The organism is Paenibacillus caui, assembly GCF_019904135.1.
GTDB classification, from domain to species: Bacteria; Bacillota; Bacilli; order Paenibacillales; family Paenibacillaceae; genus Fontibacillus; species Fontibacillus caui.
Genome location: NZ_JAIOGQ010000035.1, coordinates 1 through 49,807, shown reverse-complemented (window position 1 = coordinate 49,807; position 49,807 = coordinate 1). Strand labels below are relative to the sequence as shown.

Annotated in this window: 52 protein-coding genes; 20 read left to right on the top strand and 32 right to left on the bottom strand. The window is 51.6% G+C overall.

The window, feature by feature from the left end:
- Window positions 1-238: 238 nt before the first annotated feature.
- Window positions 239-688: a MarR family winged helix-turn-helix transcriptional regulator gene (locus K7397_RS18150; RefSeq protein ID WP_223069579.1), complete on the bottom strand. Its 450-nt coding sequence runs from the start codon at window positions 686-688 to the stop codon at window positions 239-241.
- A 279-nt stretch (window positions 689-967) separates the two neighbouring features.
- Between K7397_RS18150 and K7397_RS18145 the strand changes: the two genes are divergently transcribed.
- Genes K7397_RS18145 through nagA form a run of 3 tightly spaced genes read left to right on the top strand, consistent with a single transcriptional unit; the run spans window position 968 to window position 3,746 of the window.
- Window positions 968-1,840 carry a MurR/RpiR family transcriptional regulator gene (locus K7397_RS18145; RefSeq protein WP_337926757.1) on the top strand — a complete coding sequence of 291 codons (873 nt, stop codon included), beginning with the start codon at window positions 968-970 and terminating at the stop codon, window positions 1,838-1,840.
- A gap of 2 nt (window positions 1,841-1,842) precedes the next feature.
- On the top strand, window positions 1,843-2,571 hold the full coding sequence (gene nagB, locus K7397_RS18140) for a glucosamine-6-phosphate deaminase (protein ID WP_223069577.1): 729 nt from the start codon (window positions 1,843-1,845) through the stop codon (window positions 2,569-2,571).
- A complete protein-coding gene (nagA, locus tag K7397_RS18135) occupies window positions 2,571-3,746 on the top strand; it encodes an N-acetylglucosamine-6-phosphate deacetylase (RefSeq protein ID WP_223069575.1) in 1,176 nt (391 codons plus the stop codon). Before nagB ends, nagA begins: the two co-directional genes overlap by 1 nt.
- Window positions 3,747-3,851: 105 nt before the next feature.
- Here the strand turns inward: nagA and K7397_RS18130 are convergent, their stop codons facing one another.
- Entirely contained in the window at window positions 3,852-4,712 is an 861-nt protein-coding gene (locus tag K7397_RS18130) for a YhcN/YlaJ family sporulation lipoprotein (RefSeq protein ID WP_223069573.1), read from the bottom strand.
- Between the two features lie 232 nt (window positions 4,713-4,944).
- Here K7397_RS18130 and K7397_RS18125 point away from each other — a divergent pair, with 232 nt between their 5' ends.
- Both K7397_RS18125 and K7397_RS18120 read left to right on the top strand, forming a co-directional pair.
- The gene (locus K7397_RS18125) at window positions 4,945-5,271 is read left to right on the top strand and encodes an alpha-helical endospore appendage domain-containing protein (protein WP_223069571.1); all 327 of its coding nucleotides are present in this window, start codon (window positions 4,945-4,947) and stop codon (window positions 5,269-5,271) included.
- A 37-nt stretch (window positions 5,272-5,308) separates the two neighbouring features.
- Window positions 5,309-5,728, top strand: coding sequence for a hypothetical protein (locus K7397_RS18120; RefSeq protein ID WP_223069570.1), 420 nt, complete (start codon window positions 5,309-5,311; stop codon window positions 5,726-5,728).
- A gap of 45 nt (window positions 5,729-5,773) precedes the next feature.
- On the opposite strand, the gene K7397_RS18115 is transcribed toward K7397_RS18120, so the two are convergent.
- From K7397_RS18115 to K7397_RS18105, 3 genes are read right to left on the bottom strand one after another with little or no spacing between them, the layout of a single operon-like run.
- Window positions 5,774-7,801 carry a hypothetical protein gene (locus K7397_RS18115; RefSeq protein ID WP_223069569.1) on the bottom strand — a complete coding sequence of 676 codons (2,028 nt, stop codon included), beginning with the start codon at window positions 7,799-7,801 and terminating at the stop codon, window positions 5,774-5,776.
- Entirely contained in the window at window positions 7,801-8,910 is a 1,110-nt protein-coding gene (locus K7397_RS18110) for a DegT/DnrJ/EryC1/StrS family aminotransferase (RefSeq protein WP_223069596.1), read from the bottom strand. Before K7397_RS18110 ends, K7397_RS18115 begins: the two co-directional genes overlap by 1 nt.
- 23 nt (window positions 8,911-8,933) lie before the next feature.
- A complete protein-coding gene (locus tag K7397_RS18105; protein WP_223069568.1) occupies window positions 8,934-9,608 on the bottom strand; it encodes a NeuD/PglB/VioB family sugar acetyltransferase in 675 nt (224 codons plus the stop codon).
- A 97-nt stretch (window positions 9,609-9,705) separates the two neighbouring features.
- Between K7397_RS18105 and K7397_RS18100 the strand changes: the two genes are divergently transcribed.
- Window positions 9,706-10,068 carry an alpha-helical endospore appendage domain-containing protein gene (locus tag K7397_RS18100; RefSeq protein ID WP_223069567.1) on the top strand — a complete coding sequence of 121 codons (363 nt, stop codon included), beginning with the start codon at window positions 9,706-9,708 and terminating at the stop codon, window positions 10,066-10,068.
- On the opposite strand, the gene K7397_RS18095 is transcribed toward K7397_RS18100, so the two are convergent.
- The 5 genes from K7397_RS18095 to K7397_RS18075 are packed head-to-tail and all read right to left on the bottom strand — an operon-like array spanning window position 10,043 to window position 14,890.
- Complete coding sequence (locus tag K7397_RS18095) at window positions 10,043-10,834, bottom strand: glycosyltransferase family 2 protein (RefSeq protein ID WP_223069566.1); 792 nt, start codon at window positions 10,832-10,834, stop codon at window positions 10,043-10,045. The two genes, K7397_RS18100 and K7397_RS18095, sit on opposite strands and share 26 nt — an antisense overlap.
- 16 nt (window positions 10,835-10,850) lie before the next feature.
- Complete coding sequence (locus K7397_RS18090) at window positions 10,851-11,792, bottom strand: O-fucosyltransferase family protein (RefSeq protein ID WP_223069565.1); 942 nt, start codon at window positions 11,790-11,792, stop codon at window positions 10,851-10,853.
- 21 nt (window positions 11,793-11,813) lie between these two features.
- A complete protein-coding gene (locus tag K7397_RS18085) occupies window positions 11,814-12,755 on the bottom strand; it encodes an O-fucosyltransferase family protein (RefSeq protein ID WP_223069564.1) in 942 nt (313 codons plus the stop codon).
- 32 nt (window positions 12,756-12,787) lie between these two features.
- Window positions 12,788-13,759 (bottom strand): GDP-mannose 4,6-dehydratase, encoded by a 972-nt coding sequence (locus tag K7397_RS18080; protein WP_223069560.1) that lies wholly within the window; start codon window positions 13,757-13,759, stop codon window positions 12,788-12,790.
- 36 nt (window positions 13,760-13,795) lie between these two features.
- The gene (locus K7397_RS18075) at window positions 13,796-14,890 is read right to left on the bottom strand and encodes a glycosyltransferase (protein WP_223069558.1); all 1,095 of its coding nucleotides are present in this window, start codon (window positions 14,888-14,890) and stop codon (window positions 13,796-13,798) included.
- 147 nt (window positions 14,891-15,037) lie between these two features.
- On the opposite strand from K7397_RS18075, the gene K7397_RS18070 reads away from it, so the two are divergent.
- Window positions 15,038-16,198 (top strand): glycosyltransferase, encoded by a 1,161-nt coding sequence (locus K7397_RS18070; protein WP_237691034.1) that lies wholly within the window; start codon window positions 15,038-15,040, stop codon window positions 16,196-16,198.
- Between the two features lie 88 nt (window positions 16,199-16,286).
- Window positions 16,287-16,616, top strand: coding sequence for an alpha-helical endospore appendage domain-containing protein (locus K7397_RS18065; protein WP_223069556.1), 330 nt, complete (start codon window positions 16,287-16,289; stop codon window positions 16,614-16,616).
- A 214-nt stretch (window positions 16,617-16,830) separates the two neighbouring features.
- Here K7397_RS18065 and K7397_RS18060 read toward each other — a convergent pair whose 3' ends face one another.
- The 6 genes from K7397_RS18060 to K7397_RS18035 all read right to left on the bottom strand — a co-directional run bounded on the left by K7397_RS18060 (window position 16,831) and on the right by K7397_RS18035 (window position 23,184).
- Complete coding sequence (locus tag K7397_RS18060) at window positions 16,831-17,481, bottom strand: serine/threonine protein kinase (protein WP_223069553.1); 651 nt, start codon at window positions 17,479-17,481, stop codon at window positions 16,831-16,833.
- Between the two features lie 12 nt (window positions 17,482-17,493).
- On the bottom strand, window positions 17,494-18,399 hold the full coding sequence (locus K7397_RS18055) for a phosphotransferase family protein (RefSeq protein ID WP_223069551.1): 906 nt from the start codon (window positions 18,397-18,399) through the stop codon (window positions 17,494-17,496).
- Window positions 18,400-18,553: 154 nt separating this feature from the next.
- Window positions 18,554-19,513, bottom strand: coding sequence for a GDP-L-fucose synthase family protein (locus tag K7397_RS18050; RefSeq protein ID WP_223069548.1), 960 nt, complete (start codon window positions 19,511-19,513; stop codon window positions 18,554-18,556).
- Window positions 19,513-20,826 (bottom strand): sugar phosphate nucleotidyltransferase, encoded by a 1,314-nt coding sequence (locus K7397_RS18045; protein WP_223069545.1) that lies wholly within the window; start codon window positions 20,824-20,826, stop codon window positions 19,513-19,515. The genes K7397_RS18050 and K7397_RS18045 overlap by 1 nt, the downstream gene beginning before the upstream one ends.
- 927 nt (window positions 20,827-21,753) lie before the next feature.
- On the bottom strand, window positions 21,754-22,455 hold the full coding sequence (locus K7397_RS18040; RefSeq protein WP_223069542.1) for a hypothetical protein: 702 nt from the start codon (window positions 22,453-22,455) through the stop codon (window positions 21,754-21,756).
- 237 nt (window positions 22,456-22,692) lie between these two features.
- Entirely contained in the window at window positions 22,693-23,184 is a 492-nt protein-coding gene (locus K7397_RS18035) for a hypothetical protein (protein WP_223069528.1), read from the bottom strand.
- Between the two features lie 202 nt (window positions 23,185-23,386).
- On the opposite strand from K7397_RS18035, the gene rfbG reads away from it, so the two are divergent.
- From rfbG to K7397_RS18000, 7 genes are all read left to right on the top strand, one after another.
- Window positions 23,387-24,502 carry a CDP-glucose 4,6-dehydratase gene (gene rfbG / locus K7397_RS18030; RefSeq protein ID WP_237691033.1) on the top strand — a complete coding sequence of 372 codons (1,116 nt, stop codon included), beginning with the start codon at window positions 23,387-23,389 and terminating at the stop codon, window positions 24,500-24,502.
- Window positions 24,499-25,071 carry a dTDP-4-dehydrorhamnose 3,5-epimerase gene (gene rfbC, locus K7397_RS18025; protein ID WP_223069525.1) on the top strand — a complete coding sequence of 191 codons (573 nt, stop codon included), beginning with the start codon at window positions 24,499-24,501 and terminating at the stop codon, window positions 25,069-25,071. The genes rfbG and rfbC overlap by 4 nt, the downstream gene beginning before the upstream one ends.
- The gene (locus K7397_RS18020; RefSeq protein WP_223069523.1) at window positions 25,068-25,835 is read left to right on the top strand and encodes a glycosyltransferase family 2 protein; all 768 of its coding nucleotides are present in this window, start codon (window positions 25,068-25,070) and stop codon (window positions 25,833-25,835) included. The genes rfbC and K7397_RS18020 overlap by 4 nt, the downstream gene beginning before the upstream one ends.
- Before the next feature lie 26 nt (window positions 25,836-25,861).
- Window positions 25,862-26,539, top strand: coding sequence for a GNAT family N-acetyltransferase (locus K7397_RS18015; RefSeq protein ID WP_223069521.1), 678 nt, complete (start codon window positions 25,862-25,864; stop codon window positions 26,537-26,539).
- Between the two features lie 14 nt (window positions 26,540-26,553).
- A complete protein-coding gene (locus K7397_RS18010) occupies window positions 26,554-27,684 on the top strand; it encodes a DegT/DnrJ/EryC1/StrS family aminotransferase (RefSeq protein WP_223069519.1) in 1,131 nt (376 codons plus the stop codon).
- 341 nt (window positions 27,685-28,025) lie between these two features.
- A complete protein-coding gene (locus K7397_RS18005) occupies window positions 28,026-28,511 on the top strand; it encodes a hypothetical protein (RefSeq protein ID WP_223069517.1) in 486 nt (161 codons plus the stop codon).
- A gap of 18 nt (window positions 28,512-28,529) precedes the next feature.
- On the top strand, window positions 28,530-29,306 hold the full coding sequence (locus K7397_RS18000; RefSeq protein WP_223069515.1) for a hypothetical protein: 777 nt from the start codon (window positions 28,530-28,532) through the stop codon (window positions 29,304-29,306).
- A 154-nt stretch (window positions 29,307-29,460) separates the two neighbouring features.
- Here K7397_RS18000 and rfbF read toward each other — a convergent pair whose 3' ends face one another.
- The 14 genes from rfbF to K7397_RS17930 all read right to left on the bottom strand — a co-directional run bounded on the left by rfbF (window position 29,461) and on the right by K7397_RS17930 (window position 41,871).
- Window positions 29,461-30,231 carry a glucose-1-phosphate cytidylyltransferase gene (gene rfbF / locus K7397_RS17995; protein WP_223069513.1) on the bottom strand — a complete coding sequence of 257 codons (771 nt, stop codon included), beginning with the start codon at window positions 30,229-30,231 and terminating at the stop codon, window positions 29,461-29,463.
- A gap of 169 nt (window positions 30,232-30,400) precedes the next feature.
- The gene (locus tag K7397_RS17990; protein WP_337926758.1) at window positions 30,401-31,486 is read right to left on the bottom strand and encodes a CgeB family protein; all 1,086 of its coding nucleotides are present in this window, start codon (window positions 31,484-31,486) and stop codon (window positions 30,401-30,403) included.
- A 131-nt stretch (window positions 31,487-31,617) separates the two neighbouring features.
- Complete coding sequence (locus K7397_RS17985; protein WP_223069510.1) at window positions 31,618-32,673, bottom strand: CgeB family protein; 1,056 nt, start codon at window positions 32,671-32,673, stop codon at window positions 31,618-31,620.
- A gap of 278 nt (window positions 32,674-32,951) precedes the next feature.
- Window positions 32,952-33,311, bottom strand: a complete 360-nt coding sequence (locus K7397_RS17980; RefSeq protein ID WP_223069507.1) for a hypothetical protein — start codon at window positions 33,309-33,311, stop codon at window positions 32,952-32,954.
- Window positions 33,295-33,627 (bottom strand): hypothetical protein, encoded by a 333-nt coding sequence (locus K7397_RS17975; protein ID WP_223069500.1) that lies wholly within the window; start codon window positions 33,625-33,627, stop codon window positions 33,295-33,297. The genes K7397_RS17980 and K7397_RS17975 overlap by 17 nt, the downstream gene beginning before the upstream one ends.
- A complete protein-coding gene (locus tag K7397_RS17970; RefSeq protein ID WP_223069497.1) occupies window positions 33,624-33,971 on the bottom strand; it encodes an alpha-helical endospore appendage domain-containing protein in 348 nt (115 codons plus the stop codon). The genes K7397_RS17975 and K7397_RS17970 overlap by 4 nt, the downstream gene beginning before the upstream one ends.
- A gap of 21 nt (window positions 33,972-33,992) precedes the next feature.
- A complete protein-coding gene (locus K7397_RS17965) occupies window positions 33,993-34,286 on the bottom strand; it encodes a nucleoside-diphosphate sugar epimerase (RefSeq protein WP_223069494.1) in 294 nt (97 codons plus the stop codon).
- Window positions 34,287-34,422: 136 nt separating this feature from the next.
- Window positions 34,423-35,793, bottom strand: a complete 1,371-nt coding sequence (locus K7397_RS17960) for a glycosyltransferase family 2 protein (RefSeq protein ID WP_223069492.1) — start codon at window positions 35,791-35,793, stop codon at window positions 34,423-34,425.
- Window positions 35,794-35,806: 13 nt separating this feature from the next.
- A complete protein-coding gene (locus K7397_RS21650) occupies window positions 35,807-36,967 on the bottom strand; it encodes a GT-D fold domain-containing protein (RefSeq protein WP_237691031.1) in 1,161 nt (386 codons plus the stop codon).
- Between the two features lie 27 nt (window positions 36,968-36,994).
- Complete coding sequence (locus K7397_RS17950) at window positions 36,995-37,726, bottom strand: sugar phosphate nucleotidyltransferase (protein WP_223069488.1); 732 nt, start codon at window positions 37,724-37,726, stop codon at window positions 36,995-36,997.
- Window positions 37,723-38,487, bottom strand: a complete 765-nt coding sequence (locus K7397_RS17945) for a glycosyltransferase family 2 protein (protein WP_223069485.1) — start codon at window positions 38,485-38,487, stop codon at window positions 37,723-37,725. The genes K7397_RS17950 and K7397_RS17945 overlap by 4 nt, the downstream gene beginning before the upstream one ends.
- The gene (locus tag K7397_RS17940; RefSeq protein ID WP_223069483.1) at window positions 38,484-39,662 is read right to left on the bottom strand and encodes a glycosyltransferase; all 1,179 of its coding nucleotides are present in this window, start codon (window positions 39,660-39,662) and stop codon (window positions 38,484-38,486) included. Before K7397_RS17940 ends, K7397_RS17945 begins: the two co-directional genes overlap by 4 nt.
- 8 nt (window positions 39,663-39,670) lie before the next feature.
- Window positions 39,671-40,489, bottom strand: coding sequence for a glycosyltransferase family 2 protein (locus tag K7397_RS17935; RefSeq protein WP_223069481.1), 819 nt, complete (start codon window positions 40,487-40,489; stop codon window positions 39,671-39,673).
- Between the two features lie 206 nt (window positions 40,490-40,695).
- Entirely contained in the window at window positions 40,696-41,871 is a 1,176-nt protein-coding gene (locus tag K7397_RS17930; RefSeq protein WP_223069478.1) for a glycosyltransferase family 4 protein, read from the bottom strand.
- A 279-nt stretch (window positions 41,872-42,150) separates the two neighbouring features.
- On the opposite strand from K7397_RS17930, the gene K7397_RS17925 reads away from it, so the two are divergent.
- Together K7397_RS17925 and asd are read left to right on the top strand one after the other, a co-directional pair.
- Window positions 42,151-43,245, top strand: a complete 1,095-nt coding sequence (locus tag K7397_RS17925) for a YheC/YheD family endospore coat-associated protein (protein WP_223069476.1) — start codon at window positions 42,151-42,153, stop codon at window positions 43,243-43,245.
- A 158-nt stretch (window positions 43,246-43,403) separates the two neighbouring features.
- Entirely contained in the window at window positions 43,404-44,246 is an 843-nt protein-coding gene (gene asd, locus K7397_RS17920) for an archaetidylserine decarboxylase (RefSeq protein WP_223069473.1), read from the top strand.
- A gap of 389 nt (window positions 44,247-44,635) precedes the next feature.
- On the opposite strand, the gene K7397_RS17915 is transcribed toward asd, so the two are convergent.
- Together K7397_RS17915 and K7397_RS17910 are read right to left on the bottom strand one after the other, a co-directional pair.
- Window positions 44,636-45,424 carry a helix-turn-helix domain-containing protein gene (locus K7397_RS17915; protein WP_223069471.1) on the bottom strand — a complete coding sequence of 263 codons (789 nt, stop codon included), beginning with the start codon at window positions 45,422-45,424 and terminating at the stop codon, window positions 44,636-44,638.
- Window positions 45,425-45,455: 31 nt separating this feature from the next.
- Window positions 45,456-47,249, bottom strand: a complete 1,794-nt coding sequence (locus K7397_RS17910; RefSeq protein ID WP_337926756.1) for an aminotransferase-like domain-containing protein — start codon at window positions 47,247-47,249, stop codon at window positions 45,456-45,458.
- Between the two features lie 26 nt (window positions 47,250-47,275).
- Between K7397_RS17910 and K7397_RS17905 the strand changes: the two genes are divergently transcribed.
- From K7397_RS17905 to K7397_RS17895, 3 genes are all read left to right on the top strand, one after another.
- Window positions 47,276-47,896, top strand: a complete 621-nt coding sequence (locus tag K7397_RS17905) for a pyridoxamine 5'-phosphate oxidase family protein (protein WP_223069469.1) — start codon at window positions 47,276-47,278, stop codon at window positions 47,894-47,896.
- Between the two features lie 101 nt (window positions 47,897-47,997).
- Window positions 47,998-49,293, top strand: coding sequence for an aminotransferase class I/II-fold pyridoxal phosphate-dependent enzyme (locus K7397_RS17900; protein ID WP_223069581.1), 1,296 nt, complete (start codon window positions 47,998-48,000; stop codon window positions 49,291-49,293).
- Between the two features lie 96 nt (window positions 49,294-49,389).
- A complete protein-coding gene (locus K7397_RS17895; protein ID WP_223069466.1) occupies window positions 49,390-49,512 on the top strand; it encodes a YjcZ family sporulation protein in 123 nt (40 codons plus the stop codon).
- Window positions 49,513-49,807 lie beyond the last annotated feature (295 nt).

Here is a 49,807-nt window from a genome sequence, read left to right as displayed (position 1 = left end):
CTTTTGCCTCCGGCTTCCTTCAGATTCCACCTCACGATGGGACACCCTTACCCTTGGCTAATGGTAGGCGCTCGCCAGCCCCCATTCCGGACTTTCACCGTGTAGATGACGCCCATGCTGGGCGTACTAGTATTATAAAACCGCCGAATTACTATTGGCGGTTTTTTTCGTTTCTATATATTACATTTATAACCAGGTCTTTGTAATTTCGGATGGTGTCAACTGCGCTGATCCCGTCTTATTTCTGGAGCCAAGGCGGCTTCTCCATCGTGGACAGCTTCTCAACAATACCCACCAGCGACTCTACTTCGCTATCCTTGAGCTGGCCCAAATACCACTTTACGATTTTTAGAGATTTCTTCCGGCCCTCAGCCATCACCTCGTTGCCGCGACCGGTCAAAGATACAAGCACCGCTCTGCGGTCATTCTCATCGTGTCGCCGGTCCACAAAGCCGCTCTGCACAAGCCGGTCGAGCATAACGGTAATGGCGCTTGGCTTGACATTCATCGCTTCGGCCAGGTCGCTGACTTTGCAGGTTCCTTTCCTGTATATAAAAATAAGCAGGTGAAACTGGGGGCCGGTAAGCCCCAGCTCCTTGTGCTGCATGATATCGTTCTCAATTTGCCGGGTCGTTTTCTTCCACGCATTCAGAAGCCGCTCTATATTGTGGTCCAGATCGATGCCCATGTATCTGCCCCCTCTCTTACATGGTTCATGAAGTTAAACCATTTCACTCTATGTAACTTCAAGTTTAGACCAACGCCGATGAGATCACAATGATTTTTCGTTATGATCAGCCCCTTAGGTTCGTTTATTCCCCCTTGCATAACAGGAATGAATGCTCTATGATGAAATTGAAAATAATTTTCACGTTAATGTAGTTTTATATAAAAAATATTTTCTTTCCTTCCAGCCATATACGTGATCCCGGAGCAGGCACTTTTGCCTTCTTCGGCCAGAAAGAGGGTGAAGCATATCCTATCTCCTATTCTCCATGCCGTGCAGGAGCATTTCGAACAGCTCCCGCAGCAGGAACGGCGGATTGCGGAGCATATCCTGACCTCCCCTGCTTCCATTGTCAACCTGGGGATTACCGGGCTCGCTGAAAAGTGCGGCGTCAGCCCTTCAACAGTGACCCGTTTTTGCAAAGTTTTTCATTTCAAAGGTTTCCCGGATTTTAAAATGAAGCTGGCCAGCGAGCTGGCCCAAAAGCCCGTTCAGAACGAATACCAGGACGTCATCGCCGGCAACGACCTGCGCACCATCGCAGCAGCCATGGAAGCTAATCATGTAGCGTCCATTACCGATACGACCCGGCTTCTGGATATGAATCAGCTGCAGCAGGTAGTCAAAATTTTGTGCAGCGCCCGAAGAATCGATTTGTACGGCGTAGCCACCTCATCCATCGTGGCTCAGGATTTCTATCAAAAGCTGATACGGATCGGGAAGAACTGCACGGCTTTTGCCGATTTTCACATGCAGATTACATCCGCTTCCGCGCTGCAGGCCGGCGATGCGGCGGTCGCGATCTCCTATTCCGGGGAAACCCCGGAAACGATCGACGCCCTCCGGTGTGCGAAGGACAGCGGGGCCGTTACGATCTCATTGACGCAGTATGGAAGCAGCACACTTGCCTCTTTGGCCGACGTCGCCCTGTTCTCCTCTTCCTTGGAAGAGGGAATGCGCCGCGGCGATATGGCTTCCCGGATTGCCCAGCTGCACATTATTGATATTTTGTTTATGGGAATGGTCAGTTCTGAGTTTGAAGACTATGTTCCGAAGCTGGAAGATTCTTATCAGAACGTGCGCCGATACCGCAAAGCGATTGGAGGAAAATAAGCATGCCCAACATTATCAAGGCCCAAACCGAAGAGCAGTTTAATGACATTGGAGCCGGCATTATCGCCAGCTTGCTGCAGAGCAACCCGAAAGCGCTGCTTGGACTCGCCACCGGCAGTACGCCTGTCGGCGTTTACAAGCGGCTTGTCGAATTATTTAACGAGGGCTCCGTAAGCTTTGCCCAGGCGCAAAGCTACAATCTCGACGAGTATGTCGGCCTCCCGGCGGACCATCCGGAAAGCTATCGCCGTTTCATGGACGATAAGCTGTTCAGTCTGGTTGATATTTTGCCTGAGAACACGCATGTTCCGCCCGGATCGGATCCTGATCCGCAGCAAGCCGCAGCAGAATATACCAAGCTCCTTGAGAGGGCCGGGCGAATCGATCTGCAGATTCTCGGTGTCGGCCATAACGGCCACATCGGGTTTAACGAACCCGGCGAAGAGCTTGAAGGCTTTACCCATGTCGTAACGCTTGATGAAAGCACCCGCAAGGCCAATGCGCGGTTCTTCAATTCCATAGATGAGGTTCCGGTTCAGGCCATCACGATGGGCATTGCTTCCATCCTGCACGCCAAGCAGATTTTGCTGATGGCCAGAGGCGCAGACAAGGCCGAGATTATCGCCCGTGCGCTGCAGGGACCGGTAACGACTGAGTGTCCTGCCTCCCTGCTGCAGACCCATCCGAACGTCATTGTGCTTGTAGACCAAGAAGCGGGGAGATTGATATAATGAACCGGACTTTTGCAATCAAACACGGAAAAGTAGTTACTCCAGCTGGCATCATTGAAGACGGGGCCGTTGCCGTAGAGAACGGAACGATCACTTTTGTCGGCTCATCGGCGGGCTTGTCCGGTACGGGACAAGCGGCCGGCGATACGGTAGACGCCAAAGGAAGTTACGTACTTCCCGGATTTATCGATGTTCACGTCCATGGCGGCGTGCATGAAGATTTTACCGGGGCAAACAAGCAGGGGCTCGACGCGATCACGAAGTTTCACAGCTCTCAGGGAACAACCGCTATGCTGGCCACAACCATGACCGCTCCGCGTTCCGTGCTGGATCACGTTCTCGAAGAGGTGAGCGCATACCGCTCCGGCGAAATGCCTTACGCGCAGCTGGAAGGCGTTCATTTGGAGGGACCTTTCATCAGTCCCAAATGGCCGGGGGCCCAAAACCCGGAACACATTGTGAACCCTAACCGCTCCTGGATCGAGGATTGGGAAAGCCGCTTCCCGGGATTGATTAAGCAGGTTACCTTCGCTCCTGAACGTGAAGGCGCTCATGAACTGATTCGTTATTTGCGTGAAAAAGGCATTGTCGCCGCGGCCGGTCATACGGACGCTTCTTATGAGGAGATCATGGCCGCGGTTGATGTGGGCCTTCACCATGCGGTTCACACCTTTAACGCCATGACCGGACTCCATCACCGCAAGCCGGGAACGGCGGGAGCGATCCTCAGCTCGCCCCGGATCAGCGCCGAAATTATCGCCGACGGCATTCATGTTCATCCGGCCGCCATCTCCGTGCTGGCTACAGTCAAGAACAACCGGAACCTGGTGCTGATTACAGACGCGATGTCCGCTGCGGGACTCGGCAACGGCGATTATATGATTGGCGATCTTCCGGTTGTCATGAAGGATGGAGTATGTACGCTGAAGGAGAGTGAGGGTACCCTCGCCGGCAGTACGCTGACGATGATTCGCGGCTTCCGTTATTTCGTCGAGCAAGTGGGATTAAGCATTGAACGAGCTTCGGAAGCGGCCAGCGGCAATCCTGCCAGACTGATCCGGATCGATCACCGCACCGGCTCCATCGAGACAGGCAAACAGGCCGATCTTCTTCTCGTTGACGGCAATCTGGAGCTGCATGATGTTTGGGTCAAAGGCCGCCATATCCACGGATAGACCGAGAAACCTGAATAAATGAAAAGAGCTTTCCATCCGCACAGGGTCAGTCCCGGGAGACCTTTAGGCGGAAGGGAAGCTCTTTCACTATGCATTCCTTGCTGTTTACCGATTTGGATTCATGTCGCCCCGCGTCGGATAATTGACGTTTCCATTCGGGCCGGTAAGAGTTCCACGTCGCATAGGGAAGATTTGTTCAATCATTGCGCCGAGATCTTGTCCTGCATTGCGAACGGTATTCGTCACAGGGTTATTGCCCAGCGTCATTCCATTTCCATCCGTGCTGTAACGGCCAACACGGTCAACAAAATTGGTGTCGGCGGAAATATAAACCTGCTGGATTTGGGGAGCCGTTTTCTTTACCAAACGCTCAATTTCGTTTTTAACCCCATCCGGTACGTTATCCGCAGCATTCATGCCTCTGCCGGTTCCGGCAAAGTTATCAGCCTGAACGCCAAGTCCTCCGCCAAGTCTGGCTCCATCATACGTTGTGCCAGGTGCTCCATACATGCCTGCGCGATTGCCGTCATAGCCAAGCCCTGTAACGCCGCCCACTGTGCCTCTTGGACGGTAATCGGTTCCGCCGGGATTAACCCCTTGTCCCAAAGGTCTGCCCAGAGTAGATGTTCTTCCTGTCACATTGCCTGCTCCGGCAGCATCCGGGCGGGTTCCGTTTAAAGTAACCGCCACAAAAGCTTCATGATCGGTTGTCATCACATGCGCGGTTCCCACCGAGCCTACTTCGGTCACCTTTCTGCTGAGCACCGAGCTGTATTTAAGCCCGTTCAGATCATTGTACCGGTTTCCGTTTTGGTCATTCGCTCTGACATTAAAGCGCTGCGCCGTATTATTTTTCATACCTTGGGGACGAACATTATTATTATCCCAGTTACAGCCTGCAAGACTCACCATCCCGGCCAAAACGGCTGCGGATAATGACAAGCTTACCGTTTTCTTCATTCGCATCAATTGACATTCTCCTTCCATAGCGTAAATGACTGCAGCTATAGAATGCCCTTCATAAGCTTCGGTATCCTGAAAAGATTTGACATCCGGCAGATCTTCGCATTTGGAAATATTTAGATCGAGCTTAAGCGGTTCGTCCTGCTTATTCTTTCTTATTCTGCCGGTTCTATTCCTGCTCGAAATAGCATATCAATATTTCGTGTTAACTGAATAAAAGAAATGGGTGATACTCATGAGCATGCCGCAAATTCCGGAACAACCGTTTCGTCCGTCCTTAGATGAAGTCGCTTTGGATTTATTGGAATCCATCGCTATGGAAGAGATCGCGTTATCCCATCTGATCAATGCCGAATCCGACAAAATTAAAGCTTTCGTAGGCGATCGCCCTCACTTCCCTTCGAAGCCTACGACCAATCAAATCATTGAGTTTAACCGTTCCGTTACTCGTTTGTTGGATACAGTCTTGTTTAAAGAGTGGCTTCTCATCCGCAAACTGGAGACGGTCGTCACTTTAGTGGAAGAAGTGGAGGAAGAAGTGGAGGAAGAAGTGGAAGAATAACCTCAAATTATGTAGAAGGAGATAAGGGGAAACGTATATGAGCAATCAAAGGGAGCTGGCATACCAATCCGTCTATGATCTCGAGATTTCTCTTTTCAAATCATTCCATGTGCTCAATTCTTTCTTACTTGAGGGACTGCAGGTATTGAGCAATCCTGCCGACCGCTTCAAGCTGCGCGCACAATACCTCACAGCGCTCCGTTCGATACTCGAAAATTTCAAGCTTCTCTCCAGGAAGTTGATCTTATACAGCCGGGTATTCGGTTTCGGTACGGAAGATCGTAAAAAATTCGAAGCCAACCACCGCAAAAACTCCACGATAATCAAACGACGGATTAAATATCTGGAGAATGCGGCGAAAGGCTGGAGCCAGAAACAGCGAAACGAACTTCAATACTTGGCACAAATCCTCAATCAAACCTTGATGGACAAAGAGAATTTGTACAAGGTGTTATAAGCCCAAAAAAGCCGATGATCGCTCACCGGCCCTGTCCGCCAAGACTCACTCAAGTATGGAGTGATGAAAATTTATGACCTGGAAAACCAGTTCCCTGTGATCCTGCGGCGCCTCTAATCGTTTCCCGTCGCACTGGAACGTTATCTTATGTTTTCCAGGCGGAATCAACAGCGTCTTCTCTATGCCAAGACCGCCAGCATGAGGTTTAAACCGATCGTTCCATAAGCCGCCCGAAATCGTCACATTGGCTTCCTCTTCAAAAGGTGTCTCTAATGAAAACTTTATTATTACGGATCTGCTCGTTGAATACCGGTTCTCGATGAACAAATCCCCTGCCGATGCGCACCAACGCCACGACCGCTCATCGGAGTACTCCATGATCGAAAACCCCGAACCCCACTGAAAGTCGATAATGTCGCCAGAGGTCAGCGAAAGATCGTCGGTTATTTTCTTAACGCGGATTTCCAGCACATCCAATTTCTCTTGTCCGAACCAAACGACGCGCATTTCCTTCTTCGCGGAGACGATCGCATCGCGGATGTTCGCGATCCCCCGGAACGAAACGATTCCGGCCTCTTGCGGGAGGAGCGGAATCAGGAACATATCCCGATACACCGGGTCCCAGACCCCTGCCGAAAAATGTCCGATCGGTTCATCCCCCACCCTTTCGACGAAGAGGGTTAAAGTAAACTCGTATTCTCCCGGGAACATTTTGTATACAGGCTCCCTGATCAGCATGCCCTGATGCTCCCTTGCGGGATCGCCTCTCCGTACATAATAGCCATGCCGATCGTCGATCACGAGCGCACCGACCTCGCCCACGATATTCGGCGCCGAAAACATGCGGTATTCCCCCGGCGCGGACGGCATGCTTTTTACTTTCGTTATATTCCTTCCGGCCGACACCCTTTGACTCGCTGGCGCAGGTTTTGCGGCACTCGAGTATAGGTCTCCACGCCTGTCGTTCGCCTTGACGGTCTCGCGCTCAACGAACGAAGCAGCGATCGCAAGAGCCCGATCTCTTCCGAATACGGGCAGAAGAACGCGCTTCTGCGCCTTGCGCAGTACTTCCAAAGCGTCAAAGTCGTCGAGCAGCAGCGCCGCCTTTTCCGCCATGACCTCATGGCTTGCGCACATTCCCAACGCGAGAAGCTTCTCTTCCGCAAGACCGTATTCGCGGGCTTCGCGGGTCAGGCCGCAGCCTTCCAGGAATAGTATGGGCACATCCATCGTCATTGCTTCCATTGGAGTGAAATGAAGATGGTACGGCGATTCGACGCCGCCGTAGCAAAATAACCGCGAGCCCGTTAATCGGCTCATCAACGTGGAGAAATCCACGTTGCCGTCGATCGCCGGATCCGCGCATCGCGGCGAACGTTTATCGTTGCGTCCGAGCACCGTGTAATCTATAGACTTAAACGCGCTCTTGAATTTTTCATAGTTTTCGTACGTCCAATTCGAACTATGGAGATAGGAATATAAGGTAGTTACTCTGCGCTCCGAATCGCGGCCTGCCCACCGGAACGGTAGCCGTTCCGGCGAGACGAAAGCGGGCAAATAAACCGTGTTTCTAGTCAATCTCTCGTCTTCGTTATCATTCAGCGATTTCAATATCGGTGACCAGACCAGGTTATCCGCGATTCCGAAAACGTTCATATCAAGGCCTTTATGATGGGAATACTCCGTGTAGCCCGAAAGCGGCGGCGTACCGAACGTTCTGTAAACGACCGTTCCTTGAAACCATTGGAGAACGGACTCTACGATTTCGGCGAAGCTTGCGATATATATGATATCCAGCCATTTGTTCAAGAGCGCGATGCCTTCCTCTCCCGGATCGGCCAGGTCCACTCTTCGAATGCGGTCCGATACATTTGTCGGCAAGGTACAATGAGCTCTCCAATCCACATACATCGGATCCGTCTCGTCATCGTAGCGCGAATCGAAGCGGATCCATTCCGGATGTCCCAGCGCCGGAATGACCTCCAATCCCGCCTCGATCCATAGCGGAACTTCTTCGTAACGAAGCACAAGATGAGAGCACATCCATAACATTCTTGGTTTCGCAGACTCCACTACGAGGCTCCCCTTTCGTCCGATTGGTCGTTCTCAAGCAATTCAATGAGACAACCGCATATATCCGTAACATCTTCTTCCCTCAAGGCTGCGTAGGTCGGCAAATTGATGCCTTGCGCACAAATGCGGTTCGCGACCGGAAAGTCCCGCAAAGGCTGCAGATGGCGATATGGAGGCAGTATGTGCAAAGGATAAAAAAACGGCCTCGTTTCGATCCCTCTCTCGGAAAGCCGGTCCATCAGCTTCTGGCGCCTGTCTTCCGTATACTCATGCAAGACGACGCTAAATAACCAATATACATTGAAAGTCCCTTCTTTCTGAACGGGCAGCTGTACCAACGGGCAGCCTTCTAACTGTTCCCGATACCACGATGCGATTCGCCGTCTTCGATCAATATGCCACTCCGCCCGCTCTAGCTGGGCACACCCGATGGCTGCGGCGACGTTCGTCATGCGGTAGTTGTAACCGACCTCGGGGAACCAGTATTTTCGCTCCCCATCGCTTCCTTGCCCGCGGTACATTCGGGCGGCTTTGGCGATCCGCTCGTCGTTCGTCACGACCATGCCACCCTCCCCCGTCGAGATGATCTTATTGCCATAAAAGCTGAATATCGCGCTATGTCCGATGGAACCTACCCGTTTTCCCTGATACATGGCCCCGAAAGCTTCCGCTGCATCCTCAATGACAAACAGCCCACGTTTTGCCGCGATCCGCAGAACGGGTTCCATATCCGCCGGATGACCGTATAACGATACGCAGATGATTCCTTTGGTTCTTGGCGAAATTTTCTCCTCGATCTGGGCGGGATCGATATTCCAGGTGTCCGGCTGCGAATCGACGAATACCGGCATAGCTCCGCAATACGTAACGGCATTCGCGGTGGCTACGAAGGTCACGGTCGGAACGATGATCTCGTCCCCCGGCTGTACGCCGTGCGCCAACAGCGCCAAATGCAGCGCCGCCGTCCCGTTTACGCATGACACAGCGTAGGTGGTACCGCAAAATTCGGCGAACATTCGCTCGAAACGGTCGATGTAAGCGCCTGTCGAGGATATCCACGTCGATGTAACGGCATCCATCACATATTCCTCTTCTTTGCCGTTCAACATTGGAGACGAAATAGGGTATCTGATCACGACATATGATTCTCCTTTCTGTGAGCTAGAAAGCCGGCGTCGATCGCTTTCACGATACGGGCGGGGACGCCGTAAGCCAGACAACGATCCGGAATATCGCCGACGACGACAGCACCGGCGCCGACGACGGACCAGGCCCCGATAAACGCTTGATCAACGGTTTTCGAGCCGATGCCGAGAAATACGCCCTCGCCTGTCGTCACTCCGCCGGCCAATCGGCATCCGGGAGCGAGATGCGTGAGCGAACCGATCATGCAATCGTGATCAACGGAAGCCCCCGTATTCACGATTGCATGATCGCCGATCCGGGCGTCGGCGTTTATGATGCTCCCGGGCATTAGGGCGATGCCGTTCCCGAGCGACGCGGTTTCCGAGACAACCGCATGCGGACTGATCGCGTTTATAAACTGAAAACCGAGCGCAGCCGCCCGTTTGGCCAGACGCCTTCGAAGGTCGTTGTCGCCGACCGCAACGAAGGCGTGACGAATGTCTTGCCGCAACAATTCCGGCAGCAAGGAGTCATCCCCTAATCTCTTATAACCCCTTATATTGGAACCATCGCGCTTGTCGATCAAACCGACGACCTCGATTTCGGGATTCGCAAGCAAGATGTCCATGACCACCTTCGCATGACCGCCGGCTCCGATAATCACGGTTTTCTTTCTCAACATGGATCCACCGCTTTCCGAAACGATATCAGGCAGGAATATCCTCCGTTTCGATTCATATAGTAAATATGACGACACTGGATAGAAACGAGGTAATCCAATGACGAAGAGTAATTTTCCAAACTTCCCGGATTTCCCTGACTTCTCGGGCATCGCGGACAAACTGACCTTGGACGAAAGCATATTGCTGCTGTTCTCGTCCGTCGCTCTCGAGGAGATCGCACTTTCTCACCTCATCAATGCAGAAGCTGAGAAGTTGGATACGCTTCTCAGCCGCTTTGAGGACGAGTTGACCTTCTCTAACCTGCTCTCAATCAATCACAATGTGCAAAGCAGTCTAAGCGATATCGTCAACAAAGAAATGCTGCTCTTAAACAAACTTGAAAACATCGTGAAGCTGCACAAAAACGGTTCAGCCCCCCATTCCGGGTCAGCACCTACCGGATCGGCTCCGACCGGATGATGACATCCCATAATTTTTGGTCCTCAAGCAGGACGGCGTGAACGTAATACTGACTCAACCACTGCTCCGACACCGAACCGAAATTTTTGACACTGGCTCGAATAATTTCCGGCAGTCCGACCTGGAAATATTGCGTCATCGTCTTGCTCTCGTCATGAAGCCGGGAATGGGCCAGTAATTCCGGAATAAAACCGACCGGATAATGGTTCGAGATTCTCATCCACAGCTCGTAATCCATGCAGAAGTGAAAATATTCGTCAATGCCGCCCAGCTCATCCATGACGTGCTTCCGCATAAACGCCGCCGGTTGGCAAATAATGCAGCCTTCATATAACCGTTGCCGTTCGAAGGGCTCCACCGGATAAGGACGAATGAACCGGCTCTTCTCATCCGTATAATCCGCCTTGCCATATACCATCCCCCAGGATTCGTGCTCCTGAAGAGCGGTCACGGCGAGTTCCACCGCGTGGGGCTCATACGTATCGTCAGAATTCAGCCACCCGATAATTTCCCCTTGCGCCATTTTCAAGCCTTTGTTTATAGCGTTCGACTGCCCGCGATCTTGCTCGGAAATCCAACGAAATCGATCCTCAGAGCAGCTGAGCCTCTTTAAGGTGTCGACAGTGCCATCGGTGGATCCCCCATCTACCACGATATGCTCGATATTGGGATAGGTCTGGGCTCTTACGCTTTCTATTGTTTCCTCAATGAACTTCGCCTGCTGAAAAGAAGGCGTAACAATACTGACTAATGGATATTCCTTCAATGCGCCCCTCCCCCTTTTACAGATTAAGCCATTCCAAACTCCCCGCTTCCCAATTTTTCAGCCAACTGATCGCCTTGGTTACATTGGATGCATAGTTCCCTAAAAAATGGTCGCAGCGCAGGGCAAGAAACGTTTCCTGCACGATATCCCAGCCTTTGGCCTCTCTACTGAACTGTGTCAGCTCGTGTACGCCGATCGCCTCATTCGGCGTCCGCATCGAGCCGGTATAAATCAGCCGGTCTCCGTAGCGCTCCTTATATTCGCTTAAAATCCGCTCTTCATCGGTCATGATGTATATGGAGGCGTTCGGGTACAGCTGCAGATATTGGTTAATGCGCTCGGGATATCGCCGGTTCACCTCATGCAGCAGCTGATATTCCTTTACCTTATCGCTTCCACGAATGTGGGCGCCGATAACGGGATGCCTGCCACTCATTCGATCCCGATAGAAGCTATCCACTTTTTCTTGCATTGCGGGACTCGGCTTGAAATACTTCTGAAACAAGTATCGGTTCACTTCTTCCGCATTTTTCCCATATGCAGGATGTCCCTCAGGAAGGAATGGGCTGATATGCTCCGCCCACAAATAGACATCGTTCACGAGAACATCCTCTTCCCGTTCCAGAACGCTTTTGATATCGGAGAAATCCTTGAAATCGTCGAGGCTGAACCTTGTTAAGGTGCGTAAGTTATTAGCATTCCAGCGGCGCGGAAAATACGTGAAATCCGGATTCGACAAGTCTTCGATGGTGCGGCCTGATACCGGCTCGAAATAGATGCCGAACGCATCTCGCTCATATGGATCCGGCGCATGATACAATGATTCGACGCCCCAATATACGACAGGGATTCTTCCCGTGATCTCGGCAATGAGAAGCTGGCCGGCGACATGCATCGTGTCGGACCAAAAGCCGGCCCCCCATGCTTTAATTAACAAATAACGCTCGTTTCCCGGCATTTTATGTTCCCCCTTTCCCGGTTAAAATTGATCGGCGACCAAGTGAATCTCATCATTCGCCCAAGACTTCAAGCGCAGGACGGCGATGGACACGTTTGAGAAGCTGGCGCCGAGGAACTGATCACACCGGGCGGCGAGATACGTGTCCTTCAAAATTTCGATCCCTTTACGCCGTCCTTCGTATCCGGTCATATGATGATGAACGGAGAGCATATCGTCTGGAGACCGCAAGCAGTCCGTATTGAGAATGCGATCACCGAACCGGGCTTGAAATTTACGAAGGATCTGTTCGGAATCGGTAAGCATAAAGATGTGCCCGGATGGGTTCCGCTCTAGAAAATCGTTGATACGCTCGGGATAATTGGCGTTCAGTTGGTACAGCAAGGGGCGTTCCATAATTTTGTCGGTTCCCCGAATGTGGACGCCCAGCCAAGGCCCGTGATCGCTCATATTCGACTCGTAAAAGCGGTTGATTTCTTCCTCTACATCCGGCTGCAGCTTGAAATATTTTTGAAACAGATAACGGTATACGTCATGATGCTCCATTCCGTATGTCGGATGATCTTCAGGAATAAGATGGCGGAAGTAATGCAGGGCGATATGAACATTGGTTACCAGCACCTGTTCCGTCCGGTTGAAGAAATTTCCTGGAACGTCGTTCAGATCGGAAATATCCATTAAATGAGAGAATCTTAAATTGTGGCGGTTCCACCTTTCCGGAAAGTAGGTATAGTGATCCTTCTCCACATCATCGATGGTGTAATGATTGATCGGCTGGTAGTACATCGCAAACGCGTCCTTGTTTTGCGGATCTTCGGAAGCATATAAGGAATCCGCACCCCAGAAAATAACCGGAATGCGCTCTGTCAGCTCGGCAATGAGCAGGGCCCCGGCCACATGCTCCATCGCGGACCAAAAGCCGCAAGCCCACGATTTAATCAGCAGAAACCGTTCTTGATTCACTTTGATTCCTGACCTCCTTCTCTCTTCCTGCGTTAGGGTGCGAGACGCTCGCGAACGATGTCTGCCTCTACCATCATATGAACTAATTGCTCAAAGCTCGTTTTCGTCGTCCAACCAAGCTGCCGCTTTGCCTTTTCCGGATTGCCAAGCAGTAAATCTACTTCGGCCGGCCGGTAAAACTTCGGATCAACCACCACATAATCCTTATAGTTCAGCCCGACATAATCAAACGCGACGCGGCACAACTCCTCGACGGTTTCCGTCCGGCCCGTGGCGACAACGAAGTCGTCCGGCCGATCTTGCTGCAGCATAAGCCACATCGCCTCCACATAATCCCCCGCGAATCCCCAATCCCGCTTGGCAGCAAGATTGCCAAGACGAAGCTCCTTCTGCTTCCCGGTAGCGATTCGGGCTACCGCATGGCTTACCTTTCGCGTTACGAATTCCAATCCGCGGAGCGGGGATTCGTGGTTGAACAAAATGCCGTTGCTTGCGAACATATCAAAGCTTTCCCGAAAGTTCTTGGTCATCCAATACCCGAAGACCTTGGACACGCCGTATGGACTTCTGGGATAAAATTTCGTTTCTTCGTCCTGAATCGACTTTTCCACCTTGCCGAACATCTCGCTGGACGATGCCTGGTACATTCGAATGTCCGGGTTCGTGCCACGAATCGCCTCAAGCACGTTCAGAACGCCTATTCCCGTGCTCTGAGCGGTAAGAAGCGACTGATTCCACGAAGAAGCAACGAAGCTCTGTGCCGCCAAGTGATACAGTTCAGTCGGCTTCGATGCACGAATCGCTCTCATAATCGAAGCGGGGTCCAAAATATCGCCGTCCATGAGGTCGATCTCATCCGTTATGTCAAGGTAATCCAGCCTCCACAACGAACTCGTGCTTCGGCGCGGTACGATGCCCGCAACTCTATACCCCTTTTCCAACAACAATTTCCCGAGATATGCTCCGTCTTGACCGGTAATTCCCGTAATCAGCGCTGATTTCACGCTATCCACCCTTCCTTTTGTAAACTTGTGTTTGGATTACGAAAGAAGCCTTTTTCCAACCTCTTCGGCGCTATGTCGCCAAGTAAACCGGGACAAGATATGCGCACTCGCCTTCCTCCCTTTCGCTGCCGCTTCGTCACGATGCTCATATACATATCGCATGGTCGCCTGCAGTTGTTCTTGATCGATCGAGAGCAGCCAAGGATTCTCTATCGTCGTTAATTCGCCGATGTTCCGCTCCGGCAATCTGAACTCCCTCGAAGGGATAAAATAAGCCGACTCATCGGTACAAAAATCACGGCTGGGCCCTTGATCCGGAGCGATAATCGGGAGACCGCACGCCATCGCCTCTACCATCGGCAAGCCGAACCCCTCTCCCCGATACGGGGCTACCAAACAGTCGCTCGAACGGTATAGTTCCGCCAATTCGGCTTCCGAAAAAGGTCTATCGACATAGAGCATGCGCGGGAGATCCGGCTGCGCCGTCATTTCGCGGATCGCACGATCGAGCGTCTGTCCTTTGTAAAAGGACCGCACCCCGTTATCTTTAATAATCAGGCAAACGTTGTCTTTTCGATTGAACTCCGAGATATAAGCATTCAATAGAAGGTCGATCCCCTTGCGATCGATCGTTCCGCCGACAAACAGGAAGGCAAACCAAGGTGCTTTAATGATGAGGTCTGCATTGCGATGATGAAAGACATTCTCGTCGATGCCGAGCGGAATGACATGAATCTTCGATTCCGGTATACCGGAACGGATATAATTTTCTTTGTTGTAAGCACTATAGACCCATACCTCGTCTACGCCGTATTTCATCGGAATTTCCCACTGCTTCGGCAGAGAACCATACTCCCAGGCCTGCATGCAAATCCAACGCCGAGTCTGCGGTCTCTTCCAAACGGGGGGCCACTGATGTGAAACCGCAGCGTCGCTCCTTGGAAAAGGGAGATACTCCCCTTCGCTCCCCTTGATCGAACCGCTTCCCAGACTCCATTCTTCCCTAGGGATGACCCTTCTGAGTTCGATGCGTTGGTCCTCGGAAAGTATCTTCGTTACTTGTCGGTTCACAATGGCCAAACTATGCTGTTCAAATTGCGATCCTGACCAGTTGACCCTAACTCTATTCATTCGCCTAGCATCCTCCCCCGGATTCTTTTGATATTTATAGATGTACTATATTTCCGAATGTCTATTTGCGTTCCAAATATGCACTTCTATCCATATAGGGAATAAAATAAATCGATTCTGCACGATTTTTAAGATTAGGAGGGATATATGTTGAGAAATCAAAAGCTTTCACTCTGCATGATCGTCAAAGACGAAGAGGATTGCATAGCAGACTGTCTGCAAAGCGTCAAATCCGTCGTTGATGAAATGATCGTAGTAGATACGGGCTCGACGGACCGAACGGTTGAAATATGCGAATCGTTGGGAGCTGTCGTACACCGCTTTGTTTGGAACGGGAGCTTCTCGGACGCACGAAATTACGGGCTTAAGCAAGCTACCGGGGATTGGATCTTATGGCTTGATGCGGATGAAGCCGTCGATGAACGCGACGTTCACTTGCTTCGCGACGCGCTGTACGCGCCCGATCCGCTGCTCTCCATCCAGCTGGTTAATTATTTCGGAGAACGTCCGGATCCGAACCAAACGTTTCTGATCGCGCATACGAGGTTATTTCGCAACCGCAAGGGCTTCAGGTTTCGTTATAGTATTCACGAGATGCTGAATGCCGACGAAATCCTGGCCGAAATGGGCATTACCAAGATTCCGACCCTGCCGATCCGGGTGCATCATTACGGGTACTTGGACGAAAAAAACGAACAAAAGAATAAACTCGAACGAAACCTCGGCATGCTGCGGAAAGAGGCGGAGAAATCCGATCATGGCCCGTGGATCGACTACCATCTCGCCAGCGAATATTACCGCGCCAATCAATACAACGAATCGTTCGCATACGTTAACCGCGCGATCGTCGGATTCTTGAAAGAGTCGCTCACGCCCCCCTCTCTTCTGTACCGGCTTAAATATTCCATTCTCATCAATACCGGCAGCATCGAAGGGGCTTGGCCGGGGATCGAACGGGCGATCATGCTGTATCCGGACTATGTTGATTTACATTTTTACAAGGGTGTTGTCTTGATTGCGAAGGAAATGTACGTGGAGGCCCTGGAGACTTTCGATCGTTGTTTGGAGCTGGGGGAAGAAAATTTACAACATCTAACCTTGAAAGGACTAGGCAGTTTTCAGGCGCTTCATTTCAAAGCCTATTGTCTGGAACAACTGGGGCATTACCAAGACGCTGCGGATGTGTATGCTCGTGCACTCGAAATATCGCCAACCTTCTCGGCTTCAAAAGAAGCGTTGCAAGAGCTTGTGAAGAAACACGGAGATGTCGTTGTCGGCACAGACACAGACATAGACATAGACAGTTAACTTTTTTTGGATTCCATGACATTTGCAGTGTCGGATAACGGTGAAGCTCAATATTATAGAGCATCCGAAGAAGAAACGAGGTGATACCATGTCTCAACCTAATATCCCTAACATTACCCCCACGATTAGCATCACTCCGGGTCAAACAATCCCCCTCCTTTTAGCGTCGGTAGCCTTGGAAGAGTTGGCGCTTGCACATATCATAAATGCAGAGGCGGAAAAGATTCAGTTTGTCCTGGGGACATTGAGCACCGACATCAAGCTCTCGCCAAGCGTAGTCAGCTTGTCTAACTTGCTTGACCTTGACAAGAGCGTACAACGGACTCTGCGGGATGTAATCAAGAAAGAAATGCTGCTCGAATTTAAATTCGAGAACATCCTTGACTTGATCGATGTCACGCCAAAGTTGAACGGATAACCGAGCACGGCAAACTCCCCCGTTACTTCAAGAATCATAGGCAAGTTACTCAGGCCGCTATCCCATCGGATAGCGGTCTTTTTTTCTGACGAATTGTCAATCCAAGTGCGAAAAAACGGAACAAGCTGACTCCGATTAAGTACCGGCGCCAGCTTGCAGTATAGCTTTTTTAACTGTCTACAAAATTGGGGCATAACCACGGACTCCTCCGGGATTATTTCGTAGGAAGCAACGCCGCAGGGGGAATTTCCGGCACCCCCTGGATGTCGTCAACCCCTTCCTTCCTCTTCAGACACCATTCGTTATATAACTCCGGATCGTGGTGTGCTACATAAGCTAGGAAAGGCAGCAGAGCCCCTACCCATTCAAGGCTTCTCAATAATAAGTAAGGAACCTGCCTCGTCGTTAAGAAGGCCCCGATATGATCGATGACATGCAGCCGTTCTCCTTCGGACACCAAAATGTGCTCGGTTCTCGTGTCGATCCGCGTAAAACGCAAACGGCGCATTTCCTGCAGGATCCCAAGCAGTTGCCCGGCCATGCGCTCCGTAAGGGGCTGTCCCTGGTAAAGCACCGTCTCGAGGCTTGGACCCTCGATATACTCCATCACGATGTAATTGGGTCCGCTGCGTAACAGCCGGGGAAAATAAGCGATTCCCTTGGCCGCCTCAAGCGCCTCTCTTTCAAATACAGCTTCTCTTGGATCTTGATATATCTTTACGCATTCTTCTGCGCTGATTCGGAACACCGCACCTTGCGCCCCCATACCGATCAACGGATAATCAGTAGGGTTATGCACGACCAGGCGTCTTTCTCCGCTGATATGCTGCGCAGTTACGATGATGCTTGCAAACGTTTCTGCCATTTTCGTCACCCCTCAGGAATAGGTCCGGCTCGCTATCGACGACAACCAAGCCGCCCCCCGATTCCAAACCGGTACATCGTTCATTCGGGCGGCATACAGGAGTTCGCTGAGCCAGAGGAAATACGTATAGATTTCGATTCGGCTGTGAAAATTGTCGTCTTTCGGCCCCAGGTAATACAAATATACGGAGTTCATGAAGCGCTCTCCATAATTTAAATGCAAATAGTGAAAATCATAGGCAGGGTCCCCGACCTTGAGTTGGCCGAAGTCGATAATGCCGCTGAGCCTTTCGGCATCCGGGTCGTAAAAGATATGCTCCCGCTTGAAATCTCCATGAATCAAACAGGGAGTAAACTCGAAGCTTCCGTCCGTTTGCAAATACTCACGGCGCATTCGTTGGACCCATAACCGTTCGTTCTTCCCAAGCTTGGGCTCGACGAAACGTTCGATCTCGGCGAAGAAGAATTCCCACCCGCCTTTCCACGTCACTCGGCTTTCATCCGGATCGTTCCTCGTTACGGGATCATCTTGGAACGTATGCAGAGAGGTAAGGAAATCCGCGATTTCCTTCGCGATTCGATCCTTAACGGTTTCGGACAGCGAAAGGAAATGGACGTCCATAAGCGGTTCGCCTTGGATGATCGGATAACCGATGTACTGCAGATCGTCCTGCGAATCAGATTCAAATAAAATTTTGGGAATAGGCAGCGTGACTCGTTCCGCCAGCTTCGGAAGAAACCTCTTCTCCGTCTCCAAAGATACGCTGTCAGACGACAACGGAAAGCGAAAGACGAGACGCTCCCCCACGATGATAACGGTATTCTGCATCCCCTCTGTCACGATTCGAAAAGATTCCCCCTGCAGTTCGGGATAGCGGCTGCTGATAAAGGTGACAAGCGCATCCATAGTTGGCGACATGTTCACATTCCTCCTCCAATTCCCTTCTCGCACTGCTCTTCGCTTGATGCTTCGCGATCGATGACGGCTCATCTTTCGTTGATCGAAAGTCGGGTAAATACCGCCAATCGAACACGGCGGTATTTACTCGAACATAATGAACGAGGCATACCCGTTATTCTCCTGCGGAGCCTTTGGCAAGCGATTCTTTCGTATACCATGCTATCGTACGCGCTAGCCCCTCTTCCAACCGAACCTGCGCTTCGAATCCGAAGTACCGTTTCGCTTTTTCGACATCCAGGCATCTGCGGGGTTGCCCATCCGGTTTGTCCAAGTCCCAGTTCAATCGGCCTTGATACCCGGTCAGCTCGGCGATTCGCTCCGCAAGCTCTTTAATCGGAATCTCTTTGCCGGTTCCAATGTTCACTGGATCTGGACCGTTATAATGTTCCGCGGCAAGCAAGATCGCTTCAGCCGCATCCTCCACGTACAGAAACTCCCTAGTAGCTTTTCCGCTGCCCCATACGTCGATACTTTCGCTGCCGGTCCGCACGGCTTCCACACATTTTCGGATCAGCGCAGGGATGACGTGCGACGATTCCAGATCGAAGTTGTCGCGAGGCCCATACAAATTCACAGGCAGGACATAGATCGAATTGAGGCCGTATTGCATGCGATAAGCCTGGCTTTGCACTAACAGCATCTTCTTCGCCAATCCGTAAGGGGCGTTCGTCTCCTCCGGGTAGCCGTCCCAGATATCTTCCTCCCGGAACGGAACCTTCGCAAATTTCGGATAAGAACATATGGTTCCGCATGTGACGAATTTTTCGATGCCATGACGTCTGGCTGCTTCCATCAGATGAACGCCCATCGTTAAGTTATCGTAAACATAAGAACCCGGATTCGCCCGATTAGCGCCGATCCCCCCTACCGAGGCGGCTAAATGAATGATGATATCGGGTTGATAAGCCTGTAAAAGCGCCATGCATCGGTCCGGGTGCCTTAGATCATACTGCTTGCTTCTCGGAACGATAATTTGCAGGCAGCCTCTATGCTCCAAGCGTTCGACCACATGCGAGCCGAGAAATCCGCTTCCTCCGGTCACCAACACCTTCTTATTTTTCCAATATTCCATTACGCTCCCCCTTCGACCCTGACTTCAACCAGTTCAAGCTCCAACTTTGCCCTTGCGCCGATTCTTGCTCCGGCCGGAATTCGTAAAACCACACCCGGCTGTAATTTGGCGGATTGATTGCCCCAAACCGCTTCTCCGTCTCCCGACATGACCATCCATGACACGAATCGATCTGAATGTGGTGGAAACGTGGTTTCTTGGCCGGAATAAATGCAAATGGTGGAAGTCACATGGAGACCTCCGCTCTCCCCCTCTTTCCCGTACAAGAACCGGCTCCACCCCCATGGATATTCCCAAAATCGAGGCTTATGGTCCGTGTCTTGCAGGATCTCTTTGAGACGATGGCTCTTCGACTTGTCAGAGACCAAAATACCGTTGGGACTTGCCGCCACGATGGCGTTGGATAGACCTAAAACGACAAGAGGAATATCCAGTTCGTTGAGGACATGCGTGTTCACGCAATCCTTATCTATATACCCTTTACCTACCTGATGAGAATGGAGTTCTTCCGTAAGTACGTCCCAGCTTCCAAGATCCTTCCAGTCCCCTTCGTATGGAATGGCCACGATTCGGCTCGTCTTCTCCACAATCTCGTAATCGAAGCTGATTTTCGGAAGGCTCCCGTACTGACCTGCTAATTCCTCGTATTGAAGTGGAATATTCCTTTGCTTCAGCATATCCAGGAGAAATCGCAATCGAAAACCGAACACGCCGCAATTCCAAATGGCTCCTTCATGGATCAACGCTTGCGCCCTGCTTTCGGAAGGCTTTTCTTCAAATGCGCTCACACGGAGATAATCGGTTCCCTGGCTGACTTCGTCCTCCTTGCAGGGTACGATATATCCGAATTTGGACGAGGGGGAGGTAGGTTTAACGCCGATTAAGGCAATATCTGCCCTGCTTTCGGTCAACACTTGCTCCATATGCCGGACAATGCTAAAAAAATGCCTATGCACATACGGATCCACCGGCATAACGACGATTAACTCATTCGCATCCACGCCATGCTGTGAATATAAATATGACGCGGCCAATGCAATTGCCGGAAATGTATCTCTCCTTTCCGGTTCTACGATCAAAGGCGTGTCGACACCTAGATGACTCTTGATCAAGTCGATTTGAGTCTTGCATGCCGAAATCAGCGTATCCTGGGCGAGATCGCTCTCTTTCAACTGGCTCCATATGCGTTGAATCATTGAAATGAACCCGTGTTCGGGATCGTGCAACAATTTTAAAAACTGCTTTGACCGAACCTCATTCGATAAGGGCCATAGTCGCTTGCCCGACCCGCCAGACAACACCACGATTTTCATCTAAAAGTCGCACCTCACTATTTTTGTTGTGACGAGCAACTCCCCCGTTAGATGAAATAGTTTATGTCCAAAATAACTCAGGTGATATAGGTACTCTCATTAACTTTGCTAGCATTGGAATATTAGACGGATCCATACTCTCCTATTCTTTTGGGCGTAAATGTTCGAAGACGGTACGGCTTTGCCAAACTCTTTCTGCTGGATGGGCACGATAATAGCGCTTCACCAATTCCGATCTAAACGTCTATTATTGGTGTACACGATTTGGGCTATAATACACGCAGTGAAATGTATACAGCATATTATGGTGATGAAAAGGCTACAAGGAGGGATAAAGATGAGTGAATGTGTAGGATTTAAAGGCTTTACTTCTACCACAGTAATATTGGTACTTTACATTCTTTTGGTGATTGTTCTGAAAACATTCTAAGTATGAGTACTGTCACAGAACAAGAGACTATCACGGGATAGGCTCTTGTTCTCCTTGATTCGTAACGCCCAAATACAGCAAGCCCCTATCATAATACGATTATCCCCATGAAAACCTGACCATCCATCGTTTCAATTCCGCGTTCTACGGCTCTTAGTTTGTCTTCCACTGTTGTGAGGGTGAATCATGTGCCGTACTTTCCGCTTTCGTTGTATATGTAAAGTGAGTGGTAAAGCTGAAAGGACAAATGCAACCCGCCTCTTAAGGGAGAACGGACTGCATTTGTTTATTTTACGGCACTTTTTAGCCGAAAGCACTTGCGTTTTCATGCCACCAGCCGGAAATCCATTGTGTTTTGCAGGGCTCTCATAATGGAGGGGCTTTTCTCTTTTCCCTTCTTTCCACCTGCAGAAAAAAGAGAAGCTTGCTCAGGGCAGCCTCTCTTTAACCGTTTTATAAAACAGCGTACCCATCTCCGGGAATGAATCTTTTTCTAATTAGCCGTTCGTCCGCACGTAAACGACGTAAGTTGTCAGAATGGACACAACTCTAGTATCCCCGTTGCCGTCCGGATCGCTTGTACGTACCGTAATAAAGGGTTCGTTAGATGACAGGAGAACACCTGTAAACGTATTGACCGTCGTTGCAATCTCTACATTCTTGCCTTTTAAAGCACCTACTTTTCCGGCTTCGGTAAAAGTTTCCTCTTTCGATCCTTCCTCCGGTTCATCCTCTTGTACGGCCAGCGTATTGCTAAAATTGACAATAACTGTGGAGCCCTTGCCTTCAGTCAGCACCGCATACCGGTTACCTACCTCCGAAATAACACCGTCAACCGTTCCCAACCTTGTCGTTATCAGCACATTCTTGCCGATATTCCTGCGTAGAATTGGCGTAAAAGGAGACGAGGAGCTATCTCCTAGAAAGGAGCTAATAATATCTCTTAAAGAAGACATCGATGGGTGGGTTTTATTGGCCTGCCCTGTCTGCCCTGTCTGCCCTGTCTGCCCTGTCTGCCCTGTCTGCCCTGTCTGCCCTGTCTTTCCTGTCTGGCCTGTCTCGGAACGCTCGCTGCTTAGAATATCCGTTATCTTTTTCAATTCAGAAGTGCCGAAGTCAACCAGCCTTGTGATCGTTTCCGGCCGCACAGCTTTTTGAATGATTTTCACCATATCCTCCAAGTTTAATTGGGGAGCCATGTAGTCATACCTCCAATTTAGTAATAAATAAAACCCTTCTTCAGAACGTATTCACTCTCATATATAAGAACGTTCCGGATGCAAAAACCTGGCATACGCGGAATTTATGAAATACCCGAGATCCATTAGGCTATTTTCTGGGCCGATGAAGCTATTTTTGCTGAATGAAGGGGCTCTCCCTAAAGGCGAAATTCATATACCTTTTCGGGAAAGCCCCTTTCCTTTCGGAGACGAGCTCTAGCGCACCTGATTTCTAGCTAGTGCTTGCAAGGAGCTGAGAAGCGTGCTTCCGCTCAAATTGAATGAACCCAAAACGTTTCGGGCTACTGTACTGGCCTGTTCATAAAATGGACGGATTGTTGAAACGACCGCTGCAGGATCCGCTCCGGGATCTCTGATCAGGGATTGAATGTGTTTCAGCTGCTTCATCAACTCATTCAGATAGTCTGTGTTTGAGCTGGCAGACGAAGATGTGGTCCCGCCGTTGGCAGCGGCTTTAAGGGCTGCCTGGAGCTCGGATCTTTGTTCTTCATCCAAATTCAAAGCTGCTATTTGCGTTTGAAACTGGCCCAGTTCACTCTGATCAGCGCGGCTGTCATTAAAGGAATCCATGGTCGCTTGAACCTCTCCGAACTTTCTGAACAATTTGCCGGCAACATGGTTTTCATTCAATATCGAGCTCTGAAGCGTGGTCATGAGTTGTTCCAGTCTGACTTCTAAATCGCTCATCGTTATCTCCTCCCTTCTCGCTCCTATACTATGCAAAAACCAAAGGTGTGACCTAGATGAATACATATTTTTTGAATTTAGTAGTTCTATAGATTAATGCCGGTTTCAAGGCTACTCCAATAGCCATATGATGCCCTGAGCAAATAGCTATCTTATTTATTAAAAGGAAGATGTGGCTAGTGAAAGGGGGTTGGATGATGAAATGATGCCCGCCAAACTGGAAATAGATCCGGATTTTTGGAGCGGCAAGAAGGTTTTTATAACAGGGCATACGGGATTTAAGGGAACCTGGCTGAGCCTGTGGCTGCATTCGCTTGGCGCCTCGGTTACGGGGTATGCCCTGCAGCCTCACACCCGGCCCAGCTTATACGAGATTTGCCATATGGATGAAATCATTCACTCGTATATTCATGATGTTCGAGATTTGGATTCCTTATCGGCTGCGCTTTTGCAGACGTCTCCCGATATTGTGATCCATATGGCGGCCCAGCCTCTGGTTAGGGAATCCTATGACAATCCGGCAGCTACCTTTGAAATTAACATGATGGGGACCGTTTATTTATTGGAGGCGGTAAGGAAAGCCGTTCAAAACGGTTGTCCCATCCGGGCCGTCATCAATGTAACCTCGGATAAGTGCTATGACAACCAGGAATGGACCTGGGGCTACCGGGAAACAGACCGGCTGGGAGGCGGCGATCCTTATTCAGGCAGCAAAGCCTGCTCGGAGATCATTACGGACAGCTATCGCAGAGCCTTCTTTAATCCGGTGGATTCGGCTGCGCCGAAGGTGCCCGTTGCTACGGCCAGAGCCGGCAATGTTATTGGGGGCGGAGATTGGAGCAAGGACCGGCTGGTCCCCGACAGCTTCCGGGCCATTCTGGGCAAGGAACCCGTTCGAATCCGGTATCCGAAAGCTGTCCGGCCGTGGCAGCACGTGCTCGAGCCCTTGCACGGGTACTTGCTGCTAGCTCAAAAATTGACGGACTCCGGCGGCTCTGTTGCCCAAGGCTGGAATTTCGGACCGGATTATGCGGATTCGATTTCGGTGGAACAACTGGTGAGCAGACTTTGCGCCGAGTGGGGGGATGGGGCGGCTTACCGGACAGAAGAGGACGCGCTCCACCCTCGCGAAGCCCATCAGCTTCGGTTGGACTCCTCTCTTGCCAGACAATATCTGGGATGGGCGCCGCGCTGGAACGTGGACACCGCACTTACCCGGACCGTCGAATGGACCAAAGCCTATCAGCAGAATCGGGAGATGAGACAATTCAGTCTGGAACAAATCAGCGATTTTATGAAGGGAGGGCAGGCTGAATGATGATCAAGCCATGCAGACTGCAGGGGGTTTACGAAGTAAGCCTCCTCCCCAATAACGACCATCGCGGCCACTTTACTCGCATCTATGATCAACAGACTTACAAGGACTATGGACTAAGCTGGGACTGGGTTCAGGAAAACCGGTCCTTTTCACGAAAAAAGGGCACGATTCGGGGATTGCATCTGCAGCACGAGCCTTATGCGGAGACGAAGCTGATTCGGGTATGCAAGGGCGCGATATATGATGTGTTTGTTGACCTGAGACCAGGCTCCCAGACCTATGGCCGCTGGGATTCCATCCTGCTCACGGAAGACAACAACAAGATGGTTTATATTGGAAAAGGCTTTGCCCATGGTTTCTGCACACTGGAGGATGACTGCGAAGTGATATATAAGGTGGATCGCTGCTACTCTCCGCAGCATGAAGGCGGAGTGATCTGGAATGATGAAAGCCTTCGTATCACCTGGCCGATTCTCAAACCCGTCCTTTCGGAAAGGGACTCGCGTCTCCCTGATCTGGAAGAGTTCAAACGTCAGCAAGCTCAAAAATTAAAGGAGAGATCCGTATGAACCCGCTCGTAAGTATATTAATTCCTACCTTTAATCGTCCGGATTATTTCGAACTGGCCTTAAGAAGCGCATTGAACCAGACGTACCCCACCATTGAAATTGTCGTCAGCGACAACAGCACCGACAATCTTACCGAGCAAGTCGTGGCACGCTACCAGTCCATGCCGCGCGGTTCGGTCATCAGATACTACAGAAACCCGGAAAACATTGGCCCTCTCGCCAACCAGCAAAAAATTCTGAATCTCGCACAGGGTGAATTTATCAATTATTTAAATGACGACGACTTGTTCCATCCGCAAAAAATTGAAAAAATGATGCGCCATATGATAAGCCGGCCGGACGTTGTGCTGGTAGCCTCCCAAAGACGAGTCATCGACAAAAAGGGCAATCGCATTTACGTTCCGCCGCTTGGAACCTTTACACAGCTTTATTCCAAAGATACCGTCGTCGACGGCAGAACGCTGGCGAGACAAATGCTTTCCGCTCAGACCAACTATCTTGGCGAACCTACGACCGTATTGTTCCGGAGAAACGCCCTTACCGAGCCCTTTGGCGTTATGGCCGGCAAGCAAGTGTTCTTTGCTGTCGATATGGCGACCTGGATCAATCTGTTAACCCGCGGAAATGGCGTTTATGTGGTTCAGCCGTTAAGCTATCTGCGCTACCATTCCGAACAGCTGTCCCAGAACAAATATGCCAAAGAAATCGCCAAACTGGATTACAAAACATTCAAAAGATTTGCAGACCTTAACGGGTACTATTAATCAAAGAACAGAAGGGATCGTTAAAGATGAAAGAGATATTACGGACCTACAAGGAAACACCTGCAAGCTCCATTTCTTCTCGCTGCATCCCAATCGTAGTAAAAGGAACGGTCCGTGGCAGATTGCGGCCTATCACGATGGATACCATTCACAATGATGCTGAAATCAAAATGCTCACCGAGTGGAGAGAGGCTTCCTCAACCTGGTTCACCACCTGGTTTCCCGTATCCGAAGAGGGAACGAGACGATGGATAGAGCACCAGGTTGTTAACGCTGACGACCGCATTCTGTTTTTTGTGGAGGATGAGGAACTTACCCCTGTAGGGCAGGTGGGTTTGATCCATTACGATGAAGACAAGAAGGAGTGCGAGTTTGACAACCTGCTCCGGGGCCGTAAAGGAAAATTCGGCAACATTATGATCTACGCCCTGATTGCGCTCGGCACTTGGTCCGTAAATGAGCTTAACCTGCAAAAAGGCTATATCCATGTAATGGCGGACAACTTCCGGGCCATCCGTATCCATCAAAGCCTTGGCGCCGAGGAGGTAGAGAGAATCCCGCTGATTCGGTCCGAAGAGAACGGCGTAACGCGCTGGGTACGGGCTCCATTTCCGGGCGAAGGCACGCCTGAACGGGAACTGGTCACGATGGTGATCAAGCGGGAGACGTTTATTCAAATACTCGGAACCAATTTTATGAATTGAAAGGCGGGATGGACATGAAAGTCAGACTGTTTAAACCTTCCGTCGGCACCGATGAGCTTGAGAGCATTCAGGACTCGTTTAACAGCGCATGGCTTGGCCTGGGACCGAAGGTCATTGAATTCGAACGGCAATGGAGCGAGTATATCGGTTCAAAGGAATCGGTAGGGGTTAATTCCTGTACGGCAGCCCTTCATCTGGCGCTGTCTGCTTACCGTTTTCCGGAAGGAAAGAAAGTGCTGGTTCCCGCACTGACCTTTGCCGCAACGGCGATGGCAGCCCTGTACAATCGGCTTATCCCGGTCTTTGTCGATATTGATCCAGTTACACTTGGAATCAGTCTTGAGGATTTGGAAAGAAAGGTAGACAAGGACTGCGTCGCCGTGATGCCCGTTCATTTCGGGGGGCATCCGGTGCCGATGGACGATCTAGTCTCGTGGGCCAAAGCCCACGGGCTGAAAGTCATTGAAGATTGCGCCCATTCCGCCGGCGGCCTCTACAAGGGCAAAGCGCTGGGAACTTGGGGCGATATCGGCTGTTTCAGCTTTGAAGAGAAGAAATGCATGACGACCGGGGACGGCGGCATGATCTCCTCGGATGATCCGGAGCTGCTGAAGCCTCTTCGGCCTGCCCGCTGGATCGGCATCAATAAGGATACGTGGGAGCGCTATGAAGATTACCAGCTCGGCAATCCCGATGCCAACAGCTGGTATTATGAAATCTCCGATATAGGTTATAAGTACAATATGAACGATTTAATGGCTTCGATCGGTCTCGTTCAACTGAAGAAGCTGGACGGAATGAACCGGAGAAGAGAGGATATACTCCGGCAATATATAGCCGGGATCCAAGATCTGGACTATATCAAACCCGCCTTCCCATACCATCTTCAGGATTCTTCGTACTGGGCTTATATGGTTCGCGTACAGGACAGGGAACGTTTCATTACCCACATGAAGGAAAATGGCGTTGCAACAGGGGTTCATTACCTGCCGCTGCCCATGCAGCCTTTGTTCATGAAATATGCATCAGAGACCCCGGTTGCTTCCGCTGTCTGGAGGGAACTGGTCACCTTGCCTCTGTTCCCTGATTTGACCCAGGAAGAAATAGAGTATGTAAATGCATGTGTCCATTCCTACATGGATTGACGCTTTCCGCGAAGGCAGAGCATAAGATGGGGCTGTCCTAAAAGCAGTTTTGACTGCTGAAGGACGCCCCCTTTTTTTTACAGTCCGGTTTACAATTCCAAAGTGAATACAAAAAACAACCGCTTTGTCGTTTATGATTTTACTAAATATATACAAATATGTACTTGTTTTTTTTTAATTTCGATACTAAAATAGTAATGCTATTCCATTTATAGGATAAAAAATACAATTTCAGATGATGATAAATAGGTACTTATTAACATTTAGGAAGGTCTTATCTTTGATACTTTTTTACAAGAATCTTATGTTCTTTAACTAAATTTGAAGCGGAGGCTATAAAAATGAAATTTAATGGAAAAATAGTTGCTAGCTTCGCTATATTGCTTTGTGTCTTCTTCGCTATTTCTGTTATGTCTTACGCTGCAAGTACTGTCATTGTTTATAACGGGAATGCTTCATCAGGTTGGTATGGATCAGGAACCTTTAATACAAGTACTGCTTGTGGATATGACGGTAGTATGTATTATCAAAATGCAGCAAGCGGATCAAATGCTATCGGTGGATGGAATGTAAAACCAACTTCCACCGGGAACGATGATTATTATGTTTACATAACAAGTTGTCACGCTTATGCCCAAGCGCTGTATTCTGCATGGGATGGAGATGGCAATAGGGTTGACCTTAACGTAAATCAAAATAATTATTCTAACATTTTTTATTACCTCGGGAATTACTATGTTGCTCCAAATGGACCTAATGGTATACAAGTAAGTACCTATTCTAGTACCGGTGAGCTTGGGTTTGACGAAGCGAAGTTTTATAATTAAATCGGGAGGCAATAATCGATGAATAAAAAAAGTGTATTGTTCGTTATTACCGGTGGCATTGTCTTGGGGATAACTGCATCTTTCATTTTAAAACCAACTTTCTTTATGCCTGAATCTGTAAAAGCAGAAAATGCGTCTAATTTCGTTAATTCAAAAGATCAAGTTAATGATATTCCGATTATAAAAAACAAAGTTCTGAAGGCAAATGATAACTATGCTTCATTGCAAGGTTCTGTAACGACAATTAATGAGTTCGGCCAGTCCAAAACAAACATATGGCTACATCAACCTGATAAGTTCAGAGTAGAATTTATCGCAGATGTTAACAAACCGTCAGAAGTTATCATAGCAGTAAATGACGGAAACGATGTACAAATTAAGAATAATGACTCCATTCAGAATTCTAAACCAATGAAGCCAATGCCTGCTCCGAAAACTACTGAAGAAAATGTTGTTGTACCTCACTATAATGGTACATTCCTGCCAATAGGGGGAGTCAATGAATTGATTCACCCGGAACTATTCGCTCAGACTATATTTCGACAAGGCCAGATTAACATAATTGGAGAAGAAACTTACCTTGACCGTAAAGTAACAATTATTAAGATTGATCAGCTTGTAAATCCAAAGATAGGCACGTCCCAAGATTTTTGGATTGATAATCTGACGGGTGTCGTTCTTAAAACCGTACGGTACGAAAATGATAAAATTCTGGAAACGATTCAATTTGATCAAGTTGAATTCAATAACAACATAAATGAAAGCAAATTTGATCTTTTTCAAAAAGTAAAATAAGTATAAAAAAGAACCGTGACCAGTTTAGAGCCTCAGTCCGCTCATCTCACCGAACACGATTCATGATGATTCAGGTTCCATTCTGAAGAAAAGGGCTATCGCCGCTTTGGATAGCCCCGTAATTATTTTCTTGTCCCCCTTCAGGCGAAGCCAATCAACTTAATTTCCAAGGGGCTTGCCCAGAGTCCCAAAGGGACTGCAAATGATTCTTATCCCTCAGCGTATCCATGGCATACCAGAAACCGTTGTGCCGATAGGCAAGAAGCTCTCCGGATTCAGCCAGCTTGACGAGCGGTTCCTGTTCGAACACCGTCGCATCTCCCTCCAGATAGTTGAATACTTCCGGCTGCAGGACAAAGAATCCGCCGCTTACCCATTTGCCGTCCCCTTTCATCTTCTCATTGAACCCGCTGACCTTGCCGTCCTCGCTGATCGTTAACGCGCCGAATCTGCCGAACGGCTGCACGGCGGTCACTGTCGCCAATTTGCCATGCGTCTTATGGAACGTTACCAGCTCTTTGAGGTTTATATCGCTTACTCCGTCCCCATAGGTCAGCATAAAAGGCTCATTCCCGATATAGGGCTGAACTCGTTTGAGCCTCCCGCCCGTCATCGTGTTCCCGCCTGTATCGACAAGAGTAACCTTCCATGGCTCTGTTTGCGTATTATGAAATTGGGAGCTTCCGTTTCGATAATCAAAGGTGATATCGGATACATCACGAACGTAATTGGTGAAATATTCCTTGATCACGTGACCTTTATATCCCAGGCAAATAATAAAGTCATTAAATCCATAGTGACTGTAGATTTTCATAATATGCCAAAGTATCGGCTTTTCGCCGATCTGGATCATAGGTTTAGGTTTGGAATGGGTTTCTTCGCTGATCCGGGTTCCAAATCCCCCCGCCAGAATTACGACTTTCATGCTCATTCTCCATTCTGTAAGGAAATATAATAAGTATATAATAGTATATGTGGTATTTACTGGTTTGACAGGTACATCTATAGTACCGGCATCTCTCACGTTATTGTTCAGAGGCCATAGAGATCATTAGGAGAAGAGCATGATTCGGAGGAAAACCCGAACCCGGCGGTCAGCCAAAAATGTGGGTTAGAAGCTCATTCAGCCGGTGGGCATACGTATGCTCCCGCAAGGTTCGATCCAGCGCCCGCAGCACAATTTCACGCCGCTCCTTCTCATGAGACAAATAGAAGTCGACCTTCTCGATCAGTTCCGACGGAGAACCGAATGTCTCGATTTCTACACCTGGCGTATAGAATCTTGCCAAATCGCTGCGGCAGTCGACCAGTTGCAGCGTTCCGCTGGCCGAGATTTCAAAGGTCCGCGGATTAGGAGACGCCGCTTCAATCATAGCCGAGTTGTTGTTGACCGACGTATCGTTGTAGGCCCTGTGCAGATTAATGGCTATTTTGCTGCTGCTATAGGTTCCCGCCGTATCCTTCGGCCCCATCCATTTGTCGGGCTCCACCTGTCCCGGATAGGTGCCCGGTTCAAACATGCGCTCCCACCAATATCCGTTGATATGGAGTCCACGGTCCATCAGATCATGGATAATCGGCTGAAAAAATTCAACCCGGTTCCAGAAGGCGCTGCCGACAAAGCTCAGATTGCGGGAATTTTCCGCCCGCTCGCGAAGCGGCCGATAATGTCCGGGATAAGCAGCAAACGGCAGGTAGTGAACTTGAGCGCACCCTCTTTGCCGGTAAAACTCGACGCAATTCAGCTCAAGCGTAAAGATATAATCATAGTGCAAGACGAGATCCCCGGTCATATCGGTATAATAGGGGTCATCTGTCAGCCACAGGGCGGTCTTGATCCCCATGCTCCGGATTGAATCCACTTGATCCGCAGGAAAATACAGCCCATCGAGCACCAGAACAAGATCGGGGCGTTTCTCTGCGGCTTGCTGCGCAACCGACTGGGACGGGTCCGTTGCAGTAACGACACCCGCGAGCGACCGCAGGGTTTCAATAATTCCTTCATCCACAGGGGAATAAGGATACCCCTTACCCGAACTGACATACATGACATGAATTTGTCTCAGCGGAAATAAAGTCCCCGGTCTTCCTGTCAGAACATCCATTCTGCCGCGTAAATACCCTTCATCAAATCCATCTTGAAAACCGGCGTTTCTGCCATTCTTCCTCGCTGGCGCGATTGCAGGCGCAGCAGCAAGCGTTGCCTCTACTGCTGTTCTGCTTGCCGTTCTTCTTCCCGCTCTTCTTGCGGTTCCTGTTAGACGATAATGATTTACCAATGCTTCCACTCCCTTGTAAAGATATTCCCGGCTTACTGCACGATAGCAAGCATCCGTGCAATACGGTCGATATAAGAATGCCGCTGTCTGGTCGTCCAGAGCGACCGCCAAGCCATCTGGATCCGCTCTTTCTCATGGGCCAGATAATACTCGATTTTGTTTTTCAATTCCTCTGCCGAACCAAATGTTTCGATATCATAGCCCGGACGGTAATGCTGGAACAGATCTTCGCGAACATCGGTAAGCTGCAGAGCTCCGCAGGCAGCGATCTCATAAGTACGGGGATTGATCGAAAGACCCGGCAGGTTGGCTGTATTTGCATTGTCCTGGCCCGACTCCGTAGGACGGTGCAGATTAATTACAATTTTGGCCCCGTTATAATAAATTCGGGTTTCTTTCTGTTCCACCCAACCTTCCCGAATATAAGGCTGGAGGAGGTCCAGGCGGCTGAGCCTGTTCCATAATTGACCGATAATCACCACTTTTTTTTCCGCCAAATAGGGAGCCAGTTCGTCAAACAAGGCGACGCGATTCCAAAATGCGCTGCCTATAAAGCAAATATCCGACTGGTATGGCCTTGGAGCCTCCATGGGAACGAACATGTCGAGATCCGCGGCAAGGGGCAAATAATGGACCTTGCTGCAGCCGCCCTCTTCGTAAAATGGCACGCAGGATAGCTCGTGCGTAAATACATAGTCGTAATGTCTGGCCAGCGAAAGAGACTGATCGGTAAAGTAGGGATCGTCTACAAACCAGACGGCAGTGCGTATTCCCCAGCTTCGCAGCAGATTAATATGCTCGCTGTGCTCGGCTGGAAATACGTGCATGGCATTCATGACGAGTACGAGATCCGGCCGCCATTGCTGCGCTTTCTCCAGCATTTCCTCCGGCCCCGAAACCACCAATTCCGCTGCCATAGCCTGAAGCGCCTGAATCACGCCATAGTCAATGGCTTCAAATCCCTGCGGAACATAAAGGATCCGGAGATTTCCCCCGGAGGCCGCCGGCGTCCCGGTTCGTTCCATAACCGATCTGCACCCTCCATACCGATACCCCTCGGCCCAGCCCTGGCTGTATACGGCTTTCATCTCACTCCTGTTTCCGGTATTCACAGCACTCAGTCCAATCTATGGGTTAATCTCTTGACTTTATAACTATATGCGGAGGACTAACCCGCAGGCGTAGACGACTAACCTGCTGTTCTCGAAATTGGCGAATGCCCCCTTGCCTCCGCAGCAAGCTGCCCTTTCGTTTCAGTCCGGGGCTTTACATAAAAAAAAGCCTCTCCCGTTTCCGGGAAAAGCCTGGGAAAAGCGCGGGAAAAGCCTTGGGCAAACGCTTTTCCCAAACCGCCTTGCGTTAGCGGTTACTTGAACTCCTGTTCCTGGTAAGCAAGCTTATGGCCGTCTTCAAAGCCTTGGGCAAATCCGGCATTAAAGCCGTCCTGATACGTTTCGTTATACCCCTCCTGATACAGAACGGCAGGATCGCCTTTCTCCACAGCCCTGGCCGTTACGGGGACCGGAGCACCGGGCCGGCGGCGCCGGGCCATTCTTCTGCGGCGGGTTTTGCCGCGGACAAGCTTTCTTTTGCGCGCTTTGATAGGCCGCCCAGTCGTTCTCTTCCGCAGCGTTTTCCTCGTGCGCTTCAACTGGCGTTTTGAACGTTTCAAGCCGGGCTTTCTTTTGCGCAGCGATGTACGTCTCTTCTTAAGTGTAAGTGCCATTTCGTTCATAAACCTCCTGTTCACTCGAAAACGATTCTAAAGGTGACACCGTATCGGTATTGAGCCAAGGGGGTGAAGGGATTCCGGTATATTGACGATGCAGCACGATATTCGTAAGCATGGACGCCATGGCTTGCTGATACCCCGACATTCGATTCACATGATGAGCAAGCGCGCGGGCTGTTTCTTCAGAATAAGCCGACACGTCCGCCATACTGTCGAGAATGCGGGCCAGGGCGTTTTGGCTTCTCGAGATGGAGAGGATGAGCTGAAGCTTGGCCTCCCGCTCGCTCAGGGGCAATTGGGTCAGCATCATTTCTCGTCATCCTCGAACCCTGAACCTCCGCCAAACAGATCTCCAAAGCCTCCCGAATCCTCTCCTCCGCTATCACCCGAAGAGAGGATCGCCCGCAAGTTGCTGCAAAGGCCGTTCTCCATTTTGGTCAGTCCTTCAATAACCTCTACCATCTCGTCATGAACGCCAAGAGGCTTTTCAAGCTGGGTTTCATGATCGCTGAAGCTGTGCGCGTGCAAATGATTCAAGCTCCAATTCCGCACCTTCTCTGCCTCAAGGGCTTTCGCTTCGAGCATCATGGCCACGTTCCACTGAATTTTCGCCATGGCATCCAGTATATTGAGATAAGCATGCTCCTTGCTCATTTCATCACCTCCGCTATCCTGTTACTCATCTTCCGACTCCGACCCCTTCAGTTCAGAGATGACTTGCGTCAGATTTTCCGCCATTGCCTCTTCCAGATCGGCAATTGAATTCAAATAGGCTACCAGGCTTTTGTTGATGGATGACGAGCTGTCCATCAAACCTTCCACACCTTCGAAGTTCGGTTCCTGATCCGGCAGCGCGTGTACAATCTGCGACATTCTGACGGTGATATGGCGCTCGGCGTCAATGATACGGGCTAACTGCTGGTGTGAATGCCCCATATGCATAATGATATCGGTAATTTTCTGCTCCACTCTTCAGCCCCTCCATTTAACCTAAGAATCAGGGCGCTGTCATTCCAAGAATAAACGCCCCCGCATTCTACTGATTTCAGCATATGCCGGGGCGTCATTCCGCGTTCCGCTCTAATCCATAGGCCTTACGTAAAATTTATAACAGCGGCGAAATCAGTTGAATCGGGGGCAGCACGGGCGGCCCCGCAGGGAAAGCCGCAAGCTCCCCGGGAGAAATCGGACGGGCTCTGTCCGCTAATCCCCAAGCTTCGGCCGTATACCGGGTCCATATGTTTCTTGCTGCGCCTCTATCAATTTGATACATCTGCCCGTCATCCAGACTCACAACGGAGCCCTCGCCAAGCGGCTCCCCAGGCACCGAAGCTTTCGCGATCGCGGCCCTCGCCTCCCTAAGCCCCCATTCCCCGCCAAGCGGAATATTTCGCAAGGATCGTTGCGAAAGTCTTATGGCGCAAGCGGACGGATCTATCTCGGCCACTGTCGCCGCGTCAGCGTCCTTGATCCTGTATCTCATTCCATGGTCGAGCCAATACAAAGTTCCGGACCCGCTTCTGGCCAGAACCTGCGCCGGGGATCCTTCGGACCAGGCCAGCGTTTGTGCTGTTCTCCCGTTCTCCCGCAGCTGCTCAATCTGTCCGAGCCGCTCATGCACATGACCCCACTTCCGATGGAAATAATCGCTGTTGTCTTTATTGATCTGTGCAAAATCCTGCTCGTTCAGGCTTTTCATAGTCTCACTGCCAAAGTGATGAATAAAAGCGTCGCCGGCAATCATCAGCTTCATCCCTTGCAGCCGGAGACGGATCATCCAATCATCATCCTCGTAATTGCCTACCCGGTATCCTTCATCAAAGTAGCCCGTTTGCATAACGGTTTCATGCTTCATAAGCAGGCAAAACCCGACCAGTCGGTCCGTTCTCCTCCAGCGCAGAGGATTTTTCCGGTTATGCTCGGCAGCAAATCCCCACATATCCCCAACATCAAGGTAAGGAACCTCGATTTGCTGCTCCCCCCCGATATAATTGGTCACAGGACCAACGGCTCCGATATCCGGCGAACTGTTCAGGCAGTCCAGCATATTCCCGAGCCAGTTCTCCGTAACGAGCACGTCATTGTTCAGCAGAAGCACCGTTTGTCCTTTTGCCATCATCAGTCCTGTATTGATGGAACCGGCGAAGCCCAGGTTGCGCGAATGGACAGCCAACCTGATCTTTCGTCTGTCCCGCAGCGCTTCCTTGGTTCCGTCGGTTGAGGCATCGTCGACTACAACGAGCTCATAGGGAAAGGGAGTATGGGCTTCTATGCTGTCGAGGCATTGCAGCAGCAGTTTCTTCTTATTAAAAGTCGGAATAATGATGCTGGTTCCTTCAAATCCTTGTTCAAAATCCTCGTAGCCGGCTGTTCTTCCCTTCTCGTAACCGGCATGGCGTCCAAGTTCGAACAGCCTGGAAGGCGGCAAACGTCTTTCCCCATTCTTCTTTAAATGAAGCCTCTTCCTGTTGTCCATGTGCCCCTCCATGTCAGCGAAGCGCCAGTTCTCCGCTTTCCAGTTTATTGGCCAGATGGCCGAAATCCAGCGCCGGCTTGCCAAGACGACATGCGATCTCCGTAGAGATTAGGACGGCTGCGATGCCCGCCGCCACCAAAGCAATATCGAATGACTGCCCGGAAGCCGCGAGTACCGCTGCTTCCGTATCGTGCACGCCCCGGACCGGAGTGACTAGACCGCTCACCTCGATGCCGACGCGCTGCAGCACCTGCGCCAGCCCTTCCGCCCGGTTTCCCGCAACCAGCACTTTCCTGCCCCTGAGCAGGGGCAACAGCAAGCCCTCCTCCGCAAGCGCGTAGTTCACCGTTGAGGATGTAAGACGGAGGCTCGTCAGATCAAGTCCATAATGGGTAAAGACCGGGGACAGCAGGCCTTGGAAAGAAGGGTGCCGAGACGCTGGCACCCCGATAATGTCGGCTTTTCGAAGGGCGGCGGCAAGCGCTTCCCTGACCTCGTGCGCCGGAAGCTCAACGCCGGCGTAAGGAAGGAACGGTCCCCGCATCCGGGCTTCTTCCACAGGGAGAACGGTGTCATGGGCCAACGTTAACAGTTCCCCGTCGCCGAGACGGACGATGGAGAAAGGCCGCCCGTTGTCCAAGGCATCGCGCAAGGCGCCGGCTACGTCAGGCGGTGGAAGAAGCGGAATCATCGAACCCGGGGGAAGATGGCGAATGCCGGAAGCGATCAGGCCTTCCGCAGTGATCCCCGGAAGGATCATATGAGGCGGGAGCAGACGGGTAACAACTCCCTCTCCCCCTTCGAAACAGCCTTCGCGGTAGCCCGACTCATAGGCCCTACGAAAAGCCGCTTCCTGATCCGGTTCCTGTTTAACCTGGAGCTCGGTTTGTCCATTCTGTCCCTCCTGATCCTTCACCTGGCAGAAATCAGGCTTCGCGAACGGCCGTCCCTTTTGGGGTGAAGCTGCTGGTTTCAGTACCTTGCGGGCAAGCCGGCTTGCCGTAAAGATCCGACGGCGATTCCGGAAGCGGGCAAAGGGGCCCCGGAGAGGCTTTCGCCGTCGATACAGCTTTAGCAAGGAGTGCCTCTGGCTCTTGCTTCTCCTATAGCGTCTGAATTCCGAATTTTTGGCCGGGTCCGATTTCCCGTACCTGGAATTCGCATTATTTCTCATCTTCCATCCTCCGTTACAAGCATTTCCTTATGGGCGGATCCCCTTCATCCGCCGCGCGGCATCATGCAGTGACTCAAAGGTGCCCGCATCCGTCCACCACCTGCGAAGGATGTCATATTCAAGCTTGCTTTCCCTGGCGTACAAATTATTAACATCCGTAATTTCAAGCTCGCCCCGGTCCGACGGCTCAGTAGCCGCAATGTGTTCGAACACCTGGTCGTCATACATGTAAATGCCGGTTACGCAGTAGTTCGATTTAGGCTGCTTGGGCTTTTCTTCAATGTAAGAAATGAGTTTGCGATTATCCTTGTCAAAGACCGGAACCCCGTATCTTCTGGGATCGTTCACCCGCTTCAGCAGAACTCTTGCGGTGCCGTAAGGCTGCTTTTGAAACTTCTCGACAAAAGGCTTCAAGTTGTCAAGAAACAGATTGTCGCCAAGCAGAACCACAAACCGGTCCCTGGGAGTGATAAAGCCTTTGGCCAATTCAAGCGCTTCGGCAATCCCTCCGGCTTCTTCCTGGATTTTATAAGTTATTCTGACGCCCATGCTGCTTCCGCTGCCCAAAAAATCGGTGTACAAGCCGGCGGACTGTTTGCTGATAATCAGCATGATATCCGTAATGCCTGCCTGTCTAAGACGTTCTATTCCGTAACAGATCATCGGCGAGTCGCCTACGGGAAGCAAGTGCTTGTTAATTAGCCTGGTCAGCGGATATAATCTTGTGCCTGTTCCTCCCGCCAAAATGACGCCTTTCACGGATTCTCCTCCTCTCTCATGAACCGACGGGGATCGATGCCCCATTTATCTATAAACAATTTGCGATTCTTCTCTATAAGTCCGTCCAAGCCCTCTGGGTATTTCTCCTTGAAGCTTGCGCTGCCTTTATGATAAATAAAGGTATCTCCGCAAATAAGCAGCCGGTAGCCTTCCCTTACCGCCCTAAAGCAATAATCATCGTCCTCATAATGACCGGGCGAAAAAGCTTCATCCAGCGGCCCGATCCGGTCATAAAGGCTCCGTTTGAACAAAAAGCAATACCCGATAAGCCTTCTGACTTCCACCCACTTGGAAGCATTGCTCCGGTTAAATGTCCGTGCATATTCAAGCAGCTCCGCCGGTCCGTCAAGGCCGGTATCCAGCCGCTGCATCCCGCTGGCATAATTGGTAACGGGACCAACGATGCCAATATCGTCTGCGCTATTCAGAGCGGTCGAAAGCTGTGATAGCCAGCGCGGAGTAACCAAGCAGTCATTGTTAAGCAGCAGAAGCTGATCGCCGGCGGAAGCAGCCAGCCCTTTGTTGCAGGCAATCGGAAATCCCATATTCCTGGGCAGGGAAATCAGGATCAGCTGCTCCCGCACGCAGTATTCCTTGGTTCCGTCATCCGATCCGTTATCCACCACGATGATTTCATACGGGGCATCCGTATGCTCGCGAATCGATTCAACAAGGCGGGACAGCAGATGGAGTCCATTGTAGGTAGGGATAATAATACTCGTTAAGCGCTCGTTGTTCATTGACGGTTCCTCGCTTTCGCAAGCTGCGGACGAGGTGCGGTCTCCCAGAACAGTCTGGAGCCCTTACGGCGCACTGCCTCGTTCAATGCCTCCACATGATCGCCTAAAATAAGCAGGGCCACATTGTTGCCGGCGCCGTAATTGCCTTCGCGCAGCCGATTGCGGCCGATGACATCGGTCGTGCAAGGGGCCGATACCGTCAACCTTTCTATAATGGCCACAGCCTGCGCTTTCGGCGGTACGGTAAGCATTTCCGTTCCTATGATGTCTATAGCTTTCCGCGACAGGGCATGCGGCACTGCGGTCATCGAATTGCTCTTCAAATCCGGACGGCCAAGCGCCTGATTTAGAAACAGCTTGCACCTTGTCACCTCATCCTGACTGGCATAAAGGGGGAGATATGCGGAAATATCGTTAAGCACCACATCCGTGCCGTTTTCCCGTTCATACAAAAAAGCGGCAAGCTCTTCAGCAGGCACAGCCATATCCCCGTCCACAAACAGCACGGAATCCCCTGACGCCAGAGCCGCCCCGACCGAGCGCCCGACATCATGTCCGAGCCGTTTAGGAAAATATGCCATAATGACGTTTTTGCGGCTTTTCACTTCGGCGAAGCTTCCGTCCGTACATCCGTTAAGTACGACGATTTTCTCGGAAAGCGGGAGGCGCTCCAGCTCATCAAGCAGCGAGCCTATCGTCTTCTCCTCATTGCATGCGGTAATGACAACCGACGCGGTTCCAGACAGCGGGACGGGCACCCCGTATGTTTGAGGTCTTTTGCTCCTGGCAGCGGCATAACCGTCCCGATAGGCATACCCCAGCGCGAGCGCATGGGCAAATGGCGGACGTTTTCCGCTCGTTTGGCTGCCGAACCAGTTCGACAGCGATGCCCGGAAGTGGTCCTGCGAACGGGCAGTCCCCTCACTCCGCTCCTTGAATAAGGCGTCCTGTCCGGAGTCCTTCCCCGCCTGATAGGCCCGAGCCAATTCCGTTGTTTGCACAGCCTTGAAATCAGCCCTACCAGAAGGACCCCGGATGGCATACACCCTGTGGCGCGATCCGGCAGCCGCCCTTCTGCTTCTGCCCTTTCCAATCCGGGGCACCTTGTTTCGTGCCGCCACGGATGACATAGGGTGTCTGTATTTTCCTTTATTAACGAATTTAGTCTTTATCATTTCGCCGATCACCTGGCCCTTTCGCGGAGACGTCCCAGATCGGAGAACCCTCCTCGCGGGCCAAGCTTCTCCACGAGCAGTTCCACCGCTTCGATGTGATCACCGGCTACAAGCGAGGTCAGCAGATCGCCTCGTTTGGAACGGCTTCTCCGGCGGTTCATACGCCCGACATCCACGAAATGCACCACCCGGATGTCCAAACCTTCAAGTGCTGCCGCCGACAGGGCCAATGGCGGTTTCCCCAGGACATCAAAACCGATTTGTGCGGCGGCACGTCTGCTAAGCGCATGCGGCACTGCCGTTAAAGAGGCTCCCTTCAGATCCGGTCTGGAGAGCAGAGTGTTTAGCGTATGCTTGGCGCTGACGACCGGATGAACCTCCCTTACCTGGACGGGGCCGCTGTAACCATTAAGAGCCAAATCGCAGCCGGATAAAATTTCTGCGACAAACGGACGGAAATCTCTGGCCGGAACAACCATATCCCCGTCCGTGAACAATAGCACGTCCCCCTTCGCCCATTTTGCTCCGATGGCTCGCGGCACATCATGTCCCAGCGGATCATGATATTCAACAACGATGGCTCCAAGCTCTCTTGCAAGCTGTGCGCTTCCGTCCGTGCAGCCATTCGCCACAACAATTATCTCGGTTCGCGGATGCACCCTGGCAGCCTCCCGAATGACCCTTGCCAGCGTACGGCGTTCATTCATAACCGGAACAATGACGGACACTACCGGATCTGGATGGCAATGAACCACCGCTTTTACCCGCTTTGTTCTCCGCTGCGCGGGCCGGCTTTGCCGGACACGGAGCCGGCGCTTCTTATCCATCAAAATCCACCTTCCCTAGATATTCATAATGGATGGAATATAAGATAGCTTATGCGGCTCATGGCCCCACGCAACGGCAAACGTACAAAGAGGCACCAATATATGCCTAAAAATGCGAACAAACAGAATGCCAGGGAAATGTCCGCGAGCATCCTGTTTGCCTTGCGCTTAGCTTTAGGCGAATTCGCCTCAAAGAACCGTCATCCCTACAAATAAATCGAGGCGGCGGCAGCCCGGTCTCTCTGTCTTGCCATCAGGCGGGCCCAGCGGTCGGCTGTATGCTGCCATCTGAAACGGCTGCGCGCAATTTCCGCACCGGCCAGCCCCATCTCTCTGCAAAGCTCTTCGCTTTCCAGCAGCTTTACAATGCCTGCCGGCAGTTCCTCGCTTACATGCCCGGAAATCAGCAAGCCCGAACGTCCATCTTCAATGATTTCCGGGATCCCCCCCGCTCTGGTAGCGATGACCGGCACACCCGAAGCCATGGCTTCCACATTGACAAGGCCGAACGCCTCCTCTTCTCCGGAAGGAACAACCACGACATCCGCCAGGTTGTACCAATCCGCTACCTTCGGATAAGGCGTATACGGCAGGAAGACGATATGATCCGGCCAGGCTGAAGCCAGCTCCTTCAGACTGCGCACATACGCCGTTTCCCGGGGGCTGCTGTAGTAGGCGCTTCCGACAATGAGAAACAGCGCATCAGGCTGCTTCCGGACAACGGACGGCACCGTTTCAAGCAGCAGATGCACTCCTTTTTCAGGAATCAGCCTGCCGACAAACAAGACAATTTTGCGTCCGCTCCAACCGAATTCGGACAGCCTTGCCCGGCGGAGCGCCTCGCCTGAGGGCGTCCAGCGCGGCACAAAATCTTCCAGACTGACGCCCAGATGATTCACTTCGACCGGCACTCGAAGGCCAGGGAAACGCTTTAGCACCTCCTTGCCCAAAAAACCGCTGTTCACGATAATGCCGTCAAGCAGACGAAGCATTTCCAATCCGCTTGCTCCCGGAAAATTTCTGGTCTGAATAAAGGTCGTGGAATGCAAGGAAAGGAAAACTTCCGCTCCGGGCAATCTTTGCTTTAATCGGTAAGCCAGGACAGGCCTGTTATGGACATCGATCGTATCCGGCCGGAAGGAACGAAGATGGCGAAGAATCGCCGGAAAATAAGAGGAGCCTCCGGGTACCCTGCAGCAGGGAACCGCTCCAAGCATCGCTTTCATGGAAGCCTCTTCTCCTGTTCTGCCAAAGACCCGAATATCCAGGCGGTCTGACGCGAGCGGAACCATCTTTTCGACAACCCGTTCCACCGAGCTGCTTCTCCCTGACGGAATGACGAACGATCCCGGTGTGACAACCGCAACCTTTTGAGGATTCAAGACGGCTGACAACCTCCCTTCTACTAATCTTGTATGTTGTAGTTATACGGAATAATGCGGCTTTGCGTGACTTATTTCCCCAAAAAGGGTTTATAAAACTGCTGCCTTTCCAAGCTTCCCTCCCTGTCCGTCCGCGTCCTTCCGCGAATGGCCAAAGGCTAAATCAGGCTGTTGACGCGCCACATTCGTCCATGCTTAAGCGGGACGGACAACATAGAGTAAAGAGAGCCAATCAAGGACAAAGGAGATTCATGAGTCCCGCAAAAAGGAGGGAGGAACGTGCCGCCCGAATCTGTCGGCATCCTTTTAAACGCCAATATGCACCGGGGAGTGGAGAAGGGACACACTGGACAAGAATCCCTGTCCCTCTATGAAGAAGCCGCTGCCCTGTATGACCTGAAGCCTTGCTATTTGCGTCTGGACGATATCGATCTTCATTCAGGAACAAGCCTGGTTTATCGGAGGGAAGGGGAACGGTTCAGGAAGGCGTTCATCGAAACACCGGCGGTCATTCATAACCGGGCCATCTATAAAGGTCCCTCCGCGAACCGGAAAATCCGGCTCCTTCAGGAGCAGGGGAAGCTGCTCTACAATTTCAGCAACCGGTACGGCAAGGATGAGATCCACCGCCTTCTTGGAGAGCATCCGCTGCTCTCCGGGTGTCAGCCGGCCTCCCTCCATGCCTCCTTGGAAAATATCGAACGGATGATGCACCGTTACAACGATTTGATCCTCAAGCCGGTGAACAGCTCAGTCGGCCGCGGAATCATGCGGCTGCGGCAGGATGTGCAGGGATGGAAGCTGCTTTACAAGGCTCCCCGTACAAAGGGACGCTTTAATGAAATGCGCCTTGGCAAAAAAGCAACCCTTCCTCGCTGGTTAGTCCGCCGGCTAGGCAGGTTCCCTTACCTGGTGCAGGAACGATTGCCGCTGGCCGAGATGGAAGGACGTCCCCTGGATGTTCGCGTGACGGTCCAGAGGGGGCTGGGAGGAGACTGGGGAATCACCGGCATATTTGCCAAAGTGTCCGCCCCCGGCATGTTTCTCTCCAATATAGCCCAGGGCGGCAGCGCCTATCCGGCAGAAGAGGTTCTTGGCCGGGTTTTTCCGCCAAATATGGCGTCACGCGCGCTTGCGAGCTGTCATGCTCTCGCTCTTTCGGTTGCGCGCTACCTGTCCGGGCGGCTGCCGCTGCTCGCGGACCTCGGTATGGATATTGGAATAACCGATTCGGGGCAGGCTTATTTTATCGAATGCAACGGTCGGGACCAGCGATATGGTTTCCGTAAAGCAGGCATGCATCCCGTCTGGATCAATACGTACCGCAGACCCATGGCTTTCGCCCGCTACTTGCTTCAGGAACACAGACTGTAACGAACCGTTCAAAAGCCGCTCCTTTGCCGGAACTTTCCCATCCGGTGGGCGGCTTTCAGCATGGGACATATTGATTTACATCTTGATCTGTGTCAATATTAGCGGAAGTGACATGAGTTTATTATTTTAGGCTAGAACGGAAATGAAAGGGGATATCCATGGCTAAAAGGATGATGCGGCTTTTTACGGAACTGTCTTCACGAAAGTGGATTGCGGCCCTCACAGGCCGATTTTCCCATTCGGCAATCAGCCGCCCGCTCATTCCCGTGTTTGTAAAAATGTACGGCATCCCGCAAAATGAAGCGGAGAAAGAAATGGGCGAGTACCGGACGCTTAATGAGTTTTTTACGCGCCGTCTCAAACCGGGCATGCGGCCGGTTCATGATGAACCGAATGGGCTGATCAGTCCGGTAGATTCGCTCATTACCGCCATGGGTACGATTCAGGACGGAACCATTGTGAACGTAAAAGGCCAGGACTACACGATAGCCGGGTTATTGAATGATTCTCCTCATCTGGAGAAATACAGTCACGGATTTTTCTTCGTGCTGTACTTAAGTCCCACCGACTATCACCGCATCCACGCGCCGGTCGCAGGAAGGAAGCTGGAAAGCGAGCATATTAAAGGCAAAGTGTACCCTGTCAACGATTTCGGCATGACTCACATGAAAACTGTGCTGAGCCGCAACGAACGGCTGATTACGTATATTGCCCACCCCCCGGGAGAGGTCGCGCTCGTTAAAGTCGGAGCCATGAATGTAAGCAGCATCAAATATACGGACGAGAAGGCTGCGGCGTGGAACCGAGGAGACGAGCTTGCCTACTTTGAATTCGGGTCGACGGTGGTGCTGCTTACCGAAAGCGGCACCTTTACACCGCTGGAAGGCCTCAAAGCCGGAACCGCCGTTAAGATGGGGCAGCTTCTCGGAACCTTTCGCCCCATTTCGGACGAGCAAGCCACAACCAAGAACCGCCCATTCAAAAGCGAAGTTCCGGGCTAAAGCCCCAGCATCTGGGGTACAAGCCGCACGAGCGAGCACCAGTTTGAACGGCAAAGCCGTCCTTTCAGGAATCGAATACGAAGAAGGGCAGCAGCTTGCAAAAGAAGCAGCATCCGCATGTGACGGATGCTGCTTCTTTAAATATGCTATATGGAACAGTATGAATGATCAGTTAAGTATTAGAACCAGGAAACATTATGCTCGTCCGCCCTCTTCAGGCGGCGAAGACGGTTTCTGAAAATGCCGGATCCCCCTGTATAACAGCATCTGCTGCGCATCCGCCGTCTACTGTTCATTATGTCACCTCCTTTCGAGATCCGCACCTTCAGCTTATTCGGTTAATATTATGTTTACCCTTACCGTGACGGTTTGAACCAATCCAGGCAAGCTCACCGGATTTCCGAAGGGCTTTTCCCGGTGTACTGCTTGAACTGGCGGCTGAAGAAAAAGATGTCCCGGTACCCGAGCGCTTCCGCGACCTCGGTCACGTTCATGCCGGCATGCACCAGCAGATGCTGTGCCCGGTCAATCCGGCATTTGATGATATAAGCCTGAACAGGAGAGCCTGTAAGTTCCTTGAATTTAATCGAAAAATACCGCGGCGACAGCCCCGCGCGGGCCGCCAGGTCCTTCGCGCTGTGGGGAAGCCCGGGATGCTGCAAAATATAGTTGGCGATTTCCTGAATCGTTTCATCCAGATGATGGCTTACCGTTTGCGGAGCGGGCACATGCCGTTCCTGCCGGAGCAGATAGATCATCATCTGCTTCAGAATCAGCTGCGCTTCTTCCTCCGCCCCATAGGTACCCTGATTAAGGAACAGACGAACGTACCTGGAAAGCATGAATTCAAAATCCAGCGTGTCCTCCAAAAGCCGGTACGGTGCCGGAACGTCCTCCAGCGGCTCCTTGACGTCAAAATGAATGTAGGTCAGCACGAGCGGCTTTTGCGGATTATGCGTAGCGCTCGTATAATCGCCCGGCCGAAACAGAAAACAGCTGCCTTTGCCGATGGGCGTCGGCCGGTCATTCAGCACCAGAATGCCTTCCCCGCTCCATACATAGAACAAATCATAATTTTCCAGGGGCTTCTCCCGCTTCTGCCATTTCCATCCGGGTTCACACACGATTTTGGCGAAAGCCCGTTTCAGTACAAAAGAGGAAGGAGAGGTCTTAAGCATGATTCTTCCTCCTCGTAATCTATTGTTTGTATTATACTATGTCAGATCCGTTTGCCAAAATTTCATCTTTCGCATCGGCAAGACGCTCCATGCCCTGAACGATTGCCTCCGGCTCCAAATGGCCGAAGAAGAAGCAGGCTGCCGGAGGATGGTCGCCTATCCAGTACCCGGACGCGTCGCGGAACGAAACGCCGCGGCTGCGGGACGCGGAGCGGAAGGCCTCATACTCGGCCTTGCTTCGACGCCATAAGGCATAGACATGCAGACCGCTATAGGAAGCTAGCGGCGTAAACAACCCGCCAAGCCGGGACTCGAGTTCCCGGTGGAAGGTTTCGTGCCTCAAGCCGTAGATCCGGCGCATCCGGCGCAAATGCTTGTCATAGTCGCCGCGGGCCATAAACCGGGCGAGCGAGCGCTGCTCCAGCTGCGCCGGCGAATACGGCTCATACAGCGACTTGGCCAGCCGGACCGGCTGTACAAGCTGCGGAGGGAGCACGGCATAGCCGAGCCGGAGGGCCGGAAAGAGCGGCTTGGTGAAGGAGCCGACGAACACGACGCGGCCGCCTGGGTCCTGCGCCATCAGCGGCTCCATCGGCCGCCCGCCCCAGCGGAATTCGCTGTCAAAGTCGTCTTCGACGATGACAGCGCCCCGCCGCTGCGCCCAGGCGAGCAGCTCGCGCCGCCGCTCGGGCGCAAGCACCGCGCCGGTCGGGAACTGCCGGCCCGGCGTGACATAGAGCACCTGCGCGTCCCAATCGCGCGGGATCATTCCCCGGCCGTCCACTTCGGCCGGAATGACCGCCGCGCCTGTGGCAGCGGCGGCGCGCCGGATCCCGGGATAGCCGGGATCCTCCACCACGGCCCGCGCCCCTTCGCCCAGCAGCAGCTGGCTAAGGAGCGCGATGGCCTGCATCGATCCGCTGAAGCAGCAGATCGATGCAGGCTCTGCGGCGATGCCGCGGCTCGCGCGCAGATGGGCCGCAATGGCGGCCCGCAGCCCGGCGTCGCCAAACACATCGGCCGGGCCGTAAATGTCGCCGGCCGCGCGGCTCAGCGCGCTGCGCCAGGCCGCGTGCGGAAAATCCGCCGCCCCCGGCCCGCCCTCCGCGAAAGAGATCCAGCCGTTTCCCGAAGGACCGGCCGCTTCCCTTGGCTCCGGGGCGGAACGTCCTGCCTGCCTTCCGCGCCTTGCCATTTCCGTTCCCTCCTGCTTCGGGTCCATCCGGGCCCCGGCATCTGCGCCAGCCTTCCGGCTGCGCTCGATACCGGTCCTCCTATCCGGATGACCCGGCCCGTCCTCCTCCGGGAAGCTCCCTTTGCCCCCGCGGACATCTTCCTGTCCGCTCTGCGCAAGGAGCCGTCTCCCCCAGGAGGACAAGGGAAGGTCGGGAACGTCCTCCCCGGCGCTTTCGCGCTTGCCGTCTTCCGCGCCTTCTTCGCCCCGCGCGGCAAGGTCCGCGCCGGCAAAGTTCGGTGCGACGAACGTTCCCTGGCCTACCCGGGCATAGACATAGCCTTCGGCAAGGAGCATGTCATAGGCCTGGGCCACGCTGCCGCGCGACAATCCATACATGGCGGCAAGTTCCCTGGAAGCCGGAAGACGCGAGCCTTTCGGCAGCGTTCCATCCCGGATCACACTCCGGATCGCATGGTACATGGCCAAGTATTTATAACGGTAGGTCTTTACCGCGGTCTCCCACGGCAAAGCGAAATCCGGCACGTCAAATTCCTCCTTCATTCCTGATTGGTCTATTAAAATTAATCTAAATTGGTTCTTTTTTATTGTCAATTCTTCTCTTATGCTTAATTCTATCCAAACGGACAACGTTGATCAGGAAGGAGCTAGAAACGATGAGAAGAACCGAGTTTGAGATCGAGCAGCCTGAAGAAATGGAGGCCTTTCTGGCCGAGATGAGCTTCGGCTTTCTTGGAACTGTAGGCGAGGACGGCTTGAGCCGCGTTACGCCGTTAAATTTTGTTTACGGCAATGGCGTTTTTTATTTTCACGGCAGCCAGGCCGGCGAGAAGATGAAGCACATGAAATCCGATAACCGGGTCAGCTTTACCGTTGCCCGGGAATTCGCGGTGATCCCGTCCTATTTTACCGATCCAAAGCTGGCCTGTCCGGCCACTTCTTTTTTCAAAAGCGTTATGGTGCAAGGAACGGCCCACATTGTGGAAGATCTTGATGAGAAAGCCCAGGCGCTTTCCCTCTTTATGAACAAGCTTCAGCCAGAAGGAGGGTATGATCCGATTGATCCCAAAGACCCCGGTTACGGGGGACAGCTAAAGGCCGTTGCCGTCTATAAAGTGGTTCCGTCCGCCATGAGCGCCAAATTCAAATTCGGACAAAACCTGAAGGAGCCCCGCCGGACGCATGTCATGGAAGGACTCCGGGAGCGGGACGGCGACGGCGATGCCGAAACCCTGCAAATGATGCTTAAATATTGTCCTTTTCATACCGAAAAGTGATGTTTTGGTTCGTGACGGCTGCCCTGCCAAAATGATATAATGTTAGGCAGTCAAAATGGAAACTGCCATGAACCAAAATCGTAGTTGGAAGGATGGAAATGATGAACCCTCTAGCGTCACAATTAAATGACCGGCTTAAAACGGACAGTCCTTATGTGTATGACATGCTGTCCACGCTCGGTCGTGAGATCTATTTCCCTAAAGAAGGCATTTTGAGCCAATCGGCTGAAGCGGGAAGCCATGCCAAGAAATATAATGCCACCATCGGCATTGCGACGGAAAACGGCGGACCGATGCACCTTGCCGTAATCCAGGATACGCTTTCGGCTTATAATCCCAAGGATTTGTACCCATACGCCCCCCCGGCCGGCAAACCCGAGTTGCGCAAGGTTTGGAGGGACAAAATGCTTGCCGAGAATCCGTCTCTGTCCGGCAAATCCTTCGGCAATCCGATCGTTACCAATGCGCTGACCCACGGACTCAGCATTGTTGCCGATCTGCTCGTGGATGAAGGGGATGCGGTCATTTATCCCGATAAGAACTGGGAAAACTATGAACTGACGTTCGGCATCCGCCGCCACGCGAAAATCATCAATTATCCGCTGTTTACGGAGGACATGAAATTCAACAGCGAAGGACTTCGCGATGCGCTGCTGTCCGTTCAGGCAGGCGGCAAAGCGGTTGTCGTTCTCAACTTCCCGAACAATCCGACAGGCTACACGCCAGGCGAGAAGGAAGGTAACGAGATTGTCGCCGCCGTGAAGGAAGCCGCCGAAGCCGGCATCAACGTGGTGGTCGTGACGGACGATGCTTATTTCGGACTGTTCTTTGAACATTCGCTCCAGGAATCGCTGTTCGGCCGCCTGGCGGATCTTCATCCGCGCGTTCTGGCCGTTAAAGTGGACGGCGCCACCAAGGAAGAATACGTTTGGGGATTCCGCGTCGGCTTCATTACGTACGCCGGCAGCCCAGAGGCAACCTCTGTCCTTGAGCAAAAGACCATGGGCATTATCCGGGCCACCATTTCGAGCGCTTCCCATCCTTCCCAGACTTTTGTGCTGCAGGCGCTGAAATCGGAAGATTTCCACCCGCAGAAAGAGGAGAAATTCGCCGTTATGAAAGGCCGCGCCAACAAAGTCAAGGCTCTGCTCGACAGCGGAAAATACGGCGATGTATGGGAATACTACCCTTTCAACTCGGGCTATTTCATGTGTCTCAAGCTGAAGACCGTAGATGCCGAAGCGCTGCGTCAGCGCTTGCTTCACGAATATGGTGTAGGCACAATCGCCCTGGGCGACCATGATTTGCGGATCGCCTTCAGCTGTATTGCCGAAGAGAATCTGGAAGAGATATTCGACCTGATCCATCAAGCGGTTCTCGACCTGCAGCAGGGTTAATTTGCCGTAATAAAGGCAACGGCCCACGCATCCGCTAACCCCCGTTCATATGATACTAGTGTAATTAACATCAACCGAAGGAAAGGGGGATGAGCCATGAGTGGAGTCGAAGAAACTAGAGGCGGATTAGGCGGCTACGGTGTAGGATTCACAAGCACAGGTGCTATCCTCGTTCTGTTTATCCTGCTTGTTATCATCAGCCGTGCGTTTATCCTTTAAGTTCTGCCTGAATAACAAGAACTCGTATAAAGCGCCGTCTGCCGGTAGACTTCCTCTACTGCGTCAGACGGCGCTTTTGGGTTTTTGGGCAGAAAAAAAAGCTGCCCCCAAGCAGTTAAAAATTACTTTTGGGACAGCTTCTCTAAATTAACGCATACTACCCTTTTACTGGACAGTGAAAAGTTCTCAATAAAAATATAACCCTCTCAAGCGATTGTATGGTATCCTTTAGTTTCCACACAGAAAGGAGATCCAATCGCAGAAAGGGTTATAGCAAGTAGTGTACCCGATTTCA

Bases quoted from the DNA above. Each gene is read 5' to 3' on its own strand.
- K7397_RS18075 (WP_223069558.1), bottom strand. From the start codon at position 14,890: ATGAATAGAGTTAGGGTCAACTGGTCAGGATCGCAATTTGAACAGCAT.
- K7397_RS18020 (WP_223069523.1), top strand. From the start codon at position 25,068: ATGAACCCGCTCGTAAGTATATTAATTCCTACCTTTAATCGTCCGGAT.
- K7397_RS21650 (WP_237691031.1), bottom strand. From the start codon at position 36,967: ATGAGAAATAATGCGAATTCCAGGTACGGGAAATCGGACCCGGCCAAA.
- K7397_RS18010 (WP_223069519.1), top strand. From the start codon at position 26,554: ATGAAAGTCAGACTGTTTAAACCTTCCGTCGGCACCGATGAGCTTGAG.
- K7397_RS18015 (WP_223069521.1), top strand. From the start codon at position 25,862: ATGAAAGAGATATTACGGACCTACAAGGAAACACCTGCAAGCTCCATT.
- K7397_RS17895 (WP_223069466.1), top strand. From the start codon at position 49,390: ATGAGTGGAGTCGAAGAAACTAGAGGCGGATTAGGCGGCTACGGTGTA.
- K7397_RS18150 (WP_223069579.1), bottom strand. From the start codon at position 688: ATGGGCATCGATCTGGACCACAATATAGAGCGGCTTCTGAATGCGTGG.
- K7397_RS17945 (WP_223069485.1), bottom strand. From the start codon at position 38,487: ATGAACAACGAGCGCTTAACGAGTATTATTATCCCTACCTACAATGGA.
- K7397_RS17900 (WP_223069581.1), top strand. From the start codon at position 47,998: ATGAACCCTCTAGCGTCACAATTAAATGACCGGCTTAAAACGGACAGT.
- nagA (WP_223069575.1), top strand. From the start codon at position 2,571: ATGAACCGGACTTTTGCAATCAAACACGGAAAAGTAGTTACTCCAGCT.
- K7397_RS17905 (WP_223069469.1), top strand. From the start codon at position 47,276: ATGAGAAGAACCGAGTTTGAGATCGAGCAGCCTGAAGAAATGGAGGCC.
- nagB (WP_223069577.1), top strand. From the start codon at position 1,843: ATGCCCAACATTATCAAGGCCCAAACCGAAGAGCAGTTTAATGACATT.
- K7397_RS18005 (WP_223069517.1), top strand. From the start codon at position 28,026: ATGAAATTTAATGGAAAAATAGTTGCTAGCTTCGCTATATTGCTTTGT.
- K7397_RS18100 (WP_223069567.1), top strand. From the start codon at position 9,706: ATGACGAAGAGTAATTTTCCAAACTTCCCGGATTTCCCTGACTTCTCG.
- K7397_RS18110 (WP_223069596.1), bottom strand. From the start codon at position 8,910: ATGTTGAACGGCAAAGAAGAGGAATATGTGATGGATGCCGTTACATCG.
- K7397_RS17940 (WP_223069483.1), bottom strand. From the start codon at position 39,662: ATGATAAAGACTAAATTCGTTAATAAAGGAAAATACAGACACCCTATG.
- K7397_RS18000 (WP_223069515.1), top strand. From the start codon at position 28,530: ATGAATAAAAAAAGTGTATTGTTCGTTATTACCGGTGGCATTGTCTTG.
- K7397_RS18035 (WP_223069528.1), bottom strand. From the start codon at position 23,184: ATGAGCGATTTAGAAGTCAGACTGGAACAACTCATGACCACGCTTCAG.
- K7397_RS17960 (WP_223069492.1), bottom strand. From the start codon at position 35,793: ATGGACAACAGGAAGAGGCTTCATTTAAAGAAGAATGGGGAAAGACGT.
- K7397_RS17980 (WP_223069507.1), bottom strand. From the start codon at position 33,311: ATGGCACTTACACTTAAGAAGAGACGTACATCGCTGCGCAAAAGAAAG.
- rfbG (WP_237691033.1), top strand. From the start codon at position 23,387: ATGATGCCCGCCAAACTGGAAATAGATCCGGATTTTTGGAGCGGCAAG.
- asd (WP_223069473.1), top strand. From the start codon at position 43,404: ATGGCTAAAAGGATGATGCGGCTTTTTACGGAACTGTCTTCACGAAAG.
- K7397_RS18125 (WP_223069571.1), top strand. From the start codon at position 4,945: ATGAGCATGCCGCAAATTCCGGAACAACCGTTTCGTCCGTCCTTAGAT.
- K7397_RS18090 (WP_223069565.1), bottom strand. From the start codon at position 11,792: ATGCCGGGAAACGAGCGTTATTTGTTAATTAAAGCATGGGGGGCCGGC.
- K7397_RS17975 (WP_223069500.1), bottom strand. From the start codon at position 33,627: ATGATGCTGACCCAATTGCCCCTGAGCGAGCGGGAGGCCAAGCTTCAG.
- K7397_RS17935 (WP_223069481.1), bottom strand. From the start codon at position 40,489: ATGGATAAGAAGCGCCGGCTCCGTGTCCGGCAAAGCCGGCCCGCGCAG.
- K7397_RS17985 (WP_223069510.1), bottom strand. From the start codon at position 32,673: ATGAAAGCCGTATACAGCCAGGGCTGGGCCGAGGGGTATCGGTATGGA.
- K7397_RS18120 (WP_223069570.1), top strand. From the start codon at position 5,309: ATGAGCAATCAAAGGGAGCTGGCATACCAATCCGTCTATGATCTCGAG.
- K7397_RS18055 (WP_223069551.1), bottom strand. From the start codon at position 18,399: ATGTCGCCAACTATGGATGCGCTTGTCACCTTTATCAGCAGCCGCTAT.
- K7397_RS17970 (WP_223069497.1), bottom strand. From the start codon at position 33,971: ATGAGCAAGGAGCATGCTTATCTCAATATACTGGATGCCATGGCGAAA.
- K7397_RS18065 (WP_223069556.1), top strand. From the start codon at position 16,287: ATGTCTCAACCTAATATCCCTAACATTACCCCCACGATTAGCATCACT.
- K7397_RS18040 (WP_223069542.1), bottom strand. From the start codon at position 22,455: ATGGCTCCCCAATTAAACTTGGAGGATATGGTGAAAATCATTCAAAAA.
- K7397_RS18060 (WP_223069553.1), bottom strand. From the start codon at position 17,481: ATGGCAGAAACGTTTGCAAGCATCATCGTAACTGCGCAGCATATCAGC.
- rfbC (WP_223069525.1), top strand. From the start codon at position 24,499: ATGATGATCAAGCCATGCAGACTGCAGGGGGTTTACGAAGTAAGCCTC.
- K7397_RS18050 (WP_223069548.1), bottom strand. From the start codon at position 19,513: ATGGAATATTGGAAAAATAAGAAGGTGTTGGTGACCGGAGGAAGCGGA.
- K7397_RS18070 (WP_237691034.1), top strand. From the start codon at position 15,038: ATGTTGAGAAATCAAAAGCTTTCACTCTGCATGATCGTCAAAGACGAA.
- K7397_RS18105 (WP_223069568.1), bottom strand. From the start codon at position 9,608: ATGTTGAGAAAGAAAACCGTGATTATCGGAGCCGGCGGTCATGCGAAG.
- rfbF (WP_223069513.1), bottom strand. From the start codon at position 30,231: ATGAAAGTCGTAATTCTGGCGGGGGGATTTGGAACCCGGATCAGCGAA.
- K7397_RS18045 (WP_223069545.1), bottom strand. From the start codon at position 20,826: ATGAAAATCGTGGTGTTGTCTGGCGGGTCGGGCAAGCGACTATGGCCC.
- K7397_RS18130 (WP_223069573.1), bottom strand. From the start codon at position 4,712: ATGCGAATGAAGAAAACGGTAAGCTTGTCATTATCCGCAGCCGTTTTG.
- K7397_RS17915 (WP_223069471.1), bottom strand. From the start codon at position 45,424: ATGCTTAAGACCTCTCCTTCCTCTTTTGTACTGAAACGGGCTTTCGCC.